Origin of the sequence: Dendrosporobacter quercicolus, from assembly GCF_900104455.1 — a bacterium.
Taxonomy (GTDB): Bacteria; Bacillota; Negativicutes; order DSM-1736; family Dendrosporobacteraceae; genus Dendrosporobacter; species Dendrosporobacter quercicolus.
Map to the genome: position 1 here is coordinate 207055 of NZ_FNHB01000004.1, position 57671 is coordinate 264725.

Annotated in this window: 53 protein-coding genes and 2 riboswitches; of the genes, 8 read left to right on the forward strand and 45 right to left on the reverse strand. The window is 48.3% G+C overall.

Annotated features, from left to right (window positions below; genetic code table 11):
- Positions 1 to 694: 694 nt before the first annotated feature.
- The 13 genes from BLR06_RS10260 to BLR06_RS10315 all read right to left on the reverse strand — a co-directional run bounded on the left by BLR06_RS10260 (position 695) and on the right by BLR06_RS10315 (position 11405).
- Positions 695 to 949 (reverse strand): GIY-YIG nuclease family protein, encoded by a 255-nt coding sequence (locus BLR06_RS10260; RefSeq protein ID WP_092072425.1) that lies wholly within the window; start codon positions 947 to 949, stop codon positions 695 to 697.
- Positions 949 to 1551 carry a peptidylprolyl isomerase gene (locus BLR06_RS10265; protein ID WP_092072428.1) on the reverse strand — a complete coding sequence of 201 codons (603 nt, stop codon included), beginning with the start codon at positions 1549 to 1551 and terminating at the stop codon, positions 949 to 951. The genes BLR06_RS10260 and BLR06_RS10265 overlap by 1 nt, the downstream gene beginning before the upstream one ends.
- A gap of 3 nt (positions 1552 to 1554) precedes the next feature.
- The gene (locus BLR06_RS10270) at positions 1555 to 2277 is read right to left on the reverse strand and encodes an MBL fold metallo-hydrolase (protein ID WP_092072431.1); all 723 of its coding nucleotides are present in this window, start codon (positions 2275 to 2277) and stop codon (positions 1555 to 1557) included.
- Positions 2278 to 2305: 28 nt separating this feature from the next.
- A complete protein-coding gene (thiW, locus tag BLR06_RS10275) occupies positions 2306 to 2797 on the reverse strand; it encodes an energy coupling factor transporter S component ThiW (RefSeq protein WP_092072434.1) in 492 nt (163 codons plus the stop codon).
- A gap of 13 nt (positions 2798 to 2810) precedes the next feature.
- Entirely contained in the window at positions 2811 to 3608 is a 798-nt protein-coding gene (gene thiM / locus BLR06_RS10280; protein WP_092072437.1) for a hydroxyethylthiazole kinase, read from the reverse strand.
- Positions 3609 to 3671: 63 nt separating this feature from the next.
- Complete coding sequence (gene hrpB, locus BLR06_RS10285; protein WP_092072440.1) at positions 3672 to 6167, reverse strand: ATP-dependent helicase HrpB; 2496 nt, start codon at positions 6165 to 6167, stop codon at positions 3672 to 3674.
- A gap of 121 nt (positions 6168 to 6288) precedes the next feature.
- Positions 6289 to 7020 carry an RsiV family protein gene (locus BLR06_RS10290; protein ID WP_092072443.1) on the reverse strand — a complete coding sequence of 244 codons (732 nt, stop codon included), beginning with the start codon at positions 7018 to 7020 and terminating at the stop codon, positions 6289 to 6291.
- Positions 7021 to 7143: 123 nt separating this feature from the next.
- On the reverse strand, positions 7144 to 7314 hold the full coding sequence (locus BLR06_RS19545; RefSeq protein WP_173812843.1) for a hypothetical protein: 171 nt from the start codon (positions 7312 to 7314) through the stop codon (positions 7144 to 7146).
- Between the two features lie 377 nt (positions 7315 to 7691).
- Positions 7692 to 8303 (reverse strand): immunity protein Imm33 domain-containing protein, encoded by a 612-nt coding sequence (locus tag BLR06_RS10295; protein ID WP_092072446.1) that lies wholly within the window; start codon positions 8301 to 8303, stop codon positions 7692 to 7694.
- A 380-nt stretch (positions 8304 to 8683) separates the two neighbouring features.
- The gene (locus tag BLR06_RS10300) at positions 8684 to 9121 is read right to left on the reverse strand and encodes a hypothetical protein (RefSeq protein WP_139164482.1); all 438 of its coding nucleotides are present in this window, start codon (positions 9119 to 9121) and stop codon (positions 8684 to 8686) included.
- Positions 9122 to 9339: 218 nt separating this feature from the next.
- Positions 9340 to 9840, reverse strand: a complete 501-nt coding sequence (locus BLR06_RS10305; RefSeq protein ID WP_092072452.1) for a hypothetical protein — start codon at positions 9838 to 9840, stop codon at positions 9340 to 9342.
- Positions 9841 to 9925: 85 nt separating this feature from the next.
- Complete coding sequence (gene lpxA / locus BLR06_RS10310) at positions 9926 to 10747, reverse strand: acyl-ACP--UDP-N-acetylglucosamine O-acyltransferase (protein ID WP_092072455.1); 822 nt, start codon at positions 10745 to 10747, stop codon at positions 9926 to 9928.
- Positions 10748 to 10793: 46 nt separating this feature from the next.
- Complete coding sequence (locus BLR06_RS10315; RefSeq protein WP_092072458.1) at positions 10794 to 11405, reverse strand: hypothetical protein; 612 nt, start codon at positions 11403 to 11405, stop codon at positions 10794 to 10796.
- Positions 11406 to 12105: 700 nt separating this feature from the next.
- Here BLR06_RS10315 and BLR06_RS10320 point away from each other — a divergent pair.
- Positions 12106 to 12528, forward strand: a complete 423-nt coding sequence (locus BLR06_RS10320; RefSeq protein WP_245698108.1) for a nitroreductase family protein — start codon at positions 12106 to 12108, stop codon at positions 12526 to 12528.
- 52 nt (positions 12529 to 12580) lie between these two features.
- On the opposite strand, the gene BLR06_RS10325 is transcribed toward BLR06_RS10320, so the two are convergent.
- The 21 genes from BLR06_RS10325 to BLR06_RS10420 form a co-directional block, all read right to left on the reverse strand.
- The gene (locus BLR06_RS10325; RefSeq protein ID WP_092072461.1) at positions 12581 to 13129 is read right to left on the reverse strand and encodes a CBO0543 family protein; all 549 of its coding nucleotides are present in this window, start codon (positions 13127 to 13129) and stop codon (positions 12581 to 12583) included.
- 355 nt (positions 13130 to 13484) lie between these two features.
- Entirely contained in the window at positions 13485 to 14324 is an 840-nt protein-coding gene (locus BLR06_RS10330; protein WP_092072464.1) for a class I SAM-dependent methyltransferase, read from the reverse strand.
- A gap of 59 nt (positions 14325 to 14383) precedes the next feature.
- Positions 14384 to 15454 (reverse strand): ABC transporter substrate-binding protein, encoded by a 1071-nt coding sequence (locus tag BLR06_RS10335; RefSeq protein WP_092072468.1) that lies wholly within the window; start codon positions 15452 to 15454, stop codon positions 14384 to 14386.
- Positions 15455 to 15526: 72 nt separating this feature from the next.
- Positions 15527 to 17521 (reverse strand): TonB-dependent receptor, encoded by a 1995-nt coding sequence (locus tag BLR06_RS10340; protein WP_092072471.1) that lies wholly within the window; start codon positions 17519 to 17521, stop codon positions 15527 to 15529.
- Between the two features lie 520 nt (positions 17522 to 18041).
- Positions 18042 to 18935, reverse strand: coding sequence for a substrate-binding periplasmic protein (locus tag BLR06_RS10345; RefSeq protein WP_092072474.1), 894 nt, complete (start codon positions 18933 to 18935; stop codon positions 18042 to 18044).
- A gap of 87 nt (positions 18936 to 19022) precedes the next feature.
- Positions 19023 to 19727 (reverse strand): amino acid ABC transporter permease, encoded by a 705-nt coding sequence (locus BLR06_RS10350; RefSeq protein ID WP_092072477.1) that lies wholly within the window; start codon positions 19725 to 19727, stop codon positions 19023 to 19025.
- An 11-nt stretch (positions 19728 to 19738) separates the two neighbouring features.
- On the reverse strand, positions 19739 to 20458 hold the full coding sequence (locus tag BLR06_RS10355) for an amino acid ABC transporter ATP-binding protein (protein ID WP_092072479.1): 720 nt from the start codon (positions 20456 to 20458) through the stop codon (positions 19739 to 19741).
- Between the two features lie 275 nt (positions 20459 to 20733).
- Entirely contained in the window at positions 20734 to 21978 is a 1245-nt protein-coding gene (locus BLR06_RS10360; RefSeq protein ID WP_245698109.1) for an aspartate aminotransferase family protein, read from the reverse strand.
- A 410-nt stretch (positions 21979 to 22388) separates the two neighbouring features.
- Positions 22389 to 23561, reverse strand: a complete 1173-nt coding sequence (locus tag BLR06_RS10365; protein WP_092072482.1) for a PucR family transcriptional regulator — start codon at positions 23559 to 23561, stop codon at positions 22389 to 22391.
- A 156-nt stretch (positions 23562 to 23717) separates the two neighbouring features.
- Positions 23718 to 24857 (reverse strand): acyl-CoA dehydrogenase family protein, encoded by a 1140-nt coding sequence (locus BLR06_RS10370; protein ID WP_092072652.1) that lies wholly within the window; start codon positions 24855 to 24857, stop codon positions 23718 to 23720.
- Positions 24858 to 25057: 200 nt separating this feature from the next.
- Positions 25058 to 25232, reverse strand: a riboswitch (cobalamin riboswitch).
- A gap of 142 nt (positions 25233 to 25374) precedes the next feature.
- A riboswitch (cobalamin riboswitch) is annotated at positions 25375 to 25549 on the reverse strand.
- 173 nt (positions 25550 to 25722) lie between these two features.
- The gene (locus tag BLR06_RS10375) at positions 25723 to 26631 is read right to left on the reverse strand and encodes a cation diffusion facilitator family transporter (protein ID WP_092072484.1); all 909 of its coding nucleotides are present in this window, start codon (positions 26629 to 26631) and stop codon (positions 25723 to 25725) included.
- Between the two features lie 79 nt (positions 26632 to 26710).
- Positions 26711 to 27781, reverse strand: a complete 1071-nt coding sequence (locus BLR06_RS10380; RefSeq protein WP_092072487.1) for a nucleoid-associated protein — start codon at positions 27779 to 27781, stop codon at positions 26711 to 26713.
- 538 nt (positions 27782 to 28319) lie between these two features.
- The gene (gene mutM, locus BLR06_RS10385; RefSeq protein WP_092072490.1) at positions 28320 to 29138 is read right to left on the reverse strand and encodes a bifunctional DNA-formamidopyrimidine glycosylase/DNA-(apurinic or apyrimidinic site) lyase; all 819 of its coding nucleotides are present in this window, start codon (positions 29136 to 29138) and stop codon (positions 28320 to 28322) included.
- A gap of 21 nt (positions 29139 to 29159) precedes the next feature.
- The gene (locus BLR06_RS10390; protein ID WP_092072493.1) at positions 29160 to 30011 is read right to left on the reverse strand and encodes a YitT family protein; all 852 of its coding nucleotides are present in this window, start codon (positions 30009 to 30011) and stop codon (positions 29160 to 29162) included.
- Between the two features lie 68 nt (positions 30012 to 30079).
- Positions 30080 to 30559 carry a hypothetical protein gene (locus BLR06_RS10395; RefSeq protein WP_092072497.1) on the reverse strand — a complete coding sequence of 160 codons (480 nt, stop codon included), beginning with the start codon at positions 30557 to 30559 and terminating at the stop codon, positions 30080 to 30082.
- 163 nt (positions 30560 to 30722) lie between these two features.
- A complete protein-coding gene (locus tag BLR06_RS19550) occupies positions 30723 to 30884 on the reverse strand; it encodes a hypothetical protein (RefSeq protein ID WP_173812845.1) in 162 nt (53 codons plus the stop codon).
- 197 nt (positions 30885 to 31081) lie between these two features.
- Entirely contained in the window at positions 31082 to 33283 is a 2202-nt protein-coding gene (locus BLR06_RS10400; protein ID WP_092072500.1) for a DNA topoisomerase III, read from the reverse strand.
- Positions 33284 to 33631: 348 nt separating this feature from the next.
- Positions 33632 to 35359 (reverse strand): sulfate adenylyltransferase subunit 1, encoded by a 1728-nt coding sequence (locus BLR06_RS10405; protein ID WP_092072503.1) that lies wholly within the window; start codon positions 35357 to 35359, stop codon positions 33632 to 33634.
- Positions 35360 to 35374: 15 nt separating this feature from the next.
- A complete protein-coding gene (gene cysD, locus BLR06_RS10410; protein ID WP_092072506.1) occupies positions 35375 to 36175 on the reverse strand; it encodes a sulfate adenylyltransferase subunit CysD in 801 nt (266 codons plus the stop codon).
- 12 nt (positions 36176 to 36187) lie between these two features.
- The gene (locus tag BLR06_RS10415; RefSeq protein WP_092072509.1) at positions 36188 to 36502 is read right to left on the reverse strand and encodes a 4Fe-4S dicluster domain-containing protein; all 315 of its coding nucleotides are present in this window, start codon (positions 36500 to 36502) and stop codon (positions 36188 to 36190) included.
- The gene (locus BLR06_RS10420) at positions 36486 to 38174 is read right to left on the reverse strand and encodes an adenylyl-sulfate reductase subunit alpha (RefSeq protein WP_092072512.1); all 1689 of its coding nucleotides are present in this window, start codon (positions 38172 to 38174) and stop codon (positions 36486 to 36488) included. The genes BLR06_RS10415 and BLR06_RS10420 overlap by 17 nt, the downstream gene beginning before the upstream one ends.
- A gap of 663 nt (positions 38175 to 38837) precedes the next feature.
- On the opposite strand from BLR06_RS10420, the gene BLR06_RS10425 reads away from it, so the two are divergent.
- Positions 38838 to 41084, forward strand: coding sequence for a HelD family protein (locus BLR06_RS10425; protein ID WP_092072515.1), 2247 nt, complete (start codon positions 38838 to 38840; stop codon positions 41082 to 41084).
- A gap of 34 nt (positions 41085 to 41118) precedes the next feature.
- On the forward strand, positions 41119 to 42549 hold the full coding sequence (locus BLR06_RS10430) for an MFS transporter (protein WP_092072517.1): 1431 nt from the start codon (positions 41119 to 41121) through the stop codon (positions 42547 to 42549).
- Between the two features lie 101 nt (positions 42550 to 42650).
- On the opposite strand, the gene BLR06_RS10435 is transcribed toward BLR06_RS10430, so the two are convergent.
- On the reverse strand, positions 42651 to 43880 hold the full coding sequence (locus BLR06_RS10435) for an aminopeptidase (protein ID WP_092072520.1): 1230 nt from the start codon (positions 43878 to 43880) through the stop codon (positions 42651 to 42653).
- Positions 43881 to 44337: 457 nt separating this feature from the next.
- Here BLR06_RS10435 and BLR06_RS10440 point away from each other — a divergent pair, with 457 nt between their 5' ends.
- The 3 genes from BLR06_RS10440 to BLR06_RS10450 all read left to right on the forward strand — a co-directional run bounded on the left by BLR06_RS10440 (position 44338) and on the right by BLR06_RS10450 (position 46116).
- Positions 44338 to 44616: a hypothetical protein gene (locus BLR06_RS10440; protein ID WP_092072523.1), complete on the forward strand. Its 279-nt coding sequence runs from the start codon at positions 44338 to 44340 to the stop codon at positions 44614 to 44616.
- 3 nt (positions 44617 to 44619) lie between these two features.
- Entirely contained in the window at positions 44620 to 45066 is a 447-nt protein-coding gene (locus BLR06_RS10445; protein ID WP_092072526.1) for a hypothetical protein, read from the forward strand.
- Positions 45067 to 45207: 141 nt separating this feature from the next.
- Positions 45208 to 46116, forward strand: coding sequence for an RluA family pseudouridine synthase (locus tag BLR06_RS10450; protein ID WP_092072529.1), 909 nt, complete (start codon positions 45208 to 45210; stop codon positions 46114 to 46116).
- Between the two features lie 62 nt (positions 46117 to 46178).
- Here BLR06_RS10450 and BLR06_RS10455 read toward each other — a convergent pair whose 3' ends face one another.
- The 4 genes from BLR06_RS10455 to BLR06_RS10470 all read right to left on the reverse strand — a co-directional run bounded on the left by BLR06_RS10455 (position 46179) and on the right by BLR06_RS10470 (position 49763).
- A complete protein-coding gene (locus BLR06_RS10455) occupies positions 46179 to 47075 on the reverse strand; it encodes a DMT family transporter (protein ID WP_092072532.1) in 897 nt (298 codons plus the stop codon).
- Positions 47076 to 47207: 132 nt separating this feature from the next.
- Entirely contained in the window at positions 47208 to 48605 is a 1398-nt protein-coding gene (locus BLR06_RS10460) for a hypothetical protein (RefSeq protein ID WP_092072535.1), read from the reverse strand.
- Between the two features lie 126 nt (positions 48606 to 48731).
- Positions 48732 to 49037, reverse strand: a complete 306-nt coding sequence (locus tag BLR06_RS10465; RefSeq protein WP_092072538.1) for a hypothetical protein — start codon at positions 49035 to 49037, stop codon at positions 48732 to 48734.
- Between the two features lie 189 nt (positions 49038 to 49226).
- Positions 49227 to 49763, reverse strand: coding sequence for a peroxiredoxin (locus BLR06_RS10470; RefSeq protein ID WP_092072541.1), 537 nt, complete (start codon positions 49761 to 49763; stop codon positions 49227 to 49229).
- Between the two features lie 280 nt (positions 49764 to 50043).
- Between BLR06_RS10470 and BLR06_RS10475 the strand changes: the two genes are divergently transcribed.
- Positions 50044 to 50703 (forward strand): hypothetical protein, encoded by a 660-nt coding sequence (locus tag BLR06_RS10475; RefSeq protein ID WP_092072544.1) that lies wholly within the window; start codon positions 50044 to 50046, stop codon positions 50701 to 50703.
- Positions 50704 to 51017: 314 nt separating this feature from the next.
- Positions 51018 to 51980: an NAD(P)-dependent oxidoreductase gene (locus BLR06_RS10480; RefSeq protein WP_245698110.1), complete on the forward strand. Its 963-nt coding sequence runs from the start codon at positions 51018 to 51020 to the stop codon at positions 51978 to 51980.
- A gap of 280 nt (positions 51981 to 52260) precedes the next feature.
- Here the strand turns inward: BLR06_RS10480 and BLR06_RS10485 are convergent, their stop codons facing one another.
- The 6 genes from BLR06_RS10485 to BLR06_RS10510 all read right to left on the reverse strand — a co-directional run bounded on the left by BLR06_RS10485 (position 52261) and on the right by BLR06_RS10510 (position 57569).
- Positions 52261 to 52449 (reverse strand): YwbE family protein, encoded by a 189-nt coding sequence (locus BLR06_RS10485; protein ID WP_092072550.1) that lies wholly within the window; start codon positions 52447 to 52449, stop codon positions 52261 to 52263.
- 39 nt (positions 52450 to 52488) lie between these two features.
- A complete protein-coding gene (locus BLR06_RS10490; protein ID WP_092072553.1) occupies positions 52489 to 53385 on the reverse strand; it encodes a DMT family transporter in 897 nt (298 codons plus the stop codon).
- A 264-nt stretch (positions 53386 to 53649) separates the two neighbouring features.
- Positions 53650 to 54723, reverse strand: a complete 1074-nt coding sequence (locus tag BLR06_RS10495; protein ID WP_092072556.1) for a sulfate/molybdate ABC transporter ATP-binding protein — start codon at positions 54721 to 54723, stop codon at positions 53650 to 53652.
- Positions 54713 to 55624, reverse strand: a complete 912-nt coding sequence (gene cysW, locus BLR06_RS10500) for a sulfate ABC transporter permease subunit CysW (protein ID WP_092072559.1) — start codon at positions 55622 to 55624, stop codon at positions 54713 to 54715. Before cysW ends, BLR06_RS10495 begins: the two co-directional genes overlap by 11 nt.
- Positions 55625 to 55640: 16 nt before the next feature.
- Positions 55641 to 56477, reverse strand: a complete 837-nt coding sequence (gene cysT / locus BLR06_RS10505; RefSeq protein WP_092072562.1) for a sulfate ABC transporter permease subunit CysT — start codon at positions 56475 to 56477, stop codon at positions 55641 to 55643.
- 18 nt (positions 56478 to 56495) lie between these two features.
- Entirely contained in the window at positions 56496 to 57569 is a 1074-nt protein-coding gene (locus tag BLR06_RS10510; RefSeq protein ID WP_092072565.1) for a sulfate ABC transporter substrate-binding protein, read from the reverse strand.
- Between the last annotated feature and the right edge of the window lie 102 nt (positions 57570 to 57671).

The window sequence follows — 57671 nt, forward strand, 5'->3', positions numbered from 1 at the left end:
ACTTTAGATATTGGATGTTGGATCAAATCTTTTTTTGCTTTTTCCAACCTCTAACGTCCAAAGTCCAACGTCCAAAAACCGTTCGACTTGCATGTGTTAGGCACGCCGCCAGCGTTCGTCCTGAGCCAGGATCAAACTCTCCATAAAAGTATTATGAAGAACCTTGATGGCTCTTTATTTATTTCTTAAAGTTAAGAAACTGACTCGCGATTTTCCAACCGCGACGCAGCATTTATGCTGCTAGTACTGAACAGTTCCTGTAGAACTGTTCAGGGCACATCTGGCATTTTTGTTCTTACATTGTTTAGTTTTCAGGGAACACTTTCGTCATTCTTTCTTTCAAGCCGTCGCGTTTTGGCGACTTTTATATATTATCACACCAATTTATATGTGTCAATATATTTTTTCGAAGATAATTTTTCAGCAATCTTCGAATGTTAACCCTTGGCCCTGCATTCAGCTTCCGGGATTGTCTTGCTGTTCACAGCGACTTAATAAAGATATCACAGCAAAATAATTATGTCAATTACCTGAACGCAAATTTCATTCGTTTCTTTATTTACAACAATGCAGGCTTGCCTTAACAGCCAACACGCCAGTTTGCACTCCGCTCTGTAAACACTGTATTGCCAATTCAGGCAATTGCAGCGGCGCAATCACCTGAATCACCTCCTTATGCCGAGGCGCTGCTGCATCAATGCTTCCGGCTGAAATCAGCGATTAGGCTCATTTTCACCGAGCGGGGCAGTTGTTTGATTGCCCATTCCCTTTTCTGCGCCTCTTTCCGGTCTCGGTGCTCTTCAAAATACACCAGCTTAACCGGTCTCCGGCTTCGGGTATATTTGGCCCCATTCCCACGGTTATGCAAACTGACCCGGTGTTCTAAATTCATTGTCCAACCGGTATACAGGCTGCCGTCAGAACACTCCAGAATATAAATATAAGCCACTATTTAGACTCGATAATCGTAATTTTTTTAATAATGACATCTGTCAGCGGTTTATCTTGCACTCCGGTTTTTACTTTCCCGATTTCCTGCACCACTTCCATTCCTTCTACGACCTTGCCGAATACGGCATGCTTGTCATCAAGCCAGGGCGTGGCAGCCAGCGTAATAAAAAACTGTGATCCGCCGGTATTAGGCCCTGCATTGGCCATTGACAGAATTCCGGCCGAGGAATGACGCAAGCTGCGATTAAACTCGTCAGCAATGGTATAGCCCGGACCGCCTGTACCATTGCCCTGGGGATCGCCGCCCTGAATCATGAATCCGTCAATTACCCGGTGGAAAATCAGGCCATTATAAAACCCCTTATTGACCAGGGTAATAAAGTTTTTCGCAGTACCTGGCGCTTTATCTTCATATAATTCAACTTTAAAATTTCCCTGGGATGTTTCAAACAACGCCAGGCTGTTTTTCTTGCCCGCAGTTTCCGTTTGGCCGGTATTGTCAGCAACTGGCGGAGCAGGCGTTGGACTCGCTTGATTGCCGGAACAGCCTAAAGCAGGCAGCAGCACGAGCATCAACAGTAATACCCATAACTTTTTCATTACTCACACATCCTTCTCTTTTGCAAAAATCCTTTTATCACCTGATTGATCCGGGCACCACACGGTTACGTTCCGCTGTTGCCCGGGGAAATTAGGCGGCGGCGACCACACTTTCCCCCTGGTGTGCATGGCAATCAGCTGAGACACAGTCACAGTCTGGCAAAACACTTCAACCCCAGCCGCCCGGTACTCTTCCAGCCGGCTGTCCACTGGAAAAAAGGCAATATCCAAATTCAAATGAGCGATCTTCGTCATTTCAGCCCTGAATGCGGCTTCAGCCAACCGGATATTCTCAGCTGTATCTCCCTTCCAATGCCACCAGTTTAAATCACCGGCATGAAACAGCCGCCAGTCATCCACTTCGACATAAAACGAAACGCCCTCATCAGTCGAACCGTAAGTAGCCACCCGCAATGCACCTGATACCGCCGTCTCATATGGCGTCATAAAGACAACTTTCTCCTTCTTTATCTGGCGAATGCCCTCCTCATAGCGAATATCATCGCTGAGAAAATAGGAGCATACCTTGTCCTGCCACTGGCCGATTGCCGGATTATAGTGATCCGCGTGGCGATGTGAACAGAAAATCCAGACATTTTCACTGTTGTCAATCAATTGTTCTAAATTAACGGCCGTATTAAGATAATAATCGAAGATCAGTAAATTATGTCCGGATTTAACCGCAAAACCACTATTGAATAAATAATGTACTTCCAAACTTGGCATTGACATTACCTCCTAATATACCAAATGCTTACTCGCCAAATTTAGCCCTAAACAATGCAGTGATTGGCGTGAGATAAATAACATAGGCGATTAAACTGCCGCCGGCGGCGCTGATCAGAAACGGAACAACAAAGAAAAACGCGCCTGCTGTGGTTCCCAAAATATATTTGGCCAGGGGAACGGCAACAAGCCCCCCCAGTAAGCCGGTGCCAATCATTTCACCGATTATGGCTCCAACAACACTATTCGTTTTTTGATAAATGATTCCCGACAGGGCTGCGCCAAACATACTGCCTGGAAAAGCCAGCAAAGAGCCTGTACCGGCAAGATTCCGCACCACTGCTATGCCAAACGCGGCGCTTAACGAATAGCGCATCCCCAAAAATACCGAAACCAGTACATTAATGGTATGCTGAACGGGAAAACATTTGGCGACCCCTAACGGGATATACACAATATGCGCCGAAAGAACGCCTATTGCCATAAACAACGCTGTCATGGTTAATTTTTGCAAAGCCACGCCCTACCTCCGCCTAACTAAGCCGGATATAGCGGCCTAACAGCTCGCCATTCAGCCTCGATACCGCATCAAACAATCTCATCCTGAACAATCCCGTTCCCTCTCCCGGCTGCAAAGCCTGTTGCGCCATTTCGCCGGCTATTCCCATCATTGCCACGCCGGCTACCGCTCCGGTAAACGCATCAGTTACGGCGCAGCAGCTGCCAACCAGTGAAGAACTCATACAACCGGCGCCGGTAACCCTGGTTAGCATAATATGGCCGTTATCCAGGCGGCGCACCTGATTGCCATTGGCAATAAAATCGGTTTTCCCGGTCACTGCAACGACACAGCCCAGCTTTTGCGACAACTGTCCGGCGATTTTTTCGGCATTGCTTTCATCAGCTACTGAATCCACGCCTCTGATATCGGCAGTCACACCAGCGAGAACTGTGATCTCCGACATATTGCCCCGAATAACAGCAGGCTTCACTTCAGCCAGAATCCTCCTTGCGACGGCAGTACGGTATTCAGTCGCCCCGGCCCCTACAGGATCGAAAATAACCGGAATACCCTTGGCTGCGGCCTTCCGTCCTGCGGCCAGCATTGCTTCAACCGTCAGTGAACTTAGTGTTCCAATATTCAACACAAGTGACGCCGCCTGTGCCGCCATTTGTTCGACTTCCTTTGGTTCACTGGCCATAACCGGCGATGCGCCGACAGCCAGCGTAATGTTGGCCGAATCATTGGCAGTAACATAATTGGTGATATGGTGAACCAAAGGGCGTTGTTCTTTTATTTTTTCAATGACCGCCTTAATTTTACTTAACATTAGTCTCACTCCTTAAAAACTCCGGCTGGTGACTTAGCATGCAGTCTTTTTCCGCCTGAGACGCTAACTGCGCTGTTTAACCGGCTTGGCAGTCATTGCCTGCAAGGGATCATCAGGCCAATAATGCTTGGGATACCGGCCGGCGAGATCCCGTTTTACTGCATAGTAGGCCTGACGCCAAAAGCTGGCCAGATCTGTGGTTACCTGTACTGGACGGCAGGCCGGCGACAGCAGCTGCAGCGTTAGCGGAACTTTTCCGCCGGCAATACGCGGTGTTTCGGTCAAGCCGAAAAGCTCCTGCAGCCTGGCTGCCAATACCGGCTTGGCGGGGTCGCTGTAATCCAGTAAAATCCGCCGGCCGCTTGGCGCAAGGATGCAGGCCGGAGCCAATTCCTCTAATTCCTGCCGGTCTTGCCAGGTAAACATAGCTTCAAATATAGCAAACAGGTGAATACTTTTCAGTTCTTCCCGGCTGGTTATTCCCCTGAGAAAAGGCGCCAGCCAGCCGTTCAAATCCTTCAATAATACGGAATCCGACAGATCCGGCCATTTGGTGCAATCCAAATAGTGAAGAAAATTAACCCGGGCCTGAAACTGCCTGGCTGCTTTTGTCCAGGGCAAAATGCCCAGGCCCTCAGTGGCAATCCCGGCCAATAAAGCTGTTAGCAAAGCATCGGCAGACGGTCTGGTAACCGCTTCCTTAAGCGTAATAGCCCCCAGCCGCCAGTTGCTTCTGGACCGGACGCTTTGTGATGAGCGATCCCAGAGCACCGCTGTTTCCTGATAAATCTGGCTGGAAAAACACTGCAGTATGCTTTCCAGACTTACGGCAATTGCCAAATAAATATGGCTTTCCGCCCCCTTGTCATCCAGCTCAACTGCAACAATATACCGCTCGGCGGCCAATAACTGATTGGCCGCCAGCCTGGCGCCACGCCCGTTTTGCAGCAGAAAGCGCCCATCGCCGCGCGACTGGGCGATCCGGTCGGGATAGGCCAAAGCCAGCAGCAGTCCACAGGACTCGATATCACTGGCACTGCCCTGACCGGTTATATTTAAACTTCTTTTCCAATAAGCAATTTCCTTCCTGATTGGCCGGTAAACTGTCGAAGCCAACTCCTTCGAAGTATTATTACTAAGACAATTGCGGATAACCTCAAGCCGCAGGCGCAAATCAGCGTCCTGACCTGGCGCAGCCCTCCGCAGAAGGCCCTGCTCACTTAACAATGCCGCAATTTCACATGCCATTGGCCCCAGCCCCAACGGAACCGCTTTCAGCATCATGTGCGCCAGCCTGGGCTGACAGCTCAGGCTGGCCATTGCGCGGCCATGGACTGTAATGATCCCGTCCGGGTCTAAGGCCCCTAAACGGGACAGCAACTCACGGGCCTGGCTGAATGCAGCCCGGGGCGGACAATCCAGCCAGCTTAGCCCGGCAGGATCAGCTACACCCCAGGCTGCCAGTTCCAGCGCAAGTGATGTCAGATCAGCGTCATAAATTTCCGGTCTGCTGTTGGGGCTGAATCCGGCTTCTTCCTGTTTGCTCCAAAGCTTAAAACACAGTCCTGGTCCCAGGCGGCCGGCCCGTCCCTGCCGTTGTTTGGCGGCGGCCAGGGAAACCGGGACGGTGGCCAAATGAGTCATGCCCGTTCGCGGTGCAAAACGCGGTACCCGCATCAGCCCGCTGTCAATAACAACCTCTACCCCTTCAACCGTTAAGCTGGTCTCGGCAATGGCCGTCGCCAAAACAATTTTCCGGCAGCCCCGCCGCGCCGGCAGCAGTGCTGCATCCTGTTCGGCCGGCGGCAATCCCCCATGCAGCGGCAAAACTTTTACATATTCAGCCAGCTTGTACTGCTTTAAATGCTTTATCGTTCGCCTGATTTCACCAATCCCCGGCAAAAAAACCAAAATATCGCCGGTTGACAGCTCAAGCGCTTTTAAGATTGTTTTGGTCACAGCCGCCTCAATATTGGTGTCCGGCGGCACGGCATTGTGGAAAGACTGTACGGAATAGGATCGGCCTTCACTCACCATTACCGGAGCATTGTTTAACATGGCGGCCACCGGCTCAGCGTCCATTGTCGCCGACATCACCAGTAGTTTTAAATCCTGCCGTAAAAAGGTTTGCGCTTGCAGACACAAAGCCAAACCAAGATCGGCCTGTAAACTCCGTTCATGAAACTCGTCAAAAATAATCAAACCTACATCTTCCAAGGCGGGATCGGTCTGAATCATTCTGGTAAGAACCCCTTCGGTGACTACCTCAATTTTGGTATCCCGGCCGGTGCACGAATCCAGCCGCACCCGGTATCCAACCGTTTGTCCTGTGGCTTCACCCAGCAACTTAGCCATATACCTGGCTGCAGCTTTGGCCGCAATGCGCCGCGGCTCCAGCATTAAAATTCGCCTGCCGGCCAGCCAGGCCTCTCCTAACAGCGCCAACGGCACCTGCGTGGTCTTCCCGGCCCCCGGCGGAGCAATCAGAACAACATTCGCATTGGCGTTAAGCCTAGCTTTCAAGTCAGCCAATACCGTCTTTATTGGTAAACAAACCATTAATTTATTTTCACTCCTATTTCCGGGAAATATCAGTCAATCCTGAGCGAGGGAAAACAGGCCGGCGCCGGCCTGTTTTCCCTCGCTCAACAGCTATTCGAATAACTCTTTTCCAAAAAAACTAATTTATATTAGAACTCTTGCCTAACTCAGACCTGGCTTTATTAAGGTTTATCTGCGCGGATAATACCGCCTGACCAAATTCAGGCTTCAGGATATCGGCCAGTTGTTCATAGGGAATTTCAAACTTTAAAAAACCGTACACATAAGGTGTGTATTCGTAAATTTGATAAAAAACAATGACCGCTTTGGCGCTAAGATAAAATTCCTGACCGGTTTCCTTCAGGCCATTATACGGAGCAATAAAGGTAATTCCTCTGGTTATCATCTGCTGTTGAATCAGGCCGTTGATACGCGCCTTATAATCACTGCCGGACTTGAATAGATCAGGCAGCTGATACGTTTGGCCAGTCCGGGCATTCATCGTAAAAGCCTTTAAAAATGCCATTGGATGAGCCGCCTGCTCAGGGAAAAGCGATTCAGTAATTGTCAAACTCAGAATGTTGGCTGTGTTAAAATGAACCAGGTATTCTGTTCGTATTGTTGTTTTCTGCATCTGCCCGGCATCACCCGCCAACCTGTCCAGTTCTTCCTGTAACGTATTGTTCAGTCTTTTTTGCACATCGTAATCCGGCAGTTCCTGGATCGTAGGCCAAAACAGCGCCTGATCGGCAATTTTCACCTCATACGGCAGAACATTTGCATAAATAGGTTTGTTTTTAACACTTTTGACATGATACCAGCCCGCTGCCAACAGCAAAGCCATAGTGAAAAACAATACTAGTTTTCGCATGATGATCTCCTAATTCCCGCCGGTCTAGTTTAAATATGGCCCAAAGTCCGGCGCTGTATTCACATTACAAGGGTTGGCACGGAATAATGCCCGTGACGGTGCGCAGCCGGCTGCGCAAACAAGCTATTTACGCGCCAGAATATAATATTTGGCGACAATTAAAACTCCTGTAACAATAAATACTGTATCCAGCACAGTTTGCAAAGTATCGCCCCAGGGCCACTGACGGTTATATAAATGAAAAGCGATAATAAGGATAAACACTAGATCATTGAATTTACTGGTCTTATTCATCCCGCAGCGAAGCCGCTTCTCCCTCCCTTATCGTCATTATAACCCGGCTACGCCGGAACGCCGCAAAAACCGCAACCGGGAGCTGACCTTAAACCTGAAAAATCAGAGCCTTTTTACTTGTAAATCCCAAGACTTCCCCAGTCTTTACCGCGATTCTTGATCCTATTATAACATGTTCAGCAAGAAAGAACAGGCTCAATTGCGGAATAGAATTGGCAGACAATCCGGCGGGACTAATACCAGGCATATTCATGGCTTGCGCTCACTGTCAGTGTCCGGCTGCTCGGCCATTGACAAAAATCCTTTGCCGGTACGGGCAAAGGATTTTTGTCTGTGCAACTGCTGCTGCCCGGGCTGAACCCGAAATAGTTTCGCCTTTAGTCCTTCACTTTTCTCCAGGGTTGGCCCGGTCGTGATCTTTTAAAGGCTGCACCAATACCGCCAATTTGGAAAACTTCAAATAAGCTTGCATCTTTTGCCAGCAGGCACCCAATCTCAATCAGCCGGATATTCGAGCATTCCTCGGCATAGCCGCTAGGTTCATAGCCGGTGAAAATGCGCCAGCCGGAGTCCTCGTCACACTCCGGAGTTTCCCGGCGGATACAACAAAATGACTCTCCCGGTTCAAGACACAAAGCCGATACCAGGGCTAGTTTATCGGCATACTGCCCCCCCCCGTCATTCTGTATAAGGATCGTCTGGGCAATATGTTCGGCGCCAAACTCAATTGTATCACCGCAATTTAAATTTTTTATATAAACCGGTTGAACGACCAAGATCCCCTCATACCGGCTCCCGGCCGCTTTTATATTCACAATTTCAACCCACAGGCGTTCTGCTCTCGGTTCTCCAAGCTCCGGCGCTGCTAACAGAAAATGCAGCCTTACCCGTTTGCCGGGCTTCTGGCCGCTTCGCTCAGTCCGACTGGGAATAAAGAAAGAGTCGCCGTACTTTTGCGCCCTGGTTTCTACATTCTCCAAACTCCACATTGACTGGCTTACCTCCTTAGCCTATTAAGGCCTGTAAAATTCAACCGCCTTGCAATCAATTGCCAATCTCTAAACAGATTTGTCTGCTTCCTATAAATAATATCGGGCATTTCAGCTAACGGCAGTATTGGACTTCAGTCCTGTTTTGGCAGGCCTTTCATCCCCTTTTTATATCCATTGCGTTGGTCTTAAACAGCCGGACGCTGGAGCTTAGCCTTACTTTTTGCCAAAAAAAAGACAGACAGCAATAACGCCATCGCTGCCTGTGGTTCTTGTGCTGATAAAATGATTTTCAATCCGGTATTTTTCCTAATTATTTTCCTGACGGCCTATCGTAAACGGCTAAAAGGCACCCGCTGGTAACTTCCAGTAAGCAATTGTTAAAACTGATACTCAAGCATTAACGTTGTTGACGGCGAATCATCAGTTTCAACTAATATAATAGTATGAAACAGGGTCTCGGTTTTAACAAGCGTACTGCCAAATCGGCCTTTTCCTAGTCCGGCGTTGATTTTAAAACCACCCGGCAGTTTTTTGCTCATCCTGACATAGCGCCAGCTTTCCATGCCGTCCGCACCGGCGCCAACCTGCTCCACAGGCCCTATACGCGCTAAAAAATGATTATATTTAAGCAGGCTATCCTTCCCTGGATGATCGAACCTGAATAAAACCTCAATAGTCGTTAGATCATTATCCTTCAACTCTTCAGATGCTATTTGCCGTTCTTGTACAATGCCGGCGGCAGCTGATTGAGCAGTCGACTCAATTGAGCCGCTTGTCACAGCGATAGCCAGTACTGTTGAGAAAAAAATTGCCATTATCCATAATCTCAGCTTGCCTTTTTTGTTCATGGTCTTCCTGATTCCCCAAATATATACAATCTGTCAAAAATGCTTATGTTTTTCATCCGCAGGGGACGGCAACACCATAGCCTTTTACCTTTATCTATGGATCCTGTTGCGAAAACTACGGCTTCACCGCTAATCAGTCAAGTATGGTCCGGCCGCACCTACTCACCTGGCATCCGTCATTGCAGCTACCACGTTTTATATGTCAAGCCAATCATTATACTGTCTTTATTATGGTGATACCGGTAATGACGATAACTAAAATCAATATCAGTATTATCGCTTAACTGGTAACTGGCGCCGGCCGTCAACTCATGAAACCCTTTGCCGATCATTGCGGACAGATAAGTTGTCCACTCAAAATTCACCGGAGTGGCCAGCGCAACCCCCAGGTAAGCTCTGGTCTTTGAATCAAAATATCTGGTGCCAATGATCGTTTTAGTTTGATCATCAATATCAAACTGACCGAAAAATTCATTGACCGTATGACTGTTTTTCCACACAGTGGACTGAACCCCAATAGCTAACGTTTCCGTGACCTGGCTCTCGCCATAATAAGTATTGCTTTTGGTGCCCCACATCACGCCATACGCCGAACTTCCCACATCCAGGTTATTGATGGGAGCAGCCCAGGCCGGAGCAATATTGCCAAATAAACAAACGAAAAAAATCAAGGCCTCTTTTCTCACACTAACCCCTCCTTGTATAAATAAACAACGAATAGCCGCTGGGCAGCTCGAGACGAATACTACAACCTTCATCCGTGAACTGACCTTAACTATTGCACCTAGGCGCTATCCGGCATATTCCCCGTTCTGAGCTGCGCAGGAATTGAATAAAATCCCTTACCTCCCCATGATGAGGAAGTCCCTGCTCGATCGCTTCCACCGCTTGAAAAAACGGCAACCCGGCAAGATACAAAATCTTATACGCTTGCTTTAATATCCGGCGCGTTTCCTCGTTAATTCCAGAGCGAATCAGTCCTACCGTATTTAAGCCGGCCGGTTTCGCCGGATTGCCGGCAACAGTAATGAACGGCGGCACATCCTGAACAACCCTGGCAGCTCCGCCAATCATTGCATTCCGGCCAATTTTTACAAACTGATGAACACCGGCCAGCCCGCCAATGGTTACCCGGTCCTCTACCCTTACGTGGCCGGCAAGGTTGACGGCGTTTGACAGGATGACATGATTGCCGACCAAACAATTATGCGCCACCTGACTATAGGCCAATAAAAGGCAGCTGTCGCCAATTCGTGTTTCCTGCTCAACTCCGATGGCTCTATGAATTGTGACAAATTCACGAATATGGGTATTGTCACCAATAACTACATAACTTTTTTCATTTTTAAACTTCCTGTCCTGCGGTTCGCTGCCGATTGACGCCGCAGCATAAATCATGCACGCCTTGCCAATTCTGGTCCAGCCGTCAATAACCGCATGAGGCCCGATTTTGGTGTTTTCTCCAATGACGACGTCGCCGCCGACTATGGCATAAGGACCAACTTCCACGTTTTTGCCCAGGCGGGCGCTGGCTGAAACGATCGCGGTAGAATGAATCCGGCAGTTTTTGGTTTCGGCTTGGTTCAGTAACATTTTCCGCCCTCCGTTTTGTAGGAATGCCTGCAATCACTTTTGCCGGTTAAACTGACTTTAACCATAAAGCCAGATTCTTGATTTGATCTCTGGTCAGTGTGCCATGGATCATTCTTAATGGATTGGTTTTATTTAGTTTTTTTCTCCTTTCTTCCCAGGAAAGTGATTTTTTGGCGACAACAGACCACACCTTCTTCTGATTCCTGAGCAATGAGTTAATGATTGCCGCCTGTTGCTTATCGGAAAGGTCTAACGCCAATATCATCGCCGCCGTCTTTTCGATAAGATCCTGTTTTTTTTCCAGTTGCATTTCAAATACTTGTTTTTGGGAAGGCGGCAATAACTGCAGGATTTTACTATTAATCTCTGTCCGGATATTGTTCATCTCCTCCAAGTAATTCATGAGAGTATATAGCTGAACAAAATTATCCATACCATCAATTTTTTGCACTTTCTGCAGGTTTTTTACCTGTTTTGCTTTCTCAACAATAATGTCGTCAATCTGTTTACGCTGTTCCGCCGGCAAATCCATACTTACCCATAACGCTTCCTGATAGATTCCCGCGGCATTGATGCCGGCCAAACAAATTCCCGAATGAACCAAACTGATAAAAATGGCAATAAAAACAGAACTCCATATTTTCATTGCTCTTGCCAAACAAAGCCCCCCTATTCACCATTGCCGTCTTAACATAAATTCTTTTAAAGTATACCTTACAAAATTGGAATAAATATGCTAAAAGCATGTATTTTTCCCCTGAGAATAGCCTTAAATTTCTTGCTGTTAAGCGCTGTCATAAGCAAATAAGTGTTTTATGGGCGAAACTACTTGAAATGACAATTTTTTGTCGTTTAAAAGTGGTATTTGCCGTAATTTGAGTTTTTTCGAATGATCAAAATGAGTATTGCCAAGCCGGACGTGGTTGTTCAAAGTAAAGCAACCGCCAAAAAACGGCCTGCGTTGTTTTTTTAATCCGCATGGCCGCCAAGTTAATCCCGAAAAGTATTTGAACCTGTAACATGATTGCAAGCAATCAGGTTATCCTAATAACATTGTAAGCGCTGCAGCATTTTTGGCGTGTAACGGCTGTCTGCCCCCAATATGCGGCGTAAATTACCACTATCCTGTTAGAAAGTATGCCACAAAAAAGTGCGTACTTTCATTTTGTAAAAAATTAGTTAAAATAATAATGAGTAAAGACTTAACCCATGCTCATAAAAAAAAATGACGGAGGCGTTACCATGGATTTTTTAGAGTTGGCAAAAGCAAGGTATTCCGTTAGAAAATTCACCAAACAGCAAGTTGAAACGAAGAAAAGGACCGGATTCTGGAAGCTGGCCGCCTTGCTCCAACCGCAGTGAATTTTCAACCCCAGAGGGTCCTTGTTATCGACAGTCAAGCCGGTTTGAGCAAATTACAGAATTGCACACCGTATCATTTCAATGCGCCTTTGGCATTGCTTGTCTGCTATGACAATACCGTGAGCTGGAAAAGATCTTATGATAACAACGACAGCGGCGCTGTCGACGCTAGTATTGTTGCGACTCATATGATGTTGGAAATCGCCAATTTAGGTCTGGGCAGTACTTGGGTCGGACACTTTGATCCGGACGCGATACAAACTGCGTTCGCTTTACCCGCCAATATAATTCCGGTTGTATTGCTGCCGGTCGGCTATCCCGCGGAAACCTCCTCGCCTCATCCAAACCATGATAAACGCTATGATAAAAGTCAAACCGTGTTCTATAATGCGTTTGCCGGTACTGGCGAAAATCAGTAGTACCGGGCGGTCCGGAAAGCTATTCGCCTGCCGCTCCGGGCGCCGGCCCAATTCAGCTTCGCGCTGTATCAAATATTTTTCTCACGATCCATCTTGCTACTGAGCCCATAATAATATAGCCGATGAATGAATACCAGTAAAACCAGTTAATGAGGATATAGAAACCAAAATATACGAGCAACGGCTCTGCAATAAATGCGAACACCGACGAAATGATGACTAACCGCCAAAAGTAACGCTTCCAGGTAGGGCAATATTGATAGATCAGCATAAAAGTTATTGGTAGTACGGTATAATCAGCAGGCACCAACCGAAGGAGCATTGGTACAACCTCTACCGGATAACTCCAGCGGCCGGTAACAAAACCAATTTCATCCAGCGAACTGGCAAATACCATAATAACTAGCCCGAATAAAACCAACTCAGGAAGCTTCTTTTTATCAACCAACCTGTACCAGATAAACCAGGGCAGGATAAGCACGCCGATCAGAACCCACCAGCGCCATGACCCAAGTGTGTCACCCAGCCAATGATCAATTCTCGCTTCATACAATTGGTTCACTATTACGTAAATATGTTTGCTTGATGGATAGTTGGTCATAATTCCCTGCCCCGCCAGGCGAAACGCCATCAGCTGCTTCGCTACAGGCTGTGTTTTTACATTCCGGCTGCAACAGAATTGGAGTATTCAGCAGCAAAAGGTCTGTCCCGATATTATCCCCTATATTTCAAGAACCTTGCAGTTATATTGCTATTTTTTTGCGCAATAGCACTTCCCCGCAGAATGGCGTAAGAGAGAGCAGGCGGAAGCTGAACCCCTCCCAAACATTCCTCTAGAAAAAAGAATTGCAGAACCAGCGTTTTACCCTTTAGACTAACCCAAGAGGATTTCGCCAAAAAAGTAAAGTATTGTCCTGGAACGCTTCAGGACAATACTTTACTTTTTCGCTATGACCTCACCGGTTGACCTCATCCGAACGCCACCACATGACAAAGGTTTTGGTCTTTCTTAGAAGTTTAAAGCCGCCATCCCGCTTTGGCGTCAAATACCGGTCAACATTCCTGCGGTACTGCTCTTCATATTCCGGGGGAATATCGCCGACAAAACGCAGGTCCTCATAAGCCTGTTCCCGGGAAACATAATCGCGTTCAAAGCCGTCGTCAACTATGACAATATTCGGATTTGCCCCCATATCGTATACCATGTTAAACATCATATTATAGCCAAACATACGGGCCAAAGGATCGTACGGCGTTTTTTCCGGCGCAATGCCGGCAAGAAAATCCAGTTGTATCTCCCGGAGGCTTGGTGCATTGGCCCACCCTAAAATATAGACATATTTCCTGGCAACATGATTGATTTTAACCAAATCGGAAAACCCCACAGAGCGTGAGGCAATCGCAATATCATGTTTGCCAATTTTTTCTACCGCGTCCTCCGCCAGCCAATTAAAGTTCAGCGGCGTAATATTTTCGATTCCTTCATGCCTGGCGTTTTTCAGACACCTTGCCAGCATCTCATCGGAAACATCCACAGCGGTGACACTCTTTACCTTTTTTGCCACCGGAACAGATAACCGCCCTGGACCGCAGCCGATGTCCACGACTGAATCTTCAGCCGACAACCGCATCTGATCCACCTGGTTTCTGGTAAATTCCTTTTCCAGCTTAGCCATGCCGTCATACATATCGGCAAAACCGTCCCATTGTTTTTTTTGCGCCTCTTCCCCCAAATTGGCAAACGGCATTTTCCTGTACCGCCGCTCTAAAGCCGCCCAATTGATCAATCCATTCATATCGTCACCTCTTTACAATCAGCCGTTATCTTTTTCACCCTGTCCGGGCAGATTAACCCTCACCGGGCCGGAGGTTTACCGGCGATCATTCTGAGTGCCTCCGCCGCCGAAAGATCATAATGAAAAAAAGTCCGATAGAAATACTGCGTTTCCTGAACAATATCAATATCCTGAAACTTATCGGGATGCAGGATTTTGGCCGCCCACTGAATTTGCAAAGCGGCTTCCGCACCGTACCGGTCCCAGAAAAATGCCCCCTCCGGATTGATATACACCTTGCCCGTTTGTACCGCTTTAAAACGCCGCCACTTTTCATCCTGCAACAGCTCGTTCAGTGCTTTTTCCCCATCTTCCACACCGTTCAATGCCAGCGCCGTATTGCCAAAGATAATAACGTCAGGATCCCAGGCCAGCAGTTGTTCCATTGATGCTTCACCGCCGATATCCGCGGCATTGACTCCTCCGGCAACCTCTATCCAGGCGTTAATCATGCTGCTTTTTCCGTCTACCATAAGCGGTGCAAGCCTGGTAATATGGAGCACTCTCGGCTTTTGTTCCGGAGAAATGCCCGCCGTTACCCCGGTTATCCGGTTGAGGTTGCCATCCAGATACGCAATATAGTTGTCCGCTCTCTGTTTTGCTTCCCCGCCAAGAATGGCGGCGGTTAACCGGAAGCACTCCTTCAAACTGTCAAAATCATGAAACATTAATTGAACAACCGGTATCTGCAAATCAGCTATTTGCCGCGCACTTTTACTATTCAGCGGCATAAAAACGATGTCCGGCTTGGCGGCCATCAGGCTTTCTAAATTTACACCCGTCTGATCAAAAGCCGTAACCGCCTGACCCATTTGCGGATTGACGACCTTCATCCAGGGCCGCTGCGCCGCCGCAGTCGTTGTCGCAACAATGTTACCGCCCGCCCCCAGCATACACACAACCTCGTTATGAGCGGGCCAGGCGTCAGCGATCCGCTCAATCCGCGCCGGAATTGCCACCTTTGCGCCGCTGGCATCGGTAATCGTCACTTGCTTTGGGCTTGCCGCCGGCTGAGCCTGAAAAGCGTTCTGGCAGCCGGACAGGAAAAGCATCAGCAAAGCGCCTAACAGAACATACCTTTCTATTTTCATCGCAGCACCTCCCCTTGCACCTGATCATAGCCTGTCCCGCGCATACTGTTTTTTTGCAACGGCCTGTCCTGTTTAAAATCTCTTGCTGAGCTCTATCCCGTACTCGGCTCCGGCATCATAAAAGTTCATGCCTCTGCCATAACGCCGGTCGGTAATATTGCGGCCATACAGGGTAAGCTTGGTCCGCGCATCCAGTTCTTTGCTGATATTGGCGTCAATCGTGGTATAGCCGCCTAACGGAGTCGCGTCGCCCATCGAGCTTTTAAACCGGCTGAGATGCAACAGGCTGATATTGGCTGCAACGTCAGCCTGCCGGTAGTTCAGCGCCAGATTATAGCTGCTGTGCGGTATATAGCTGTCATCCAGGGCATCGCTCGAAGTAAAATAAGCATAGCCGGCTTTATAGCCGAATGCGCCGGACAAACGGCCATGGACCGACAGCTCCAGCCCCTTGCGCGTCAAATCCCGTCCGGTATAGGTTGAAACATTGACACCATTCTCTGCATCGTAATACATATTGCCCGTAGCAACCCGGGCATCATCGATATCATAATAAAATGCCGTCAGTGAGGCACTCAGCGCCTTGTTATAGCTGGCCGTAACGCCTGTTTCATATTTATAACGCACTTCCGCGTCAAGCAATTCGTTGTTGTCCGTAAGCAGATACCGGCCCGCCGGCTGGCGTGAGTAAGAGAACCGCGAAGACAGGGTATAGACCGGATCCAGCCGGTAGGCCCCTCCCAGCGAAAAGCTGAAGGCTTCTTTCTCCCATAGCTCCCCATAGGTCGAATCGTATTGGATGTTGCTGCTGCCGTTCGCAAAATACTTGGCGACGCCTTTGGTAATATGCTTTTTATCCATTCGCACTCCGCTGTCCAGCGTCAGTTTGTCATTAACCTGCCGCTCCCCGTACAAATAGTAGCCATACAGCTCCTCCTGGCGTTCATAGCCGGCCTGGCCCCCCACCCCGGTCGGCGAATGCCACCACATAGCCTGGACGCCAAATTTGAGCGTATCCCGGTCAAACTTCAGCGTATGGGCCAGATTTAGTTCGCGCAGGTATTCATTTTCTTCCCACCTTGGCTTTATTGTCGGCGATGGGTCCTGCGTAATCCGGCTGGAGCGCACCGAGCTATAGCCAAAGCTGAACGTTGTCGTATGGTTTTCATCCCATAGTTTGCCCGCGCTGGCTGTAACCAGCGTTGTATTAAGGGGATCCCATTTGCCAAGGCTGGAATTCTTGTAGCTGCCATCCGGCTCAAACCATGCCTGCTGGCCGCTCCGGCCATTGTTGACAATCAGAGTCATATCGGCAAACCAGTCTTCGCCTTTATCCCCGGTCTTGACAAAATATGTATCAAAATTTCTTTCGTTATTCCAGCCGGACCGGCCGTCACTTCTGTCTTTGGCGTAGCCCAGCGCATAATAGGCCGTGTCACCGGCTTTATCGCCATGGATGATGCTGAATTTTTCCGTGTCGAAAGTGCCGTAGCTCAGCCTGGCTTTGTCGACAGGCCCGGTTACTGTCAGGGTTTTGATGATAATGAACCCCTGGCTGGGCGCGCCGCCCTTGGCGGAATTGGCCGCAAAATTGGCCACAGGCCCCAGCGTCAGAATCGAGGCGTCCCGGGCAATGGTGATTGATTCGATGAGATCAACCGGTAGATTGGCCAAAACACGCGACGCCTGGGTGTCAGGAAAATAAATCCCGTCAATGATGATGCCGATCGTATCGCCGCCGCGCGCCTGGACTTTGTAATAGCCTTTATTGCCCCAGCGCGTACCGGTAATCCCGCTGACCCGTTCCAGTATTTCCAGCACATCCTTGGGATGCATGGCTTCAATTTCTTCCCGGGTAATGACTTCCGTCGCCGCCTTGCTGCTCGCCGGAATGGCCAGACGGCTGTATACCGGTTCCTCGCCTGGCTTTTGCGCCGTTACCATGACTGTCGGCAGTTCAGTGTCCTTAGCGGCAGCCGCCTCCTGAGCCCCAGCAGGCGCCGCCGCACCAACCAGAGTGGCTAATACAACCGCTGCAACTGATTTTCCCGTCTTACTTTTTTTCACAACCCTTCACTCCTATTAAATAATCTATCTTTATCCCGCGTTATCCAATGTGGAGATGTCTGGGCAGACACGGGATACAAGCAGAACGTTGCAGCAAATTCTTCATCCGGACAGTCATTGGGCTTCGGTGCAAACATACGGAAAAAGTAATGAATTAACTGAAACATCTTCCATATTTACCTAATACTTTATTACATAAACTAACATAAATCAATAATTTCCGAATTATAATTTGTTTTTATTTGTTTTTGTTCGCTTTTGTTTACCGGACTAAAACTCTCCCTGCAGCGATATCCTCCAGGTGTACAAAAACAAAGTTTCCTAGTGTGTCATAGGGGACGGGGTTGTTGACACATTTCTTCCCGCCACGATAAGCGGCAGTTTAATCCAGGTAAATTTTATGTTATGGCAACGGGGTACATCGGCGGCTATAGACATTAAGACCTAAAACAAAGAAACTGGCCGGCCCTTGGTATTGGGCGCCCGCCAGTTTCTTGTTCATATTTTTCTCTCTGGTAAACTATTTGATATTTTTAGTTTTTCCATCCTCAACATTGACAAAATAATCTTCACTTAAGCCAAAATCTTTTAAAATCTTCAATAAAGTTCCGTCTTCTTTCATTTCATTCAGCACCTTGTTAACTTCCGCCAGAAACGCTTTATCCTCAAACCGGAGGGCCGCGCCTATTTTACCGGCTGCCTCCGCCTCATAAGGGCTTAATATTTTCAATTTAAGGCTGGAGTCCTGACGCAGCGTATAAGCAGCAACAATACCGTCAGTCACGCAGGCGTCAACTTTACCGGTATTCACCGCCATCATTAGCTCAGACTGGCTGCTGAATATTTTCAGATCTTTTATTTTCCCTTCACTCAGCCATTTTTGCGCCAGTTCAAGAAAGGCCGTTCCTTTTTGGCCGCCCAATACGATATTCTTTAAATCTTCTTTGCTTTTAATGGAAGAATCCAGCTTGGTAACAATGGCTTCCCCTTCTTTGTACCAGATGTCGGTAAATAATGCGATTTCCAGCCGTTCCGGCTTAACATACATTGCATCAGTGACCATATCTATTGTTTTATTGTTTAACTCAATGAGAAGATTCTCAAAAGGTATTTGCTTCATCTCCACCTTATGAATTCCCAGGCGGTTACTTACCTCTTTGATAATCACTGCATCAATGCCGGAAAACTGGTTATTGGTTGCATCAATATAAGCAAAAGGGGCATCATTGGACGAGCCTACAACTAAAACGCCTTTTGCCCTTAGCCGGTTTAAGGTTTCACTGGCATTGGGATCATGTTTCACGGCGGGAGTTGCATTTTTTTCCTCTGAAGTTGAACTGCAGCCTGTAACCAGTAAAGATAAAGTCAGCATGAAAACAGCGCAAATCCTCCCTATGATTCTGCCTTTTTGCATAAACACTCATCCTTTCCTCAACATAATTTTATTTAAATTATATATTAAAGCATTTCTGCTACATTCTTTCTTTGCCAGGCGAATTCTTTAATTTTTCATTTTGTGTTCAATATATTTGACCAGATGAGACAACGGGATACTAATGATTAAATAGGCAATTGCCAGATAAGTATAGGATTCAATGGTCAAAAAAGTCTGTGAAGCAAATGTTTGCGTTCGCAATAACAATTCATTTACCGCCACATAAGCCAGCAGGGAAGTGTCTTTAACCATCATCACCAGATAGTTGCCAAGCGAAGGTATGACATTCCGGATGGCCTGCGGTATGACGATGCGGAATAAAGCCTGATATTTCCCGAAACCCAACACCAGCGCAGCCTCAGTCTGACCTTTATCAATCGCTAGAATAGACGAGCGGATTACTTCAGACATGTAGCAGCTATAATTAATCCCTAAACCCAGAATACCCGCTGTCAGCGATGAAATTTGCATATTTGTTGAATAGTTAAACAAAAGCATGGCAGCCAGGTCAATCAACAACGGGACAACATAATAGATATAAACCAGCTGCACCAGCAGTGGCGTACCGCGGACAATTTCTAAAAAAATATATAAAAATCCCCTGATTGCTTTTACATTGCTCAGCCTACCGATCGCAATGATCATTCCCAGCACAATCGCCAGCAAAAAGCCAAGAACAGTTGCCTCAATCACCACACCCAAACCGCTGACCAGGGAAGGAATAAGAAAAGTCGCTGCTTTGGCAAAATTCAGGTCGTTTAAAATACTCATTGTACTCCCCCCTATAACACTCTTGAAAGAAACTCTTTCGTTCTGCCGTTTTCCGGATGATTAAACATCTTTTCCGGTGGTCCTTCCTCGACGATATACCCTTTATCCATAAAGATGACACGGTCGGAGACTTCCTTGGCAAAACCCATTTCATGAGTGACAACCACCATGGTCATTCCTTCAGTTGCAAGCTTTCTCATTACCGCCAAAACATCGCCGACAAGTTCAGGGTCGAGCGCTGAAGTCGGTTCGTCAAACAGCAGCATTTTGGGCTTCATGGCCAGCGCGCGGGCGATTGCCACACGCTGCTGCTGGCCGCCGGACAGCGTGGAGGGATAGGCTTGCGCTTTATCCGCCAGGCCGACCTTCCCCAGCAAATCCATTGCTAACGCTTCAGCGTCGGATTTTTTCATTTTATTGATATGCATAGGAGCGTAGGTAATATTTTTCAATACGCTAAACATCGGAAAAAGATTGAATCTCTGAAATACCATGCCAACCTCTCTGCGAAGTTTTCTACTGTCCAGCTCGGCGTCAAGAACATTGCCATTATAGTAAATTTTACCATCCGTTGGAACCTCAAGAAGATTTAAACAACGGAGAAAAGTGCTTTTGCCGGAACCAGACGGTCCAATGATGCAAACAACTTCACCTTGAGCGATATGCATAGTAATATTTTTCAGTACTTCCACATCGCCAAACTTTTTGGCTAAATTAAACACGCTAAACATGGCTCTCTCCTCCTGTCTACTTAATTGTCCGCTAAAAGCCCGCTATTTGCCCGGGTTAAATTCAGCCAAATGCGCTGGTATTGCCGCTGTAAAAATCACGATCTGCCTCAATCCTTTTCTTCCAGTACCGTGAGTCACTTAAATTTTAAGACTAGAATGCGAGGACTTTTTTTGCCCGGCGCGGCGGAGAAGCCGCGCATATCGGACATATATAAGGCGCCGACAACGAAGCAGGGCGGAAAAGGATGCGTTGCCTAACCTAATATTTGACTGGGTCAGGTACCCGGGGCTGTGCATTTCTCAATCGCCTGCCGGAATATAGTTAAGCCGGTGTCGAGCTGCTCATCCGTAATCACCAGCGGCCATAAGCAACGAATGACGTTGCCATAGGTCCCGGCATTCTCAATTAACAATCCCTGCCGGGCGCACTCGGCCACCAATGCCGAGACCAATGCCGGAGCAGGCGTCCTGGTCGATTTGTCCTTGATAAATTCAATGCCCAGCATACTGCCAAGTCCCCGCACATCGCCGACAACTTCATACTTTTCCTGCCAGCCTGCAAACACCGCCCGGCATTTTGCGCCAATTTCCATAGATCTCTCACAAAGCTTATCCCTTTCAATAATTTCGATTACTTTTAACGCCGCTGCACAAGCCAGGGCATTACCGCCAAAAGTACCGCCAATGACGCCGCCTGGCACCGAATCCATGATTTCAGCCCGGGCGGTTATGGCGCTTACCGGTATGCCTGCTGCAATTGACTTGGCGGTGGTAATAATATCCGGTGCAAAACCTCCCTCCTGCCAGTAATTCGAAGCAAACAACCTGCCGGTACGGCCAAATCCAGTTTGTATTTCATCAGCAATAAGCAAAATTCCGTTTTCATTACAAATTTCCCGTAAACGCTTAACCCATTCAAACGGCGCTGGAATGAAGCCCCCCTCGCCCTGCAGCGGCTCCAGGATAATTGCGGCGACGCTTTCAGCCGGCGAGGCCTCATCAAATACTCGCTCCAGCTTTTCAATATAGTAACTGATAGCCTGGCTATCCGTCATATTGCCCGGCTTGCGATAAAGATAAGGATATTCAGCCCGATATATACCGTCAGGGAATGGACCCATGCCTTTGGCGTATGCTTTTTTGGCTGTCATTGCCATCGTCAGGGCTGTTCGCCCGTGAAAGGCGCCTGAAAACACAATGATATTCGGGCGTTTGGTGAAAGCCTTGGCAATTTTCACCGCATTTTCATTGGCTTCCGCTCCGCTGTTAGCAAAGAAGGTTTTTTTAACCCTGCCGGCAACCGGTACAATTTCATTCATTTTTTCGGCCAAAGACACATAGCCCTCATGTGTTACAATATTAAACATGCTGTGAAAATAGTTGTCGGCCTGAGCCTTTACGGCGGCAATAATTTCCGGATGGGCGTGGCCGACATTCAATACCCCCACGCCGCCAACCCAGTCCAGAAAAATATTCCCGTCAACATCTTCAATCATTGCGCCGGCTGCTTTTTTTATCACGCAGGGATAAACGCACCTAATTGCTCCCGGAGTGGCAACAGCCCGCCTCTGGATCATTTTTTCTGCATTTGACCCTGGCAATGAACCAGTAATGATTTTAGGTAACGCTTCTTTCAATATCACAGTTTTCTCCTCCACCTTTGGTTTTGTCAGCTTACAGCTGTCCGTTTTTCGCAACAAAAAAAGCAAAGAAACCTATCCAGCATCTTTGCTTTAAAATGTAAACGTATCCGTCAGCTTGCCACTAAATGGCTAACCACAAAACGTTTGCTCTATTTTGTTTATTTAAACAAGTTAATAACAATTGCCGTTCAAAACGTCTGCTATACAACTCATTTTTTCTTATAATATCATTAAAATGTTTGCCTTTCAATGATTAAACAAACAAATATCAGTGTGCATTTGCACAATTATAAAATATCTTTGATATAAAATGCAAGCGATAATTTCAATTGATCGTTCCAATCCGCCAGATTACAACCGGTGATATCCTGTATTTTTTTCAGCTGATAATGAACCGTATTGCGATGAATGTAATTCAATTCAGACAAACGGTGAATTTTCCCGTTTGTTTCAAAATACTGCTTAAGGAAACCATAGTAGCCGGTATTGTTTTCCCGGTCATAGCTTTCAAGGCTGCCTAATGCCTCGCGATAAAATTCATGCAGCATATCCGTGTCTTCCATTGTTAGGATTAACTTATGCACATCAAGTTTGTCATAATAAACAACCCTTTTATTGGTCTTTATCCCTAATCTGACCAGCGAAATAATTCTGCGGAAATATTTCGACAATGCTTTTATTTTAAGCTTAGCCGGACCTACGCCAATATAGAAGGAATAGTTATTGTGCTGCGAACTGCCATGGATCAATTCACTAATGATATTTTCAATACTATTGCCGGTAAACCCAACCAACGCGATGATTATATTCCCTTCATACTTAAACAGGATAAATTTATCACTCATTTTATTGATGATTTTCTCGATCTCAGATTGCAGCAGCTTCATAAAATTCAAGTAAAGCTCTTCCTGCTCTGTAACTACCTTGACTGCAATGACGCAATAATCAGTATCAGCTCCGTAGCCGTGCCGTTCGAGAACCGGAAGATACATCGACTTTTGTTCGGGATAAAAAATTGCATCTTTAAATGCTTCCGATATACTGGCGTTTCTTTGTTCACTTTGAAATATCATACTGCACAGTTCTCTAATAACGTCAACCAGTTTAATTTCCCAGGGAACGGTGAATAAAGGAAAATCATTTTCCTCGCAAAAGTCAATGATTTCTTCCGGTACCTCGCTGATATAAGGACCAATATTGATGATAAAACCGCTTACCTGATGCTGGAATAAGTGCTTGCAAAAATCAAGCATTTCATTTCGGGCGATCCGGCCGATACCGGTGATGATTACCAGCTCTTTTCCCTTGAGAAAAGAAATAAGCTCACTGTCTTCGACCATATGGACCCACTCCACCAGATTCTTAATGCTTTTTTTTCCGGCAATCAACTGCATCTGGTATTTATTTTGGGTGCTTTTGTAAATTTTTTCCAAGGTAATTGCCATAAGCTCACCTTTCATTACAGTCTGCTTTTATTATATAATACTTTAGAATACAGGCAACACACAAAATTATACAACCGGTCAGTTTATTTTGCAAAAATTCAGCCCACCCCGATCGGGGTGGGCTAATAGATTTTCATCGCCGGCCACCTGAAAAATTCTGTTTATTGCCCGTTAACGCCGCATCACGCCGGCCAGACGATTAGACTTAAGCTTGTTTTCAATTGCATCAATCCTGGTAATCTGCGCTTTACGCATCAGCCGCCTGACAGAGCAATCCAAACGCAACGCATACCTGCCGGCAATCTGCAAAAAACCAGTAATGACCGCCACTGCCATAGACAAAGCATAATTTTGCGCAATCGCCGCTTCCTTCCTATAACCGGAATTCATATCCCGGACATAGGCGGCCTGATAAGTGATCAGCCTGGCCGCATTCAGTTTTGCCTCCATACTGGCCAACAGCAGGAGAACCTTTTGATTTTCGGCTACAGACTGGCGGAACGGCATCCTTTCTTTTACATATTGCATCGCTTTATCAAAAACCGTCTGCCCGATGCCGACAATCTGAGCGGTAACGCTGAGCTGCCCGGCTTCCAACGCTGCTAGGGCAATTTTCAGTCCCTCACCTTCTTTACCCAGTAAATTCTCCACAGGAACTCTGGCACCCCGGAAAATCAGATCTCTGGTTAATGCTACGCCGCATCCCGGCAGCCTTTCCGCTGAACTGAAAGAGAACCCTTGCAGACCTTTGGTCAAAATAAACGCGCTAATGCCTTTCGATCCTTTACTTTTATCAGTGATAGCAAAAACCACATAAGTTTCTGCTTCACCGCCATTCGTAATAAAGCTTTTACTGCCGTTGATCAGATAGTAATCGCCTTGACGGACCGCCACCGTTTCCAGCTCTGCAATATCAGAACCCCGTCTACCCTCAGTTAACCCAAAAGCCCCTAACTGCCAGCCTTCAACCAGCGGTTTCAGATATTTTTGTTTTTGGGATTCAGTGCCATACCGGTTAATCGACCATTGACAAAGCAGCACCGAAGCCGATAGCGCAGCGCTCAAATTATCGTCCACCTTAGCCAGTTCCTCTACAGCCAGAATAAAGCTGCTGTATTTATCATCCGCTCCGCTAAATGCGGCCGGAAAACAAATTCCCGGCAGCCCCAGCGCCCCCAGTTCATCATACGTTTCACGATCCAACCGTTCGCTCACATAGCGTTCGTCGGCAGCCGGCGCTATTTTATCGGCTGAAAATTTTCTAATTGCCTGTTGCAGCATTCTTTGATATTCATTTAATTTAAAGTCCATATTCGCCCCCCTTTCTGCCAGCACATGATCTGAAATACCCCCGCCGACTTCTACGGTCAATCTGCATGGTCACCTGACGGAAAAAACCCTTGCTGCACTAGGCAGAAGGGCTGTTATTACAGGAAAGATCAAAGTCATTGGCAAAACAACCATAACATTTGATTACTCCGGTAATCTCCTCCCCATCGCTCGCAGGTCAAACGGTGATTGTCGAACAGGCAGTTCTTCTGACTCAGCTTCATCGAGTTCTGCGCCTTCCCGAATCTCTCCAGTGGCATTTTGCAGGCGTCTCTGCTATACAGCGGCGGGACCGCGCCGGCTTTTCACCGGTCTTCCCTATTAAGCCCTAAGGGCACCTATTCCAAACATTATTTTGTTGTCGGTTCAGCCACAAAAAACCCTTCCACCAGTGGCTGGCGAAAGGGTTATCTATTACAGGAAGCCAATCTTCTCATAGCTAATAAGCCTGAAAACTTGAAAATTTCCGGTAATCTCCTCCCCATCGCTCGCAGGTCAAACGGTGATTGTCGAACAGGCAGTTCTTCTGACTCAGCTTCATCGAGTTCTGCGCCTTCCCGGATCTCTCCAGTGGCATTTTGCAGGCTCCTTTGCTATACAGCGGCGGGACCGCGCCGGCCTTTCACCGGCTTCCCTATTAAGCCCCAAAGGGCACCTATTCCAGAAATATGAAATTTTTCATTTATACACTAAATATTACACACCGGCTAATCAATTGTCAAGATATCTCCCGATATTATTGGCGCTAATGTTGTAAGTACTCAATCCAGGCTATTTTACTGTATCAAGCAGAGAGGCTATGGGCTACTTCTGCAACATCGAGTTTACGCAGCTTCGCCAAAAGGGCTTACGGCAGACAGGTTTCATGATTAAAGTTAACCGTCTCGATCTGTATTGTTGTATGACTGATTTGAAATTTGTCCTTAATGATTGCAATTGCTTCCTGCAAAATAACCTCAGGATTTCTATCCGCCTCAATTAAAAGATGACAAGTCACAGAATCGCGCCCGGAAGTTATCGTCCAGATATGCAGATCATGAATATCCTTGACCCCGTCAATTGTACGCAAAGCCTCGGTTACCTCATCAAAATTAACGGTAGGAGGCGTCCCTTCAAGCAGAATATTCACCGATTCATTGATCACGCTCCAGGCGCTGCGTAAAATTAGCAGCGCCACAACCACGCTGATAACAGGGTCAGCCGTATACCATGAAAAGAAATACATCAAAAGACCTGCCGTAATTGCCCCGACAGAACCAAGTGCGTCCCCAAGAATATGCAAATAAGCGCTGCGAAGATTAATGCTTTCTTCCATATTACCCTTTTTTTTCAAAACAATCGCACTGGCCAGGTTCGCAAGCAAGCCAACCCCGGCAATTGCTATCATGTAGAGACTATTGATTGCCGGCGGTGCAAAAACTCGTTCATAGGCTTCCCAAACAATAACACCGGCGATAATGAATAAAGTGACTCCGTTTAAAAAAGCAGCCAGGATCTCAAAACGGTAAAAGCCGTAAGTTTTTTTGGGTGAGGGGGGCCTAAGCGCCAAAACAGTTGCAAACAGGCTCAAAGCCAGCGATGTAGCGTCACTGAGCATATGGCCGGCATCTGAGAGTAAAGCAAGGCTGTTGGTAAATAACCCCCCAACAAATTCGAGAATCATAATGCCTGCGGTAATAATTAAAGAAACAGTCAGAGCGACACGATTGTTCCTCCCAGGGGCCGAGCCTCCATGAGCGTGGCTGTGATGCACCATTTCACTACCTCCTATTGCAGTGGGCGAGTATGCGCATTGCAAAATAATTTTGTGTCAACAACCCCGTCCCCCCGGCACATTATTCTTCGCTATTGAAATATATTTTGTAAAAATTCATCCCTTTTGCTTCGTCATTACCCCGTTCAATATATTCGATGTTACCGGTTTCATTTGCGGCTGCTTTGATTTTTATCTCAATCCCGGTATCCAGCTTAATCAGGTTATTGAACTTTCGTCTGGCAGTTTTCACCGCTGGTCCGGAGATACTGAATTCGGCGGCCTGGGGTACCCCCTGATTCAGTTCATACAGTTCTTTATGCTCTTTAAATTGCTCAACAAGCTCCGGCGCTTTGAGTACGTCACGGGCAAAGTCATCCAGATGAAACTCGTTATTGCAGTTAAAATATGTAATTGCCTCATTCATAAATACTACCTGATCTTTTTTATCGGCCTGATACACCGGTCCATAGATTGTCTCGGCAAACTCCTGGCACATAGCCAGACAATTTTTCGTATGGAAATACGAATTTTGCACATCAGTCAGCCGCAAAAACTCCTCTTTCCAGTACAAAGCCTCATTATTGCCGCCTTTATTGACATTATCCACAATTGCTACTCTAAAACCGTCAACCGATTCGGTATTGAAAATAATGCAGCCTTTGTCCAGTTTTCTGATATTGATGCCTACGTCGGCGCCAACCCGAAACTCATTGCAGCTATTGGCAATTTTTAAATAGTGTTCCTTGCGTTCGGTTTTAAATAGGCCAATAGCCTCCACGGCCTGCTCATCAACAATACAGTTGGAAAAATAAGCCGCATAAAACTCGCCGCCTTTTATCTGGGGATGCGATGATTTTTCATAAAGATGCCGTAATATATTAACCGACTGCTGATAAAAGTCAGCCGGATGAATAAAGGCCTGAGCGGCATACATGTAAATTTCGTTTAAATGGATATCCGTGTCATGAAAAAACTTATACAATAGCTTTTCCCTAAACGAAGATAGAAAATATTTCAACAGCAATTCTTCGACATCGCCGTCCGCCAGCCGGCAAACTGCCGGAGATATGACAATTCCCTCGTCTTTTAACTTATTGCCTACTTTGTGGATAACCAACTGTTCCATTTTAGCTTTGGCTACGTCGAACATCAATTGCGCCCCTCTACCAATATAGTGACCTGACTTTAAACCGGATTTACCTTGTCAGGTTTAGCCGGATTCATCCTGCATTCAGCGCCCTGCCCGCCGGATAAATCCCGGTATCTATTGTATCAGACATTGACGCTGAGAGGGAATGTTTTTTCCGCAAAAATTGGTTGCAAACTGCAAAAGGGAGAAGGCTTTCGCCTTCTCCCTTTGTTAAATCAGCACATCCTTATAGCATTTGAACCATGACACACTTAAAACAACATCTTGCCAAACATGACTTGATCGCAAATTCATACGGGACGGCACCAACTTATTTAATCATCTAATTTACACTACACTAAAAAGGTTTGACCTAAAAAACGAAAAACAAAAAACACTACCTTGACAGACCCCTGAATCTTCGTGCAAAATAACCCGGAACTAAATTCCTTGCCTGTTGCATTACCAATACTAAGTCGCTATAAGGATTGTGCTTGATTAGATAATAACACAGATCTTCCGTTAACGCAATAGTCTAATTACTTTTTTTGCAATCCGCTTATTGCTGGCAAACCGGACAATAAAAAGCATTCCGCCCGCCTACCCGGCTGGTCTCAATAGCTGCGCCGCAAACATTACAGGGCTGGCCGGTACGGTAGGCCACTTGCAGAAACGGCTGAAATCCGCCGGTCAGCCCGTCATCTGACGAAAATTTTTTCTCATAAACCCCGCCCAGCTCCACTGCCTGCTGCAGCAAAGCCTTCATGCAGCCAAAAAGCTCCGTTTTTTCCTGGCCGGACAGCCCGGCGGCCTTCCGGGTAGGCAATAAGCGACTGCAAAACAGTATTTCATTTGAATAAACATTGCCAATACCGGCAATAAAGCGCTGATCCATCAGAAGCGGCTTGATCATGCCTTTGCGCCGCAGGATTAAAGCTAAAAAATCCGTTAGTGCAAACGCAGCCTCCAGCGGCTCGGGGCCCAGTCCTTCCAGTTCCGGCATAAGACTAAAATCAGTTGTATTTACCAGATGGATATAGCCTAAATTCAGTTTGTAACAGGCCAGCTTGGCTCCGGTATCCAGTTCTAACATAACGGATGGCTGCCCTTCTACGGCCTCATTGCGGTAAAACAGCCGCATAAAGCCTTCCAGCATGAAATGAATGACCAGAGACTGATCATTCGCCAGACCGATAATCAACTGCTTTGCCCGCCGCCGGACAGACATGATCTGTTGCCGCTCAACTGCCTTAAGAAAATCAGCCGGCGCAACATTGATGGCTTTGGCCCTGTTAATGACTGCATTTAGAATGGTTTTCCCCTGAACCTTACCGGCAAGATGCGCTCTTACCGTCTCAATTTCAGGAATTTCCGGCATATGATCAACTCCCTGGGCCGCTTAAAAACTTCTGCTGCCCGGCAGGGTAAAACCGCGTCCCATAACTTCCGCAGCGTCACTGACAATCATAAAGGCATGGGGGTCGGCCTCCTGCACTAAAAATTTAATTTTGGATATTTGCGTCAAGCTTACCACAACAAATATAACTTGCTTCTGCTGGCGGGTAAAAGCGCCTTCTCCTTGCAAAATGGTTACGCCCCGGCCCACTTCTTTAAGAATTACTTCCACAATATCCTGCGTCTTATAAGAAACAATATGAACAATCTTCCTCCGGTTAAAGCCTTCCACCACTTTATCGGTAAGAGTAGCTGCGACAAACATGGCAATCAGCGTCAATACGGCCAGCTTTAAGCCAAATAAACTGGCCGCCAGCAGCATAATCAAAAAGTTAATGGCAAAGCCGACGAAGCCAAAATTCAAAGAATAATACTTTTTGACAATTGCCGCCACAATATCCAGTCCCCCGCCATTGCCGTTGACCCGAAAAATGATTCCTGATCCCAAACCGGAAACCATCCCTGCCGTTAAAGCGGCCAGTATCGGATCATCCAGCGGGCTTAGGCTGGTCAGAAAGCGGGTAGCGTCTACGGCCAGGGAAAACATAATGGTGCCAAAGATTGCTGTAATCGTATAATCCTTGCCCAAAAATTTATAAGAAGCGTATACCAGCGGAATATTCATCAGCAGGATCTGCACCCCAATGGGGAAGCCGAACAGAAAATAGGAGATAATCGCCAGGCCGCTCACACCACCGCTGAGCAGGTGATGCGGCACCAGAAATAAATTGATCGACACGCTGCAAATCAGACAGCCTAAAGCAACCCAGGCGTACTGCAAAACTCTGTTTTTCATAACTTCCCTCATTTCTTCCATCATCAGCATTGCACACCGCAGCTTCAGCGCTTGCGGCGCACTGAAGCTTACGGAATATCCGTCAGGCTGGTCATGATAATTTTAGTAACATAGCCTTCACTCATATCAAAAATCAACCGCTGCTCCGGCGCCGACTCCAACTGGTAGATAAAATAACGGTGGCCATTGATTATCTGCTGATCGGGCTGACCGTACTCTTTAATGACTTTATATGCAGTCGCGCCAATTTTGACACCGCGGCTGGTCTGGTACTGGCCGGTATCAAGCTGCAACACAGCGACCGGCCCCTCTTGCCCGCTCAGGCCAATCCTTAACCCGGAATAAATCAGATAAGTGACCGGCGGTTGATGTTTCGTATCCACTATCTGTTTCTTAGAATAACCAAATTTCGCAATTACATCGGCATAACTGCTTGCCGCCGGACGAATTTCATTGACAGCCAGATCAACGGCGCTAATTGCGGCGCTGACGGCTGCGGCATTGCACAATAATAAAACAATCAACAAAAAAACCACTTTGGTCCTCATAGCCAATCTCCTTTGGTTAAACTTGTCCAAAATATCCTTCGACAAACCGCTAATTTTATCCTGTAACCATTGACAATAACTTATCCGGCAACCAAACCTGCTGCTTGCAGGCATAATAAAAAGAGAGCTGCCCGGCAGCCCCCTTTTCAGCACAGTTAATTATTCATCGTATCCCCTGAGTAGATTTTTGTTCTTTTTTATATTCTTTATATTGCTCCAGAAGAAATTCCAGCTCGTTGATCAACGGGGACTCAACTCTTAATTCAACTGGAACTCTGTCTAGTTTTTCTAAAACATCAGCAATTCTGGCAATCAGCTTATCCATCTACAACTTTCCAGTCCTTTCCACAAAAACCAATATCATTAGAATAATTGTTTTTACAAATAATGTCAAGAGATTTAAGATGAGGACTTTTCTAATTATCAACCGGAAAGCAGGCCAGTGCTGAAATTAATTTTTTTTGGGGACAGCATACTTCGTCCTCATCTGGGCTAAAAACCCGGACAAAGAACCCAAAGCGCTCAGCGGTCATCCGTTAGCTTTAATTTTGCCAAAGCCTCGGCCAGCGCCGTATTGATTGGTTGATGATCGCTTTTGTTTTGCTGCTGCAGGTATTGGGATACTTCACGTTTGGACAAATTCGGCTGTTCCTGCTTTTTCCGTTCATTGAAAGCGGTAAGCTTTTCGCGGTGGCCGCAGGCGCAGACAAACAGACGGCCTTCGCCTTCACCGCGCAATTCCAGCTTCTTATGACAGACGGGGCATCTGGCATTCGTCACTTTAGCCAGCCCTTTCCGGTAACCGCATTCCCGATCCTGACACACCAGCATCCTGCCTTTTTTGCCATTGACCTCCAGCAAATATTTGCCGCAATCCGGGCATTTGCTGCGGGTCATATTATCATGCCTAAACTTTTCCTGACTGTTTTTTATTTTATGCACAACTTCTTTGGCATAGCTTTTCATCTGGCCAATAAAATTGGCCTTGGCAAGTTTACCCATGGCAATTTGCTTAAGCTGCTGCTCCCATTGAGCGGTCAGCGCCGGTGATTTAAGCTCTGCCGGCACCAGTTCCAGCAATTGCCGGCCTTTGGAAGTCAGCCAAATGTCTTTGCCCTTTTTTTCAATGAAAAAACCGGCAAATAATTTTTCAATGATATCGGCTCTGGTTGCCACAGTTCCCAAACCGCCGGTTTCGTCAATGGTTTTACGCAACTCGCCGCTGGCATCCGCCATGTATTTTTGCGGACTTTCCATGGCGGTAAGCAGTGTGGCTTCATTAAACGGAGCGGGCGGCTTTGTTGCCCCCTGCGTCAAATTGAGCGCGTTAATTTTCATCGTGTCGCCTTGGGCCAGGCTTGGCAGCAGTTGATCGGCAAGTTCATTGTCTGCTTCCTCACCGTCATTGTCCAATCCCTGATAAATTTCCCGCCAGCCCCGGGCGATGATTGTTTTTCCTTTAGCCACAAACCGCTCTGGGCCAATACTGGCCACAACGGTCGTCTGCTCATACTCAAACGGCGGATACATTACCGCCAGAAACCGCTTAACCACCAAATCATAAATTTTCCGTTCCTTATCCGTCAGCGCGCTTAGATTAACATACTGTTCGGTGGGGATAATGGCATGATGGTCTGATACTTTACTGTCATCCACAAAATGTTTTCCAGCCTTAATTGGAGCTTTGATCAGCTTAAACGCGAATTGGGCGTACGGGCCAATGCTGCAGGCGTTTAAGCGGTCTTTCAGCGTATCAACCAAATCGCTGGACAAATAACGGGAATCAGTCCGGGGATAAGTTAAAATTTTGTGTGTTTCATACAGCTTTTGCATATAGGACAACGTCTCTTTTGCTGAGAAGCCATAGATTTTATTGGCATCCCGCTGCAGCTCGGTTAAATCATACAATTGCGGGGCATATTTTTTCCTGGCGCTTTTATTTACGGAAACCACTTGGGCGGCCTTACCGGTCAGAGCAGCAATTGCCGTTTGGCATTTTTCCCGGGAAAAACTTTTGAACTCATTCGAAGCCGTATCCTGCCAGTATAACTTTAGTTGATCAGCCAGCGCCGTTATCCCAAAAAAAGACCGCGGCGCAAAGTTTTGGATTTCGGCTTCCCGGCCGGCAATGATTGCCAGAGTCGGGGTCTGCACCCGGCCGCAGGACAGCTGGGCGTTATATTTACAGGTTAATGCCCTGGTAGCGTTGATACCCACCAGCCAGTCAGCCTCAGCCCGCGCCACCGCTGATGCATACAGATTTTCGTACTCCCGGCCCGGCCTTAACTTGCTAAAACCCTCTTTGATCGCCTTGTCGGTAACAGAAGATATCCACAAACGCTTCACTGGCTTTTTGGCCTGCGCCTTCTCAATAATCCACCTGGCAACCAGTTCTCCCTCCCGCCCGGCATCGGTGGCAATAATGACCTCGCCAACATCGCTGCGCAGCAGCAGGCCTTTAACGGTATTGAATTGCTTGGCTGTCTGTTTGATGACCACCAGCTGTAAATGCGCCGGCAGCATTGGCAAATCCTCCAGCCGCCAGGCTTTATATTTCTCATTGTAAACCTCCGGGTCGGCCAGCGTAACCAGATGACCCAACGCCCAGGTAACAATATACCGGGGGCTTTCAAAAAACCCGCTGCCATTCTTGCTGCAGTTCAGCACCCTGGCCAAATCGCGGCCTACTGACGGCTTTTCAGCCAGAACTAACATTTTACTCATAATAAAAACCTCAGATCTTCATGGAAATTAATATAACTATAGTATCACAAATTTACCGGCAAGCAAAACCTGCAGCTTTGCCGGCTTATCTTTTTATGGATTCGCGCTCCATTCTCTGCTCATACTAACCATAAGAACTATCGACTTGCCCGGATACACCGACCATACAAATTCATTGTTGAAACGCAACCCACTGCAGCCGCAAAGTCAGACAGACAGCGCGGCCGCCGGCAGCAGCCTGATTCGTGGCCTGTGGCCTGGAGTCTTGCGAAGCAGGACGGCAATCACAAAGCAAAAAAGGAAACGCCGCAATGCTTCGCGACATTTCCCAGGTTTGCCGGCTTCCGTTTATATTTGATAATCCGCTCCGGCGACGGTCAGGCTGCTGCTGTAACGTATGACTCTAAACCGGCCAAAATCCAGCCATTTATTAGCGGCTATTGCCGCGCTCCTGCTTTGAGAGCCGGTTAAAGCAGGGAGTTCAGCCAGAAATTTTTGATAATTGTCAGCGGAATCAATTTTTATGAAAGCCCCCTGCGTGTCCACCACCGGCACTGCGGCATAGTAATATTCGGACAACGGCAGGACGGCCTCCAGTTTGAAATTTCTAATTTGGGCCGCCAGTTTGGCCTTCGGGTCAAGCACATCAAAGCTTGCCGGATACTCGTAAGTTTTACCGGCGCCGGGAATGATATCACCGGCCTTAAAGGTACGCGGCCGGGCTTTAAATCTGCGAACAGCGCCTTCCTCCAGCAAGAAATAGTAATCGTCAAAACAATGAATCGCCATTTGCCGGTGATGATCAACAAACCGGCTGACTGTCTGAATTTCGGTTACCGGGCCGGAAACGATCCCGCCGCCGCTTACATCGTAGCCGTCAATCAGAACGAACCGGCCGGTAATCTGATTATTCCTGAATTCGTCGAAACTGATCGGCCGTTTGGTTTTGATGATCACCTCGGCGACGTCGTTGGTATTTACCCTGGCTGCATTTTCCACAGCCGCTAAAGTCGTGGCGTCAATGACCTTGCTGATCGCATAAACTTCACACTGCACTTCCTGCGTAACCAGCTTAAGCTTATACTCTCTGTTTTTCACCAGTTCCGTCTTACCCATCCAGAATAGATTCGCTTTGAAGGTATCCGCCACCAGCGGGGCCGCGCCAGGATGAACAATAAACTCCCCGCGTTGATTAAAAAATTCGTCTTCAACGGTAATGCCCACCGACATACCGGCATAAACAGTATCGGTTTTATCCCTGTCAGCCCAGTATTCGATTGTTTTTACCCTGGTCGTTTTATTGCTGGGTGTAATCAGTACGGTATCGCCCGCCTTAAGGGTTCCCGCCTCAATGCGCCCGGCAATAATCCGCCGGCTGTCAAATTTGTAAACATCCTGAATGGGAAAACGCAGCGGTTTGCCTTCCAGGCCTTTTTCTTTCTCAAATAAATCAATGGCCGCCAATAACGCCTCGCCCTTATACCAGGGCATTTTAGCCGAACGGTCAACCATATTTTCGCCATAGAAGGCCGATACCGGGATATATTTTAACGGAAATACATTAAGACTGTTGAGAAACTCATTCATATCATGTCTGATTTCGTTAAATTTATCTTCCGAATAATCAATAAGATCCATTTTGTTAACCAGCACATAAGCTTTCTGAATACCCAGCAGGGATAAAATATAACCATGCCGCCGGGACTGCTCCTGAATACCCTCATTTGCATCAATAATTAATAAGGCCGCTTCGGCGCTGGCCGCTCCCGAAATCATATTTTTCAGGAATTCTTTGTGACCGGGTGCGTCAATAATGACATAATCCCGCTTGGCGGTACGAAATTGCAGTTGAGTGGTGTCGATTGTAATGCCCTGCTTTTGCTCTTCTTCAAAAGCATCCAGCAAATAGGCGTATTCAAACGGCTTTCCTTTCTCCCTGGAGATTCTTTTTACCCGTTCTATCGCCCCCTCCGGCAGGGATTTTGTATCATATAACAACCGGCCGATGACTGTTGATTTGCCATGATCCACATGGCCTACCACAACAATATTTAACACTTCTCTGGCAGCATCCATCAACGTTTCCTCCCCTTACATATAGCCATCCTTGCGGAGTTTTTGCATAGCATAGGAATCTTCCTGATCCTGAGCCCGCCCGGCCCGTTCGCTTACTTTGGTTTTTTTCAATTCCTCAATAATTTCAGCCACCGTTGCGGCTGACGAAACGATCTGACCGGTGCAGGGCGCGCAGCCCAGGCTCCGGTAACGTTTGCCGTTTGTGCTGAAATACAGATCGACCAGCGGAATGTTTTCCCTGTCGATGTAAGCCCAGATATCAATCTCATTCCAGTGCAAAATCGGATGAACGCGGATATGATTGCCCTTTGGAAAATCGGTTTTGAACTGATTCCATAATTCCGGCGGCTGGTTGGTATAATCCCATTCTGAATCTTTGGTTCGCTCGCTGAATACCCGCTCTTTGGACCTGGATCCTTCTTCATCCCGCCGAATGCCCAAAATCAGGCCTTCAAACGCATAGTTTGTAACCACCTGCTGCAAGCCATCGGTCTTTAGAGCTTTACAGCAGACCAGCCGGCCTTTCTCCGGTCCCATTCCCTCGTCGATGGCCGCCTGGTTGGTATGTACAATAAGCTCAAGCTGATATTCTCTGGCCATACGGTCGCGGAAGGCAATCATTTCAGGAATTTTGTAAGTAGTATCGACATGAATGAACGGAAATGGGCAATGGCCAAAAAAAGCTTTTTTCGCCAGCCACAATAACACGGTCGAATCTTTGCCAATCGACCACAACATGCCCAGCTTGCCGAATTTTTTATAAGCTTCCCGCAAGATAAAGATACTCTGGGCTTCCAGCCGGTCTAAATGATCCATCTTAATCCCCCCCTAATAGGCATTGGCCTGACTTCTGTCAATGGTGATCACCTGCTCACGGCCGTCAGCGTCAACAATAACCCAGTTTAGCAGCCGTCCGTCCTGTCTGGTATAGAGAAAACCACCCTGCCCGCCAATATCGGCCCCCAAATAGTATTTAATTGCCATAAACCGGCATTCCTTGACACAGGACGTGCAACCCCAGCAGTCTCTGGGATAACGCATCGCCGTTTTTCCGGCTTCAGTCGCCGCTAAGAGGCTGCCAGGGCATACCTCACGGCATTTGCCGCAGCCGGTACACTGTTCATCATCAATCCTTATGCTCATAACTCTCATCCTTCTTTATCAAATCTCGCAGAATTATCGTAACTTGCCCGTCAACGAAACGTGAGTTTACATATTTAAGCCATTCATCATCATTCCTGCCAGGATAATCGTCATTTTCCTGAAAAGAGCGCCACCTGGTCTCTTGCCTGGCTGCCAGATGCTCAATCAATACCCGGCACACATACAGCCTGTCAACCACTTCGCAAATGCGCATTAACTCATGCAAATCATGAGCCTTAAGAGCGCTGGCAAGCAGGAGAAGTTCTCCGGTCCGCTCCCTGGCAATCTTAAGCTTGGCCAGATTATAGCGATAACCCGACGAAATACCGCCGGCATAATCATCCATAATTTTCTGCATCGCTTCTTCCAGCTCATCAATACAGTACAAACCTTCCTGATTTGTAAAATAAGCATTCATTCGGGCCAGCCTGACTTCAAGCTCCTGTTGTCCAGGGAACTCATTGAGCCGGCCGGCGCTATAGTTCAGAGCGGATGCGGCCGCAATTTCGCCTTCAGCAAAACAGCCTGTCACATATTTTTGCGGACTTCCCCCAGCCACATCGCCGGCTGCGAACAGGCCCGGAAGGGTCGAGGCCCGGTGAACATCCACCCAATACCCGCTGGCGGTATGGCCGCCAACAATATATGGCTCGGTACCTTCAATTTCCACCGCCGTCCCAGCCGGGCCGCTCTTCGCCTCAAACCAGCGCAGCGTCTGCGCCGGAGCCATATTAAGATACGCTTTAAACAATTCATTCTCCTGCGCTTTACTTATCCCGACCGTATTCAAATAGCACGGACCCCGGCCCGTTCTACTTTCCATCACCGTTGAATACAAGCGGTTGCTGGTTGTGGGGCGGCCATAGCTTTTTTCGTATTCTTCGCCTAAGCTGTTGATTTGCTGAGCGCCCACACCTTGCGCAATTGTCCCGGTCGGCGCAATGGTGTCCTTACAGCGTAAAGCGATAAAACGCATTTCGAAAGTGGTCATTTCCGCGCCGGCCCGTATTCCCATCGCGTAACCCGCGCCGGTATTAAACGGGCTATACCACATTTTATGGCGGGAGAAGCCGGGATTATTAGGACGATACAGCCCTGCCGCTCCACCGGTAGCGCAAATTACCGCTTTGGCTGAAATGATATAAAACAGCGCCGAATCCATTGAAAAGCCATAGGCGCCAATGATTTTGCCGTCCTTTACGATATAGTCGGTGATATTGACCCTGTTCAGCACAGTTATGCCAGATTTTGCGTTCACTGCATCAGCCAAAATGGGTTTAATGTTTTCACCGTTTATTTTAATGTTTCTATTGCCTCTGGCGACATAGCGTCCGTTTTCATCTTTTTGAATAACCAGGCCGAGCTGCTCAAGCTTAGCAGTGACCTGGTTGAGCCTGACTGCCAGAGAATAGACAAGATCCTCCCTGATGACGCCTGAGGCATCATTTTTGACATATTCCAGATAACTTTCCGGCGACTGTCCCGGCACAATATAGGCATTTAAGGCATTTACCCCGGCCGCCAGACAGCCGCTTCGTTTAATATTGGCTTTTTCGGCTATCAACACCCGGACATCAGACTGTTCAGCTATGGTCAAGGCCGCGTAGCACCCCGCCGTTCCCCCCCCGATGATCAATATATCGGTTTGTAGAATTTGTGCTGCAAGTTTCATAACCGCTCACACGATCCTTTCTCACAAATTAGAACAGATAAACAGTCTGCGCCGGCTTTTTGAGCAAACAAAAAAAGGCCCAGACTTTCCTCCTTACGGAAATCGTCTCAGCCTTTGGTCTTTCCAATCAGCTTTTTATGTTCAATTAATTTGAAGTGTATCATCATTCACTCCGGCTGTCAATGGCCAAAGCAAACTTAGGTAATTCGCAAGTTAATGCTATAATTAAACAATTCTTTGGGTTACCCTCCGTAACCTTTTATAGTATAATTTTAACATAGTTCGAACCTATTCAGGGACTTAGCCGCTCTTAGCTCCTCTCGCTTTAAGCAAAGCCGGAGGGGAAGAGCGGCTTTGTCAATCACTGCCGCGCAAACACAATTGCTGTTTTCGGCGGCTTTTATTATTGTAAAAAACTTGGTTGCCGCCTCCTTTATCCCTGCCGCCGGCAGATTTTTGCGCAGGATAAACGGACTGCCGGAGTGTAATAATAAATTTGGACTAAGAAAAATACAACTATAGTTGCCATTTTCATATATAATAAGTATACCTATCGAAAAAAACAGGGCCGCGTCAGCGCTAAAACCGGCGGCAGGCCGGATGTTATCGCTAACGCGCCGCTACAAGCAAATAGAAGGACAATCAACCATAAGGGAGACTGACATGACAGACAGCGAACGGGAAGACGAGCTGCTCAGACTCAATAGAACACTTGCCGAAATCCACAAACAGCTTACCGCGGCCTCCGGCAAGTGTACCGAGGCTCAAGTCGAATTACAAAACAATTTAACTGATTACTGGCAAAGTTATGGCGGCAATCTGTGGGACGAAGCCCAGATGATTGAGGCAGTCGAACGCCAGCGCAGCATTACGGCAGTCATACATCAGGGGCAGGTGCAGCTTAAACAGGCTTTGTCCTCACCTTATTTCGGCAGATTTGACTTTATTGAAGAAACTTCGCAGGAAACCCGGCCTGAACCAATTTATGTGGGGCTGCTTACGCTGACTGACCGTAAGACCGGTGAAATTCTTGTGTATGACTGGCGAGCGCCGGTATCAGGAATGTTTTACGATTTCGAACGGGGTGCGGCCTGCTATCAGGCGCCAATGGGCAAAGTGAACGGTATTATTACGTTAAAACGGCAATATAAAATTATCCAGGGACAAATGAAGTATATGTTTGACTCCGATCTTAAAATTGATGATGATATCCTGCAGGAGATTCTCAGCAAAAGCGTTGACGCCAAAATGCATACAATTGTTACCAGCATTCAGCGCGAACAAAACCAGGTCATTCGCAACGACGAAAACCAGCTGCTCTTAGTACAGGGACCGGCCGGCAGCGGAAAAACCTCCATTGCCCTGCACCGTATCGCCTATTTATTATACCGGGACCGCAAGACCATCAACGCCCAAAACATTTTGATATTTTCGCCAAACCACATATTTAGCGATTATATTTCCAATGTGCTGCCCGAAATGGGTGAAGAAAATGTCCGGCAAACAACCTTTCAGGATTATATCGCATCCTTTAAAGACTTGCTGCCAATAGAAATTGAATCACGGGCCGCACAGCTGGAATATGTGCTTACCGGGCGCAGCGGCAAAGAGTTTGCCGCCAGGCTGGTGGCCATTCATTATAAAACATCGCCGGAATTTGCCGGAATCATCGATCAATACCTATCCTACTATGAAAACCAGTTGGTGCTTGACTACCCTGACATCACCTTCGGCAGCCGGATGATCTTCAGCAAGGCTGAATGGCTTGACTACTATCTTACCCATTTTTCCTTTTTGCCGCCGCTGCGCCGGCTGACGAAAATCCGGGAACTGATTCATTTGCGGATCAGACCGCTAACGCACGAATTACGCCGGCAAAAAGAAGCTGAAATCGTAGCGGCAGGCGAGGAAATCAATGAGCAAACCATCAAGGCCCTGGCCCGGGTGGCAGCCCGTCAGGAGCTTGGCGGCTTAATCAGCCAGATTGACAAATTGACCCAGCTGCAGCCGCTAACCCTCTATCGCCGCTTGTTTACCCATTCGACTTTATTTAAACGTTTATCCGCTGGTACCAGTGTTCCCCCCGAATGGCCGGCGATCTGCCGGCAAACCCGCGCCTGGCTTAACCAGGGTAAAATGCCTTATGAAGACTCCCCGGCTTTTTTATATTTTCAGGGAATACTGGCCGGATTTCCGGCCAAGAATACCATTAAATATTTAGTTGTTGACGAAGCCCAGGACTATACCGTACTTCAATATAAAATACTTGGCAAACTGTTTCCTGACTGCTCCTGGACAATTCTGGGCGATCCGGCGCAATTGGTCCATCCCTATATTCAGGGAATAAAATTCGAACAGCTTAGCCAGCTTGCCGCTTTCGCCAATCCACGAATGATCACATTGAGCCGCAGCTACCGCTCCACTCAGGAGATTCAGGCTTTTTGCAATGCCTTGCTGCCGGCGGCTACGCCGGTTGCATACCTTAACCGCCGGGGTCCGCTGCCGCAGGTCGTAAAATTTGACCGGCTTGATCCGGCGAAGGTGCTGGAAGCACTTCAGTCAATGCAGGCGGCAGGCTGCCGGTCAATTGCCGTTATCTGCAAAACCATCCGGCAAGCGTCGGCGCTCCACCAGACTTTGCCTTCCCACCGGTCAATAAGCCTGATCGTTGATGAAGACGCCGAGTTCAAGCGGGGAATTGTCATTATTCCGGCCTTTCTGGCCAAAGGCCTGGAATTTGACGGTGTATTGGTTTACAACGCCAATTCAGACAATTACTGTCATGAACAGGAGCGCAAGCTTCTCTATACCGTCTGCACCAGAGCTTTGCACCGCCTGATGATTTGCTGGAACGGGCGCCCCTCACCGTTCATTGAAGTCATGAAGAAAAGTCTGTACCAAACAAATTAACCATTACTGTCTATTTTGTGGAGGTATGTAAGCAATGAGGCAACACCTGCAATCACTAAGTTATTATCGCTGGCTGGTTTTTGGCGTTGCCGTTACCGGCACCTTTATGGCAACACTCGATTCCAGCATTGTCAATGTCGCTTTGCCGGTTGTTGCAGCCAGCCTGGGCGCACAGCTGACCACTGTCCAATGGGTGGTAAGCGCGTATTTATTGACCATATCCAGTCTCCTGCCGCTATTTGGCCGGGCTGGCGATATGCTGGGCCGCCGCAGGGTTTTCACCGCCGGCTTTCTGATATTTACGCTGGGTTCGGCCTTATGCGGGCTTGCCTTTAGCATTCAACTGTTAATTGCGGCGCGGGTCCTTCAGGCCGTCGGCGCGGCTATGATCATGGCCAACAGCCAGGCTCTTGTAGCCGGCGCTTTTCCCGGCCGGAACCGGGGCCGGGCGTTGGGCATGGTAGGCACGGTGGTGGCATTGGGCTCAATGGCCGGCCCCAGTCTGGGCGGGCTGCTGGTTGGCAGTCTTGGCTGGTCAGCCATATTCTTTATCAATCTGCCGATTGGCATTATTGCTTTTATCCTTGGGCAGTTTGTTCTGAAAGATGATGACAGCCGCCGTGAAGAAAAGTTTGACTTCTTCGGCGCTTTTTTATTCGCGGTTGGCATGCTTAGTCTGCTGCTGCTGTTAAGTGAAGGTCATACCTGGGGCTGGCGTTCCCAAACCAGTATGATTGCCGCAGCAATCAGCATTGTATCCTTAGGCTGGTTTATTGGCTATGAGCAGCGAATAAGCCAGCCGATGATCGATTTATCCCTGTTTCGTCACCGGCCTTTTCTGGCCGGTAATTTAGCCGGATTATTCTCATTCATGGCAATGTTCTGCAACAATTTGCTGCTGCCCTTCTACTTAACCGACATTTTGAACTTAACGCCAACGCAAACCGGCTTGCTCATCACCCCATTTCCGTTGCTGCTCGCTGTTGTCGCTCCGCTTAGCGGCTATTTATCGGAAAAAGTCAGCTTTAAGCGGTTAACCGTCAGCGGCCTGACTTTAACCATCAGCGCCTTGCTGTACCTGTCGGCCATCGACGCCGCCACGCCGCTTTGGCAAATTGCCCTGTGCCAGGCTATTCTCGGCATTGGCAACGGCTTATTTCAGTCGCCAAACAATAATAGTGTGTTAAGTTCGGTCGCCCCTAATCAACTGGGCATAGCCGCCGGCCTTAACGCCCTGGTCAGAAATATCGGTATGGTAAGCGGCATTGCCGCCGCTGTTTCTATTTTTGAAGGCCGCCGCCTGAATCTGCTGGAAAACCTGCCGGCGCCTACGCCGGATCAGCTGGCCGCCGCCTTCTTATCCGGCTATCACGCCGCTCTCTTAGCCGGAGCCTGCTTTGCGGCCATTGCCGCGATCATCTCGTTAAACCGTCACAGCCATGTTAAGCCGGCGGCAAACCGGTAACGCTTAACCGCAAAGGACGCGAAGGGAACGCAAAAAAACAAGGCGCGATACTTATTCGAGTACTTCGCGTACTTTGCGGTTATTCCCCGCGTCTTGTTTTCTTAAAAGGCAAAGTTCCCTTCTTTAAATATTGCAATTTTCTCACCGGCTGCGGTTACGCCGGTGATTTCCAGGTCAGCCGTACCGATCATAAAATCTTCATGAACCAGCGAATCATTGACTCCGGCCTGCGCCAGTTCTTCAGGGCTCATGTTTTCCCCGTTCTTGATACAGACAGGATAGGCCTTGCCGATCGCCAGATGGCAGGAGGCATTTTCATCAAACAGGGTATTATAAAACAGCAGGTTTAAGCGGGAAATCGGTGAATGGTAAGGAACCAAAGCCACCTCGCCAAGATAATGAGAACCTTCATCTGTTTCAATGAGTTTTGTCAGGATTTCCTGTCCTTGGGCAGCGGTATATTCTACCACTTTTCCATTTTTAAACTTAAGCGTAAATTCCTCAATTAAATTGCCGTTATAATTGAGCGGTTTGGAGCTTACCACGGTACCGTTGACTCCGGTTTTATCCGGCAGGGTGAATACCTCTTCCGTTGGCATATTGGCGACAAATTCCAGACCGGACGGTGTAGTCTCAGCCCCGCCCAGCCATAGATGGCGCTTTGGCAGTTCAATGGTTAGATCCGTACCCAGTGAATTTTGATAATGCAGCGACTGGAACTGCTGAGCGTTAAGCCATTCCATCCTGTGTTTTAAATCCTCCTTATGCTTTTCCCAGGCAGCCACCGGATCCTCCTGCGAGACTCTGACTACGGCCAGAATGGCTTCCCACAGTTTTGCCACCGCCTGTTCCGGCGCCAGCGCGGGAAAGACTTTCCGGGCCCAGGCAATGGTCGGGATAGATACAACGCACCAGGCATTTTTATTGCTCATCAGGGCCTCACGGTATTCCCGCAGGGCAATACTGCCGGTTTTTTGCGCTGTCGCCACCCTGGCCGGCTGAACTTCCTTTAACAATTCGGGATCGGACGCCGAAATACTCAAAAAAGCCGCACCTTGCCGCAAATAGGTTAAATAAAACTGCTTTTGCCATTCAGGAAATTCTGCAAACACTTCTTCCGGCGCATGAAGGAAGCGTATTTTGCTAAACAGCTCATCTTTCCAGTTTAAAATAACATCCCGGGCGCCTTCTTCATAAGCAGCCAGAGCGATCAGCCGGGTAAAACCAGCACACTCAATCGGTGAATTGATCACCAGAATTTGATTTTTTTGAATATTAACGCCTGTCTTGACAATAAGCCGGGCATATTTTTCCAGTAACTTCCGCTCCATAATTCTTAAAGTCCCCCTTTAGTTCGTTTGCAACGTTCTTATGAAAAATATTCACTTCCTTGGCGGCGCATTCCTGCTTTCGCTGCCGTTTGCCGGATTCGGCTTCGTATAGAATACGTCCGGCCGTTCTTATTGTTGCTCTTTACTCCACAGTTATGCAATAAGCCCGGTTGAAACAAGGTCAGGAACGTCAATTCCGATACTAAACCGGCATTACTTGACAGAGCGGCTGCATTTCAGCTATACTCAAACTGATTCTATGTTCGCAAGGGAAGCAGCCTCACCGTGTGTCAGTACGGCGCAGACAAATGCCCGGCTATGCTGGCGTTTGTTGCCGGTAAGACCTTGCTTATATGACACCTCATATAGGCTTGGTCTATTTATTTTCAGCCCGGCATGATTGATTCCGAGCGGCAAGGGGACCATTCTTCAAATAACATCAAGCGGGAGGATGAACATGTCGGAAAGGCTAAGCTTACATGATATTTTGCGCGACTACGGAGTTCCTTTGGCAACACTTGGCGTCGTTGCTTCACAAGAGGACTGTCTTAAGCTGCGGGAGCGTCTTATGACCGTCCGAAACTTGAGTCAAGGCCGGGAGCAGGGCTTTATGGAGGTCAATTGCACCTTTTACATCGATGTCCATGACATTGACAGGTACTTATCCGGTGAACTGCCAAATTTAGCTGAAATCTATACGTTCCCGGAAGATATACAAAAGCATGTGGAGGAATAGCATTTGAAAAAACTGTTTATTTGTACTTTAATGATTATTTTTGCCTGTAGTTCCATTGGTTTTGCGGCCAAAGGAAGTTTCAAACCACGGATGTCGGCCCCGCGTTCGGCGCCTGCCCAGCAAGCGCCCGCATCCCAGTACAAACCTTCAGCGCCTGCCGGCAGCTATGGCGATAAAGCGCCTGCCGCTAAACCGGCGACGCCCGCTGCGCAGCAACAGCAGCAGCCCTCTGCCGCTGGCGGTATGATGCGTAATTTGGGTCTGCTGGGCGGCGGGATGTTGTTAGGCGGCCTGTTCGGCAGCCTGTTCGGTGATTCGGCAATGCTGGCCTCACTATTGGGCCTGCTGTTTAATGTAATGATCGTCGCGGCTGTTGTTATCGGCGGCCGTCTGCTCTGGAACAAATTGAAACAGAAAAAAGACGGCAAACCGGATCGCCGTGAATTTTAAACACGATTCTGTCTAATCATAAACCTATCGAAGGCGCTATTTGATTTTCCCCAAATAGCGCTTTTTAGCTATATCCCGTAAAGCACTTTCTCTGTCGCCGCGCCAATTCCTGCCATTAATCTATTGTTAGGGAGAACTGCAATGAAAGTATTCACCGCCTATAAAATAACGCCGGAACACGAAAGCCTTACTGTTGAAAGCTATTTAAAACAGGTTTTGCTCCTTTCCGGCCGCCAATTGCAAAAACTAACCAGGCAAAATGGTATCCGACTTAACGGTAAACGGGTTTTTCTGCAAAAAAAACTCGAGTCAAATGACCGTCTACAGGTCATGACGCTTGCCGACAGCGGTTACGGAGTCCAGCCTGAACCAGGGCCTGTTGAAATTCTCTATGAGGATGATTTTTTGCTGGTTTTGAACAAACCGCCAAAACAACTGGTTCATCCCGCCGGCCGGACAACCGGCGGCACGCTGGCAAATTTTCTGGCTTACCATTTGCAGCAGCGCGGCTTAATAACAACGGTAAGAGCCGTTCACCGCCTGGACCGGGACACCTCCGGTTGTGTAATCTTTGCCAAAGACGCCCGCAGCCAGTCTCTCCTGGAACAGCAACTGAAATCACGGAGCCTGAAACGCGCTTATTGGGCCTTGGTCCAGGAACCGCCAAATCCACCGGCCGGCGTCATTGACGCGCCGATTGGCCGGCACCCCGTCTTGCCTAACCGGCGCGTGGTAACGCCCGACGGAGCGCCGGCAGTCACGCATTACCGGACGCGCGGGACCTCGGCCGGCGGTATTGCCTTGCTTGAACTGACCCTTGATACCGGCCGGACTCATCAAATCAGAGTGCATTTGGCTCACGCCGGCTGCCGGCTGCTTGGCGACGGCATGTATGGCCAGCGCACGCCGCTCATTCCCCGTCAGGCCCTGCACGCCGCCACTGTAAGCTTCCGGCATTTAGCAGCCAACCATACAGTAACCGTAACTGCACCGCTGCCGTGCGATCTGACCAAAGCAATGAATACCGCACTCGTAGAACTGCAAACCTAATCCTGCCGATACGGCAGGTTATTTTTTACTGTCAGCATCACTGGACTAAAGCTGATAAGGTGCTAGGAGCCAGCCTCAACGCCGCCCTTATTTTGTGACGGCAGACTGCTCACCTGCGCCAAAAGCATACCTGCCAGCATAAAAACACAACCGGCAAGCTCCCGTGAAGCCAGTTGTTCGCCCAAAATGAACCAGCCGCCCAGCACAGCGAAAACCGTTTCCATGCTCAAAATAATCGCAGCATGGGCCGGAGGGGCATTTTTCTGCCCGATGATCTGTAAGGTATAAGCAATGCCAACTGAACAAACGCCGCCGTACAGCAGCTGAACGCCAGCCTGTAAAATTCCTGCAGGCGTTATTGTTTCTATAACCGCGGCGACAAGCATACTAAGCGCCGCGCAGGTCATGACCTGCGTAAACGCCAGCTGCAAGAAGCTGGTTCGCCGGACAAACCGGTCAATCAGCAGAATATGGGCTGTCCAAAAGGCGGCGCCTGCCGCCTCAAGCCAATCGCCATAAGCTACAACAAAGCTTTCTTTGACACACAATAAATACAGGCCCGCAACGGCCAGTACCGAACCAAGCCAGGTACTGCAGGCAATTCGCTGCCTTAAAAACACGCTGGCCAGCGGAACGAGCACAATATACAAGCAGGTGATAAAAGCAGCTTTGCCGGCAGTTGTATAAATTAAGCCAATTTGCTGCAATGATGCCGCGATAAATAAAATAGCGCCGGCAGCGATACCGGCGCGCCAGGAGTTTGCCAGAACCGTCCCCTGGCCGTCCGCCCTGCCCCGATAATAGACCATAAGGGGAATCAGGGACAGTCCCCCCAGGGCAAACCGGATGCCGTTAAAAGTAAAAGGACCGATAAACTCCATCCCCGCCCGCTGGGCGACAAAAGCCAGCCCCCAGATAGCTGCGGTTGTCAGTAACAACAGATTTGCTTTGCATTTCATTGGAACGCTCCCTCAGTAAGATAGGCCTGACAGTAACAGCCAAGTGTAAATGATTATACCACACACCGGGCAAAACCGGCAGCCTTAAGCCCCAAATATTGCGGAATTAAGGCTGAGGAAGATGCTCATAGCTTAGATTAGCAGCGCCCCCGCAACAGCCATCGCGAGGAGACCGGACAGCACCGGCAACAAATTGCGGCGCGCCAATTCGAATGGGCTGACATTACAAATTGCCGCAACAGCGATTACACTCCAGGGAATCAGGGTCCCGCCGCCGGTAAATATTGCGGCAATCTGTCCCAGCGCAGTCATTGTTGCTATCCCTGAACCGGTAGAAACCGAAAACAGTTTGGCAAGGGAACCGACCAGTGAAATACCGGAAAAGCCCGACCCATCCAGTCCGGTAATCATGCCGACGATCGTAATGGTAAAAGCGCCAACCGCTGCGTTGATCGGCACAGACTGAGCCAGCAGCATACCCAGGTCATTGACCAAACCGTTAGACCCTGCCGGCAAAGCCGGGCCAAAAATAGCCAAAAAACCGTCATCCCCCAAATAAAAAAAAGCGGCAATCGGAATAATCGGGCCAAAAACAGTCATACCGAAGGTGAAGCCTTCTACCAAATAAGTGGTTGTCTGCTCCAATACCCGACCGCGATGACTCAACAGCGCGATCAATACCAGAATAAAAATAGCCGTACCGCCAATAAGCGCGGTTGCATCACTGCCCCGTAAATTAAGCTTATACATAACAGCCACATCAATGGCAAACAGCAATGGAATCACAGCGGCCAGCAGCTTTTTCAGCCTGTCCCCCAGCGCAAAATCCATTTGGCTTAACCGTACCCCGGCAGTGTTTTTTTCCGCCGCTTCTACAACCAGGCTGCCATTAGCCATATCCCGGCGCAGCATAAGGTAAGCAACACTCACCGTTACCAGACCCATAACCAAAACCAGCGGCAAGCTGGCGCTGACCACGTCCTGCACCGGAATTCCGGCTGCATCCGCCGTCAGCTTTGGTGCAGCCTGAATGACCCAGTCACCGGACAAGGCAATCCCATGACCGAATAAATTCATCGCCATCGCCATGCCAATCGCCGGCAGACCAACCCGACGTCCAACCGGCAGCAGCACAGCTCCCATTAAGGCTACTGCCGGCGACGGCCAGAAAAACCAGGAAACGCCCATCATAAATCCGCCGGTTAGCCAGTAAGCCATTCCCGGCGAGCGGATAATCCGGGCGAAGGGCGCTGCCATACATTCATTAATGCCCGTTCCTGACAGCACTTTACCCATTGCGACAATGATGGAGATGACCAGAATTGTGCCTGCAAGTTCACTCACAGCATAAACAAAACTGTTAAAGACGCCAATCACAGCCTGGCTGAGACTGGCTGTGGCAAAACAACCGAGGATAAATACGCCGGTTATACATAGCAGGCTGCTATCCCGCCTTAGCAGCATTGCAGCCATAATGAGTACAATGAACAGGCTAAACGTCCAGTGTAACGCTGTAATTTCAACTGGCATCAGGCGCCGCCTCCTTCAATACCATGGTAATGATATTGTATGTTCAGCAAAATAAACGGCAACTCCCTGACAAATAAAAAACTTCAGGCGACGGTTGTTAACCATGCCTGAAGTTTACGAATATAATTAATTTTTCTTAGGGTTGTAGCTTTTAACAAAACCTTTACCGGGACCGTCCGGCAATGCACAATCCTCAGGCGCTACCTCACAGTCTTCGCTCCGCGCAAAGCCCTTGCCGGCGCTGCTGCAATCCCGGCCTTTACCGCAGGCTGCGGGTTCGTCGCTATCCTCGGTTCTGGCAAATCCTTTGGCCTGGCCGGGCGGCAACGGACAATTCTCCGGCGCTATATCACTGTCGTCCGTCCGCGCAAAACCTTTGCCTGCACTACTACAGTCTACGATTTTTTTCTTTTTGCTATCCTGCTCTGACATCGGTAAATCCCTCCTGTTTAAATTTTATGAGTGGTGACCGGACTAACATATACAAATCAAACAGATTCCCTGCGCGGACCGGCATTATCCGCCGCCCATGAACGGTGACAGCAGCACGGAAACAATTAAAAATTCCCGTTCTGCCGTCACACTCATCATCTGCAGTATTTCCAACAGTGCGGCTATGTACTAAATCGTTCTTTCCCCCGGCTGCCAGTCAATCGGGCAACGACCGCCGGTTTGTAATGCCTGCAATACCCGTAAAGTTTCATCCACGCTGCGGCCCACATTCAAATCGGCCACTACCTGATAACGAAGTATTCCTTCGGGGTCAATGATAAATAAACCCCGCAGCGCAATTCCCTCTTCTTCAATCAGCACACCGTAATCCCTGGCTGCTTTTTTTGTAATATCTGAGGCCAGCGGATAGTCAAGCCCGCCTAAACCGCCGGCATCACGCGAAGTATGAATCCAGGCCTTATGTGAATGCACACTGTCCACACTGACGCCCAGTATTTCAGCGCCATGCTGTTTAAATTCGGCCAGCTTGGCGTTGAAGCCACGGATTTCAGTTGGGCAGACAAAAGTAAAATCAAGTGGGTAAAAAAACAATATTAGCCATTTACCCCGGTAATCTTCAAGTTTCGCAACTTCATCCAGAGTGTCCAGGTTTTTTGTCGTTACCATCGAAAAATCCGGCGCTTGCTGACCAACCTTAACGAACATGCTAACCACTCCTTCAATGTTAATCATAATTATTATTAATTAAATAATATTATCGATTCAATTATTTGTCAATCTTTTTTTATAAAAAACTTATTTTTTCGCAAAATTTGAATTAAAACTCCAGTTTAAACTTAGTAATTTTAGTATATACCAGCAACAGTGAATTAATCATGTATTTTGTTCATGAATAAGTCAGTTAAAATTACCACGAATCAACGTCCTGTAATAATGAAAAACTATCATTATAGCCAGGTTATAAAAAAATGGGGAGGGATTTTTCGTGGACAAAAAATCTGCCACCAGTAAGCTGATCCGCCGCAAATACAAACGGTATGCCGCCGCAGTAGCCGGAGCGGCAATTATGGCCGGCGCCGGCTTGCCTGCAGTTGTCAGCGCCGCCGACAACACGACCGGCATGACTTACCATAATGACCAGCAATCGGTTAAAAAAGTTGCGACAAAAAGCAGTAAAGATACAAAAAGCAATAAATCAACCAATCGGAGCGGAGGCTGGCACCAACACAGAACCAGCTGGCCCAGCTCGAGTGAAAACCGCGGCTGGGTTGACGGGAATGGCCGCATCTATTATAGCAGCGATAATTATCGCAATGGCGCACACTACGACACCCGCTATGACGGTCGCAGCAGAGGCTATTATAACGGCGGCTATTATTACCGCGACAATGATAACACCTGGCGTTACAGCGGCAATTACCGAACCGGCTCTACCACGGTCAGTCCGGTGGAGTTTGCGAAAACCAACGCTTCCCAGTACGGCTTAGACCGGAATAAGGACTCCTTCAGCCTGGTTTCCCAAACCGGCAGCAGCGCTTCTGTTCTGATTAAAAAGAGCACCACCGGCAAACAGTATATCATGAATCTGGAACGTGATAATTATCGCAGTTGGAAAATTGTCGCCGTTCGCTCAATAACGAGCTAAATTCCAGTTGAGAGAGAGGGACGCTAAAAATGCCGTGTCATTGTAGCGTCCCTCTTTACTGTAAACGCAGCCGGGCCCGCCTCTTTTCCGGAAATAACCGGCTTGTCGCATTCAAGACATCTCTGCACCGATTGACAGGCGTCAACGTCCGCCATATACTTATATTTAAGAATATTCCAACATCATATCGTGCGTCACCTAAACATTGGGCTTAGCATGCGGTCTTTTTCCGCCCTGCTTCGTTGGCCGAAACGTCATATCCTCGCATTCTAATCGCAAAATTTAAGCGACTCACGGTATCAGGAGGTTTTTTGATGAAAACGGTATTCCTCAATGCAGCCAAACTGGACTTTGACCATAAGCTTGATTTTTCCCCGCTCAGCCGGCTGACCGCCTTGACCTGCTATGACGCCAGCAGCAATGAAGAAATTGTCGGCAGGGTCCAGGGGCAAAATATTATCATTACGAAAGAGTTGCCTGTCGGCCGTGACGTCATCTCGCAATTTCCGTCGTCCGTCCGGTTGATTTGCGAGGCCGGCACAGGCTATAACAACATTGATATTGTTGCCGCCCGCGAGAAAAATATTGCTGTTTGCAATATTCCCAGTTACAGCACCGAAGCAGTGGCCCAACTGGCAATTACCTTTATCTTGAATCTGAGCGCTTCACTGCCCCAGCAGCAATCCATGCTGGAACGCAAAAATTTTGCTAATTTTACGAAATACCTGCAGGTGCCCCATTTTGAGCTGCGCGGTAAAACGCTTGGCATTGTCGGCGCCGGTGCAATCGGCCGGCAAACCGCCAGCATTGCCCTGGCTCTCGGCATGAATATCCTCGCCTACAATCCGCGCCCCAAAGACTGGACTGAAATAAATGCCAGGTTTACCACGCTTGAGCGGCTGCTGGAGCAAAGCGACTTTGTTTCCCTGCACTGCCCGCTGAATGACGCGACCAGGCATATCATCAACAAAGAACGGCTGGAGCTGATGAAAGCTTCCGCCTATATCATCAATACCTCCCGCGGAGCTTTAATCAATGAAGCCGATCTGATTGCGGCTTTGCGCAATAAAATCATTGCCGGAGCGGGCCTGGACGTACAGGATCCCGAACCGCCGGAGCTGGATAATCCCCTGTTCGGCATGAACAATGTCATTATAACCCCGCATATTGGCTGGCGGCGCTATGAATCCAGGCAACGGCTCATCAACCTGATGGCCGATAATATCCAGGCTTTTGTCGCCGGAAATCCGGTGAATGTTGTTAACGGCAACAGCTAAAACAAAAGACCTGTCGCAGTAGAACGCTTGTCAGAAACCCCAAGACGGCAATTGGTCAATAGCTGAAAGCCGTATTCAAACAGGGACAGGTCCCTTGTTTGCAAAAGCAAACAAGGGACCTGTCCCTGTTGTTGTTAAGCCTTAAGTATCACTGAGGAGCGGGAGGGTATTATGCATAAGCGCAGGGTAAGCGGCAGCGGCGCAGCACTTAAATGCTCTCCCGCTCCGGGCCTGCTGCCTTACACTCTTTAAAACCGTGTTGCGGCAGGCCCTTTACTCTTTACAGTTGCTGAACCCGGCCGATAATTCCCGTAGTCAAACGTACTTTTATTCCCCGTGGATGGACTGCACTGGAAGTCAGAATATCCTTTACAATCCCTTCGGTTAACTGGCCGGTTCGCTGATGCTGCTTTTGCACTACTTTTACCAGCTTACCCGGAACGATATTGCTCCGCAGGGTATGCGCCATTTCTATCACCTCACTTTTACCGCATGATACACTGCGGCATTATCCTCCCTGATTGCAGCTGACTGGCCGTTCCAATAAGCCGGTAGTCAAATAAACGCCGCAAAATACCAATAAACCGCCCAGCAGTTGAGCGGCTGAAATGCGCTCTCCCAGCATAACACTAATGCCGGCCGTAAATACCGGGATCAGGTTGAGAAAAACACCGGCTTTGCTGCTGCCAACCGCCCGCACCGCAATATTCCAAAAAACAAACGAGCCAATGGAGGGAAACAGTACCATGTAGGCAATTCCGGCGACAGCCACCGGCCCAATGGAGCCAATATCCAAGCCCTGGTAAACAGCGAACGGCGACATCAACGCCACAGCAATTGCTGTTGATAGTGTGGTTGCGGTAATCGGCGGGGTAGAAAGCTTGCGGCTCAATAAGGTATAAAAGGTCCATACCAGCACGGCGGCCAGCATCAGCAAATCGCCGGAATTATACCTGGCTTCCAGGATACGCGCAAAGCTCCCATTGGTCAAAACAACCAAAGCGCCGAGCAGGGAAATAACAAAACCGCCCAGTTGCAACCGGGAAATTCGCTCTTTATTGATAAGGACGGAAAAAACAACAATTAAACCCGGATTTACAGCGCTGACCAACGCAGCATTGGTGGGCGTGGTATACTGAAGGGCCGAATACAAAATAACATTATAGCCGATAATGCCCGACAGGCCCATTCCGCTTAATAACAGCCAGTCTTTCTTTACCGCCTCCCACCGCAGCGGCGGCTCCAGCAGGCGGGCAATCGGATACAAGAGCAATACCGCCAGCGCCCAGCGGCTATAGGTAATCCAAAACGGCGTCATTTCGGCGATGACAAATTTACCAAACACATAATTACCGGCCCAAAACAAATTGCAAATAATTAAGATACAAATCTGTATTTTGGACATTTTAACCTCCCTGCCTCAGCAGCGCATTAGGCTGACGAAAGCCGCAACTCCGGGTTGCCCGGCTTACCGGAAACGAAAGCCGCCGCTAAACTCCGCTGATGAATGTCAGCAGTTGGCTAAAAATAAAACGCTAAACTGGTTAGCGCCATTACTCCCGAGTTAGCTGAATGATATTCTTCATTTTATCTTATGCCTGAACAAAAGTCCATAGCACGGCCGGGCAAAAACAATAGAAAGCCCGACTGCATCGCGCTTTCTATTAATCTAAATACAATAGTCTTCCAGAAAAATTTTAAGATCTTTAGGTTTTACGAAAACCGTTTCGCCGGTTTTTAAATTTAATTCCCGGTAGCGTTCCTTAACCAGTTCAGCCTCAATGAGCTCTCCGGTATCCTCACGCCTTAGCTCCAGAAAAGCCGTAGGGCCTACCGCCCGGATATGAATAATGCGCGCCCGGAAATACGCCTGGCCGCCGCTCTTGCGCTCGATTTCCAGATTATAAGGACGGACGTAGCTGACAATGGAACCGGTATCCTGGGCATTGGCATATTCCGGTGCTTCAAATTCCATTGAGCCGATCTGTACCCGACCTTGCTGGATGCGGCCCCGGAATAAATTAACATTGCCCAGAAAATGATACACAAAGGCATTTTTCGGTTGTTCATAGACTTCTTCCGGGGTACCAAGCTGCTCAATCCGTCCCTGATTTAATATGACAATCCGGTCAGCCACATCCAGCGCTTCCTCCTGGTCATGCGTAACAAATACGCTGGTAATATGCAGCTCGTCATGCAACTGCCGCAGCCAGCGCCGAAGTTCTTTGCGAACCTTTGCGTCCAGTGCGCCAAATGGTTCATCCAGCAATAACACCTGCGGTTCGACCGCCAGCGCCCTGGCCAGGGCTACTCTTTGCCGCTGTCCCCCGGAAAGCTGGGAAGGATAACGGGCCGCAAAGCCATCCAGTCTGACCAGACTGAGCAGCTTATGCACTTTTTCCTCAATTTCCTTAGCCGCCGGACGCAGCTTGCGGGGCCGGACATTCAGCCCGAAAGCCACGTTTTCGAATACATTCATATGTTTGAACAAAGCGTAATGCTGAAACACAAAACCGACCTGCCGCTGCTGAACATCATAACTTGACGTATCTTCGCCGTTAAACAAAATGCTTCCCTGGTCAGCCGTTTCCAGACCGGCAATAATCCGCAGCAAAGTTGTCTTTCCGGAACCCGACGGCCCTAACAAGGCCACAAGTTCCCCGGTCGGCACCGTTAAGTTGATATCCTGTAACGCCGCATATGTCCCGAATTGTTTATGAATTCCCACAATATCAATACTCATCGGCAACCTCCGTTTGACCCTGCTGAATCGCCGCCTTCTTCATCTGCTGCCTGACCTTCCATTCTACAAAATTTTTAATGATTAAAGTAAAAATGGCCATCAGCGTCATCAGTGAAGCGACGGCAAAAGCAGCGACAAATTGATACTCGTTATATAGAATTTCCACATGCAGCGGCAGGGTATTGGTTGCTCCCCGGATATGGCCTGACACCACGGAGACTGCGCCAAACTCGCCTACTGCTCTGGCGCTGGTCAGGATGACGCCATAGACCAGCGCCCACTTAATGTTGGGCAAAGTAACATGCCAGAACGTTTTCCAGCCGCTGGCCCCCAAAGTCAAAGCCGCCTCTTCCTCTGTCGTGCCCTGCGACTGCATGAGCGGAATAAGCTCGCGGGCGACAAAAGGAAATGTGACAAAAAGCGTCGCCAGTATAATCCCCGGCGGAGCAAAAATGATTTGAATTCCCTGCTCTGACAACCAGGGCCAAAGAATGCCGGGCTTACCAAAAAGAAAAACAAATACCAGGCCGGCAATGACCGGTGATACGGCAAAAGGCAGATCAATCAAAGTGACTAAAAAGCTTTTGCCGGTAAACTCAAACTTGGCAATCGACCAGGCCGCCGCCAGTCCAAACAAAGCATTGACCGGTACCGCCACGGCCACGGTCAGCAAAGTCAGCTGCATGGCTGCCAATGCATCAGGTTCAATAATTGCTTTTAAATAAACGGCAATTCCGCTTTCCAGTGCTTTTACAAAAACGGCAATCAGCGGTATGACCAGCATTAACCCTAAAAAGGTCAGGGCAACGCCAATCAGCAGCCAGCGTACAACAGGCCGTTCGGTTGTCGTCTGCGAGCGCAATTTCGGCGTTCCGTACCGCAAGGCAATAGGTCCGGCCATCGCAGGCACCTCCTAATTAAGCATGGCGGTTACTGCTCCACCATTGCAGTATATTAATGAAAAACAATAGCACAAATGAGGTTACAAGCATCACCGCGGCCACCACGCTGGCGCCGGCATAATCATACTGCTCCAGTTTGATCATAATTAATAAAGGGGTAATCTCCGTTTGCATGGGCATATTGCCGGAAATAAAGACGACTGAACCGTATTCTCCCAACGCCCGGGCAAAAGCCAGGGCAAAGCCGGTCAGCAAAGCGGGCATAAGCTCCGGAAAAATAATCTTAACAAATGTCTGCCAGCGATTGGCGCCCAGGCAGGCGGCAGCCTCTTCAACTTCCTTGTCCAGCGTTTGCAAAACCGGTTGCACCATCCGGATAACAAAGGGCAGGCTGATAAAAGTCAGCGCTACCACTACGCCCAGAGGGGCAAATGCCACCTTAATCCCGGCCAGGGCAAAATACTGCCCAATCCAGCCATTGGGAGCAAACAAGGTGGTTAAGGTAATGCCGGCAACAGCCGTCGGCAAGGCAAACGGCAAATCCACCAGCCCGTCAATCAGCTTTTTGCCCGGGAACTGATAACGGACCAGCACCCAGGCTACAAGTAAGCCAAAAACAGCATTCAATGACGCCGCGGCCAGAGACGCGCCCAGACTTAATTGATATGAAGCCACCAGCCGGGGCTCGGTTACTATCGACCACAACTGCGCGCCGCTGATTCCCATGGTTTTAAGAAAAATTGTGGACAGTGGAATTAAGACCACCAACCCCAGATACAGCATGGTAAATCCCAGGGTCAGCCCGAAACCCGGCAAGATACTGTGTTTTTTTAACGTTGGCAAACTCCGCATACCATTCTACCTATCCCGTTATTTTTTTGGCGTATAGATCTGATCAAAAATACCGCCATCCGCAAAATGCTTTTTGCCAGCCTCGCCCCAGCCTCCTAAATCGCTGATCGTAAACAAATTAAGTTTTGGGAATTGACTGTCATATTTTTTAGCCACAGCCTCATTGCGCGGCCGGTAGAAATACTTAGCGGCAAGCTCCTGTCCCTGCGGAGTATACAAATACTCAAGATAAGCAGTCGCCACCGCCCTGGTGCCTTTTTTGTCGACGACCTGGTCCACTACTGCTACCGGCGGCTCGGCCAAAATGCTCAGCGAAGGGGCGACAATATCAAACTTATCCTTGCCTAACTCAATCGTTGCCAGCAAGGCTTCATTTTCCCATGCAAGCAGAACATCGCCAATGCCGCGTTCCACAAAAGTCGTGGTAGAGCCGCGGGCTCCGGTATCCAGCACCGGTACGTTTTTATAAATCTTCGCCAGGAATTCCTTGGTCTGATTTTCATCGTTATTAAATTTTTTCAGACCGTAACCCCAGGCGGCCAAATGATTCCAGCGGGCTCCGCCGCTCGTTTTGGGATTTGGCGTGATCACCGCCACATCGTCACGGGTCAAATCATCCCAGTCTTTAATATTCTTGGGATTTCCCTTGCGTACCAAAAAAACAATGGTTGATGTATAAGGAGTAGCGTTATTCGCCAGTCTTTTCTCCCAGTCGGCCGCTATCAGGCCGGCCTTTTGCAGCGGATAGACATCGTCAGCCAAAGCCAAAGTGATCACATCGGCTTCCAGGCCATCAAGCACCGACCGGGCCTGTTTGCCGGAACCGCCATGGGATTGTTTAATCGTAACCTCCTGGCCGTTTTTTTCTTTCCAGTACTTGGCGAATGACTCGTTAAACTCTTTATACAGCTCACGGGTAGGGTCATAAGAAACATTAAGTAAGGTAACCGGAGGTTGTCCGGCAGCATCCGTTCCCGCCGTTTGTTTGGCGCCGCAGCCTGTCAGGCCAACGGCAGCCATTAAGATAAGCGCAATCACCGCATAAAGTCTGCCAGCCGCCGCTTTACGTTTATCAGTGGACAAAAAAAACATATAAATCCCTCCAAATAATAGATTTACTCTATATAAACAACCGCGGGTTGCACTGGGTATAGCGGTTGCAAGTAAATCAACGCTGAAAAAACAGAAAAGAGG

Bases quoted from the DNA above. Each gene is read 5' to 3' on its own strand.
- BLR06_RS10435 (WP_092072520.1), bottom strand. From the start codon at position 43,880: ATGGAGCGGAAGTTACTGGAAAAATATGCCCGGCTTATTGTCAAGACA.
- BLR06_RS10270 (WP_092072431.1), bottom strand. From the start codon at position 2,277: ATGCCAAGTTTGGAAGTACATTATTTATTCAATAGTGGTTTTGCGGTT.
- BLR06_RS19545 (WP_173812843.1), bottom strand. From the start codon at position 7,314: ATGAATAAGACCAGTAAATTCAATGATCTAGTGTTTATCCTTATTATC.
- BLR06_RS10335 (WP_092072468.1), bottom strand. From the start codon at position 15,454: ATGAAAATAGAAAGGTATGTTCTGTTAGGCGCTTTGCTGATGCTTTTC.
- BLR06_RS10450 (WP_092072529.1), top strand. From the start codon at position 45,208: ATGAAAGTATTCACCGCCTATAAAATAACGCCGGAACACGAAAGCCTT.
- BLR06_RS10405 (WP_092072503.1), bottom strand. From the start codon at position 35,359: ATGGATGCTGCCAGAGAAGTGTTAAATATTGTTGTGGTAGGCCATGTG.
- BLR06_RS10430 (WP_092072517.1), top strand. From the start codon at position 41,119: ATGAGGCAACACCTGCAATCACTAAGTTATTATCGCTGGCTGGTTTTT.
- BLR06_RS10460 (WP_092072535.1), bottom strand. From the start codon at position 48,605: ATGCCAGTTGAAATTACAGCGTTACACTGGACGTTTAGCCTGTTCATT.
- BLR06_RS10390 (WP_092072493.1), bottom strand. From the start codon at position 30,011: ATGAAAAACAGAGTTTTGCAGTACGCCTGGGTTGCTTTAGGCTGTCTG.
- BLR06_RS10510 (WP_092072565.1), bottom strand. From the start codon at position 57,569: ATGTTTTTTTTGTCCACTGATAAACGTAAAGCGGCGGCTGGCAGACTT.
- BLR06_RS10290 (WP_092072443.1), bottom strand. From the start codon at position 7,020: ATGCGAAAACTAGTATTGTTTTTCACTATGGCTTTGCTGTTGGCAGCG.
- BLR06_RS10470 (WP_092072541.1), bottom strand. From the start codon at position 49,763: ATGTTCGTTAAGGTTGGTCAGCAAGCGCCGGATTTTTCGATGGTAACG.
- mutM (WP_092072490.1), bottom strand. From the start codon at position 29,138: ATGCCGGAAATTCCTGAAATTGAGACGGTAAGAGCGCATCTTGCCGGT.
- BLR06_RS10440 (WP_092072523.1), top strand. From the start codon at position 44,338: ATGTCGGAAAGGCTAAGCTTACATGATATTTTGCGCGACTACGGAGTT.
- BLR06_RS10425 (WP_092072515.1), top strand. From the start codon at position 38,838: ATGACAGACAGCGAACGGGAAGACGAGCTGCTCAGACTCAATAGAACA.
- cysT (WP_092072562.1), bottom strand. From the start codon at position 56,477: ATGCGGAGTTTGCCAACGTTAAAAAAACACAGTATCTTGCCGGGTTTC.
- cysW (WP_092072559.1), bottom strand. From the start codon at position 55,624: ATGGCCGGACCTATTGCCTTGCGGTACGGAACGCCGAAATTGCGCTCG.
- BLR06_RS10455 (WP_092072532.1), bottom strand. From the start codon at position 47,075: ATGAAATGCAAAGCAAATCTGTTGTTACTGACAACCGCAGCTATCTGG.
- thiM (WP_092072437.1), bottom strand. From the start codon at position 3,608: ATGTTAAGTAAAATTAAGGCGGTCATTGAAAAAATAAAAGAACAACGC.
- BLR06_RS10325 (WP_092072461.1), bottom strand. From the start codon at position 13,129: ATGACCAACTATCCATCAAGCAAACATATTTACGTAATAGTGAACCAA.
- BLR06_RS10485 (WP_092072550.1), bottom strand. From the start codon at position 52,449: ATGGCGCATACCCTGCGGAGCAATATCGTTCCGGGTAAGCTGGTAAAA.
- BLR06_RS10345 (WP_092072474.1), bottom strand. From the start codon at position 18,935: ATGCAAAAAGGCAGAATCATAGGGAGGATTTGCGCTGTTTTCATGCTG.
- cysD (WP_092072506.1), bottom strand. From the start codon at position 36,175: ATGGATCATTTAGACCGGCTGGAAGCCCAGAGTATCTTTATCTTGCGG.
- lpxA (WP_092072455.1), bottom strand. From the start codon at position 10,747: ATGTTACTGAACCAAGCCGAAACCAAAAACTGCCGGATTCATTCTACC.
- BLR06_RS10400 (WP_092072500.1), bottom strand. From the start codon at position 33,283: ATGAGTAAAATGTTAGTTCTGGCTGAAAAGCCGTCAGTAGGCCGCGAT.
- BLR06_RS10295 (WP_092072446.1), bottom strand. From the start codon at position 8,303: ATGTGGAGTTTGGAGAATGTAGAAACCAGGGCGCAAAAGTACGGCGAC.
- BLR06_RS19550 (WP_173812845.1), bottom strand. From the start codon at position 30,884: ATGGATAAGCTGATTGCCAGAATTGCTGATGTTTTAGAAAAACTAGAC.
- BLR06_RS10380 (WP_092072487.1), bottom strand. From the start codon at position 27,781: ATGTTCGACGTAGCCAAAGCTAAAATGGAACAGTTGGTTATCCACAAA.
- hrpB (WP_092072440.1), bottom strand. From the start codon at position 6,167: ATGGTTTGTTTACCAATAAAGACGGTATTGGCTGACTTGAAAGCTAGG.
- BLR06_RS10300 (WP_139164482.1), bottom strand. From the start codon at position 9,121: ATGGCAATTTTTTTCTCAACAGTACTGGCTATCGCTGTGACAAGCGGC.
- BLR06_RS10495 (WP_092072556.1), bottom strand. From the start codon at position 54,723: ATGAGTATTGATATTGTGGGAATTCATAAACAATTCGGGACATATGCG.
- BLR06_RS10365 (WP_092072482.1), bottom strand. From the start codon at position 23,561: ATGAAAGGTGAGCTTATGGCAATTACCTTGGAAAAAATTTACAAAAGC.
- BLR06_RS10355 (WP_092072479.1), bottom strand. From the start codon at position 20,458: ATGTTTAGCGTGTTTAATTTAGCCAAAAAGTTTGGCGATGTGGAAGTA.
- BLR06_RS10265 (WP_092072428.1), bottom strand. From the start codon at position 1,551: ATGAAAAAGTTATGGGTATTACTGTTGATGCTCGTGCTGCTGCCTGCT.
- BLR06_RS10420 (WP_092072512.1), bottom strand. From the start codon at position 38,174: ATGAAACTTGCAGCACAAATTCTACAAACCGATATATTGATCATCGGG.
- BLR06_RS10465 (WP_092072538.1), bottom strand. From the start codon at position 49,037: ATGTCAGAGCAGGATAGCAAAAAGAAAAAAATCGTAGACTGTAGTAGT.
- BLR06_RS10370 (WP_092072652.1), bottom strand. From the start codon at position 24,857: ATGGACTTTAAATTAAATGAATATCAAAGAATGCTGCAACAGGCAATT.
- BLR06_RS10395 (WP_092072497.1), bottom strand. From the start codon at position 30,559: ATGAGGACCAAAGTGGTTTTTTTGTTGATTGTTTTATTATTGTGCAAT.
- BLR06_RS10415 (WP_092072509.1), bottom strand. From the start codon at position 36,502: ATGAGCATAAGGATTGATGATGAACAGTGTACCGGCTGCGGCAAATGC.
- BLR06_RS10330 (WP_092072464.1), bottom strand. From the start codon at position 14,324: ATGAATGGATTGATCAATTGGGCGGCTTTAGAGCGGCGGTACAGGAAA.
- BLR06_RS10490 (WP_092072553.1), bottom strand. From the start codon at position 53,385: ATGTCCAAAATACAGATTTGTATCTTAATTATTTGCAATTTGTTTTGG.
- BLR06_RS10375 (WP_092072484.1), bottom strand. From the start codon at position 26,631: ATGGTGCATCACAGCCACGCTCATGGAGGCTCGGCCCCTGGGAGGAAC.
- BLR06_RS10350 (WP_092072477.1), bottom strand. From the start codon at position 19,727: ATGAGTATTTTAAACGACCTGAATTTTGCCAAAGCAGCGACTTTTCTT.
- BLR06_RS10480 (WP_245698110.1), top strand. From the start codon at position 51,018: ATGAAAACGGTATTCCTCAATGCAGCCAAACTGGACTTTGACCATAAG.